The organism is Collinsella sp. SGI.095, from assembly GCF_050314535.1.
In the GTDB taxonomy this organism is placed as follows: Bacteria; Actinomycetota; Coriobacteriia; order Coriobacteriales; family Coriobacteriaceae; genus Collinsella.
This window is the reverse complement of sequence record NZ_JBNPNG010000009.1, coordinates 1-57,671: the sequence shown is the minus strand read 5'-3', so window position 1 is coordinate 57,671 and position 57,671 is coordinate 1. Positions and strand designations below refer to the sequence as shown.

The 57,671-nt window shown below is 59.8% G+C and carries 48 protein-coding genes and 1 pseudogene (1 of these 49 running past the window's edge); 9 read left to right on the top strand and 40 right to left on the bottom strand.

Annotated features, from left to right (window positions below; all coding sequences use genetic code 11):
* Positions 1-1,947, bottom strand: partial view of a DNA polymerase I gene (polA, locus tag ACQRCA_RS05125; RefSeq protein ID WP_427719244.1) — the 5' portion only. It extends 804 nt beyond the left edge of the window; only the first 1,947 of its 2,751 coding nucleotides appear in the window; its start codon is at positions 1,945-1,947; its stop codon lies off the left edge, out of view.
* Between the two features lie 166 nt (positions 1,948-2,113).
* On the opposite strand from polA, the gene ACQRCA_RS05120 reads away from it, so the two are divergent.
* Together ACQRCA_RS05120 and ACQRCA_RS05115 are read left to right on the top strand one after the other, a co-directional pair.
* Positions 2,114-3,511 carry an aminopeptidase gene (locus ACQRCA_RS05120; RefSeq protein ID WP_427719242.1) on the top strand — a complete coding sequence of 466 codons (1,398 nt, stop codon included), beginning with the start codon at positions 2,114-2,116 and terminating at the stop codon, positions 3,509-3,511.
* Positions 3,512-3,614: 103 nt separating this feature from the next.
* Positions 3,615-4,424, top strand: coding sequence for a YaaA family protein (locus ACQRCA_RS05115; protein ID WP_427719239.1), 810 nt, complete (start codon positions 3,615-3,617; stop codon positions 4,422-4,424).
* A 40-nt stretch (positions 4,425-4,464) separates the two neighbouring features.
* On the opposite strand, the gene ACQRCA_RS05110 is transcribed toward ACQRCA_RS05115, so the two are convergent.
* Positions 4,465-4,980: a hypothetical protein gene (locus tag ACQRCA_RS05110; RefSeq protein WP_427719236.1), complete on the bottom strand. Its 516-nt coding sequence runs from the start codon at positions 4,978-4,980 to the stop codon at positions 4,465-4,467.
* Positions 4,981-5,151: 171 nt separating this feature from the next.
* On the opposite strand from ACQRCA_RS05110, the gene thiC reads away from it, so the two are divergent.
* Complete coding sequence (gene thiC / locus ACQRCA_RS05105) at positions 5,152-6,486, top strand: phosphomethylpyrimidine synthase ThiC (protein ID WP_099431544.1); 1,335 nt, start codon at positions 5,152-5,154, stop codon at positions 6,484-6,486.
* A 177-nt stretch (positions 6,487-6,663) separates the two neighbouring features.
* A complete protein-coding gene (thiD, locus tag ACQRCA_RS05100; protein ID WP_427719233.1) occupies positions 6,664-7,494 on the top strand; it encodes a bifunctional hydroxymethylpyrimidine kinase/phosphomethylpyrimidine kinase in 831 nt (276 codons plus the stop codon).
* Between the two features lie 73 nt (positions 7,495-7,567).
* Here the strand turns inward: thiD and ACQRCA_RS05095 are convergent, their stop codons facing one another.
* The 4 genes from ACQRCA_RS05095 to ACQRCA_RS05080 form a co-directional block, all read right to left on the bottom strand.
* Entirely contained in the window at positions 7,568-8,227 is a 660-nt protein-coding gene (locus tag ACQRCA_RS05095; RefSeq protein ID WP_427719230.1) for an SGNH/GDSL hydrolase family protein, read from the bottom strand.
* Between the two features lie 84 nt (positions 8,228-8,311).
* On the bottom strand, positions 8,312-9,427 hold the full coding sequence (locus ACQRCA_RS05090; RefSeq protein ID WP_427719227.1) for a TIGR02452 family protein: 1,116 nt from the start codon (positions 9,425-9,427) through the stop codon (positions 8,312-8,314).
* Between the two features lie 136 nt (positions 9,428-9,563).
* The gene (locus tag ACQRCA_RS05085) at positions 9,564-10,259 is read right to left on the bottom strand and encodes a Bax inhibitor-1 family protein (protein ID WP_154515280.1); all 696 of its coding nucleotides are present in this window, start codon (positions 10,257-10,259) and stop codon (positions 9,564-9,566) included.
* Positions 10,260-10,337: 78 nt separating this feature from the next.
* The gene (locus tag ACQRCA_RS05080) at positions 10,338-10,676 is read right to left on the bottom strand and encodes a hypothetical protein (RefSeq protein WP_427719224.1); all 339 of its coding nucleotides are present in this window, start codon (positions 10,674-10,676) and stop codon (positions 10,338-10,340) included.
* 249 nt (positions 10,677-10,925) lie between these two features.
* Here ACQRCA_RS05080 and ACQRCA_RS05075 point away from each other — a divergent pair, with 249 nt between their 5' ends.
* The 3 genes from ACQRCA_RS05075 to ACQRCA_RS05065 all read left to right on the top strand — a co-directional run bounded on the left by ACQRCA_RS05075 (position 10,926) and on the right by ACQRCA_RS05065 (position 13,477).
* The gene (locus ACQRCA_RS05075; RefSeq protein WP_427719222.1) at positions 10,926-11,975 is read left to right on the top strand and encodes an inorganic phosphate transporter; all 1,050 of its coding nucleotides are present in this window, start codon (positions 10,926-10,928) and stop codon (positions 11,973-11,975) included.
* A 66-nt stretch (positions 11,976-12,041) separates the two neighbouring features.
* The gene (locus ACQRCA_RS05070; protein WP_427719219.1) at positions 12,042-12,665 is read left to right on the top strand and encodes a DUF47 domain-containing protein; all 624 of its coding nucleotides are present in this window, start codon (positions 12,042-12,044) and stop codon (positions 12,663-12,665) included.
* Positions 12,666-12,946: 281 nt separating this feature from the next.
* The gene (locus tag ACQRCA_RS05065; RefSeq protein ID WP_427719217.1) at positions 12,947-13,477 is read left to right on the top strand and encodes a nitroreductase family protein; all 531 of its coding nucleotides are present in this window, start codon (positions 12,947-12,949) and stop codon (positions 13,475-13,477) included.
* Positions 13,478-13,642: 165 nt separating this feature from the next.
* Here the strand turns inward: ACQRCA_RS05065 and ACQRCA_RS05060 are convergent, their stop codons facing one another.
* The 32 genes from ACQRCA_RS05060 to arcA (ACQRCA_RS04905) form a co-directional block, all read right to left on the bottom strand.
* Positions 13,643-14,311: a DivIVA domain-containing protein gene (locus tag ACQRCA_RS05060; protein WP_154515270.1), complete on the bottom strand. Its 669-nt coding sequence runs from the start codon at positions 14,309-14,311 to the stop codon at positions 13,643-13,645.
* 62 nt (positions 14,312-14,373) lie between these two features.
* A complete protein-coding gene (locus tag ACQRCA_RS05055) occupies positions 14,374-14,619 on the bottom strand; it encodes a YggT family protein (RefSeq protein WP_427719264.1) in 246 nt (81 codons plus the stop codon).
* A 57-nt stretch (positions 14,620-14,676) separates the two neighbouring features.
* The gene (gene sepF, locus ACQRCA_RS05050) at positions 14,677-15,405 is read right to left on the bottom strand and encodes a cell division protein SepF (protein WP_154515266.1); all 729 of its coding nucleotides are present in this window, start codon (positions 15,403-15,405) and stop codon (positions 14,677-14,679) included.
* A 60-nt stretch (positions 15,406-15,465) separates the two neighbouring features.
* Positions 15,466-16,203: a YggS family pyridoxal phosphate-dependent enzyme gene (locus ACQRCA_RS05045; protein ID WP_427719214.1), complete on the bottom strand. Its 738-nt coding sequence runs from the start codon at positions 16,201-16,203 to the stop codon at positions 15,466-15,468.
* Positions 16,204-16,323: 120 nt separating this feature from the next.
* Positions 16,324-17,181 carry a phosphate signaling complex PhoU family protein gene (locus tag ACQRCA_RS05040; protein ID WP_427719211.1) on the bottom strand — a complete coding sequence of 286 codons (858 nt, stop codon included), beginning with the start codon at positions 17,179-17,181 and terminating at the stop codon, positions 16,324-16,326.
* 92 nt (positions 17,182-17,273) lie between these two features.
* Positions 17,274-18,077, bottom strand: a complete 804-nt coding sequence (gene pstB, locus ACQRCA_RS05035; RefSeq protein WP_427719209.1) for a phosphate ABC transporter ATP-binding protein PstB — start codon at positions 18,075-18,077, stop codon at positions 17,274-17,276.
* A 12-nt stretch (positions 18,078-18,089) separates the two neighbouring features.
* Positions 18,090-18,995 (bottom strand): phosphate ABC transporter permease PstA, encoded by a 906-nt coding sequence (gene pstA, locus ACQRCA_RS05030; RefSeq protein ID WP_427719206.1) that lies wholly within the window; start codon positions 18,993-18,995, stop codon positions 18,090-18,092.
* A gap of 3 nt (positions 18,996-18,998) precedes the next feature.
* Entirely contained in the window at positions 18,999-19,925 is a 927-nt protein-coding gene (pstC, locus tag ACQRCA_RS05025; protein WP_427719203.1) for a phosphate ABC transporter permease subunit PstC, read from the bottom strand.
* A gap of 1 nt (position 19,926) precedes the next feature.
* Positions 19,927-20,763, bottom strand: a complete 837-nt coding sequence (locus ACQRCA_RS05020; protein ID WP_154515256.1) for a phosphate ABC transporter substrate-binding protein — start codon at positions 20,761-20,763, stop codon at positions 19,927-19,929.
* Positions 20,760-21,560 carry a polyphenol oxidase family protein gene (locus ACQRCA_RS05015; protein ID WP_154515254.1) on the bottom strand — a complete coding sequence of 267 codons (801 nt, stop codon included), beginning with the start codon at positions 21,558-21,560 and terminating at the stop codon, positions 20,760-20,762. Before ACQRCA_RS05015 ends, ACQRCA_RS05020 begins: the two co-directional genes overlap by 4 nt.
* A 210-nt stretch (positions 21,561-21,770) precedes the next feature.
* On the bottom strand, positions 21,771-22,922 hold the full coding sequence (ftsZ, locus tag ACQRCA_RS05010; protein WP_427719199.1) for a cell division protein FtsZ: 1,152 nt from the start codon (positions 22,920-22,922) through the stop codon (positions 21,771-21,773).
* A 200-nt stretch (positions 22,923-23,122) separates the two neighbouring features.
* Positions 23,123-24,139 (bottom strand): cell division protein FtsQ/DivIB, encoded by a 1,017-nt coding sequence (locus tag ACQRCA_RS05005; protein ID WP_427719196.1) that lies wholly within the window; start codon positions 24,137-24,139, stop codon positions 23,123-23,125.
* Between the two features lie 205 nt (positions 24,140-24,344).
* Complete coding sequence (gene murB, locus ACQRCA_RS05000) at positions 24,345-25,256, bottom strand: UDP-N-acetylmuramate dehydrogenase (RefSeq protein WP_154515248.1); 912 nt, start codon at positions 25,254-25,256, stop codon at positions 24,345-24,347.
* A gap of 5 nt (positions 25,257-25,261) precedes the next feature.
* Complete coding sequence (gene murC, locus ACQRCA_RS04995; RefSeq protein WP_427719194.1) at positions 25,262-26,680, bottom strand: UDP-N-acetylmuramate--L-alanine ligase; 1,419 nt, start codon at positions 26,678-26,680, stop codon at positions 25,262-25,264.
* A gap of 96 nt (positions 26,681-26,776) precedes the next feature.
* Positions 26,777-27,892: an undecaprenyldiphospho-muramoylpentapeptide beta-N-acetylglucosaminyltransferase gene (gene murG / locus ACQRCA_RS04990; RefSeq protein ID WP_427719191.1), complete on the bottom strand. Its 1,116-nt coding sequence runs from the start codon at positions 27,890-27,892 to the stop codon at positions 26,777-26,779.
* The gene (ftsW, locus tag ACQRCA_RS04985) at positions 27,882-29,375 is read right to left on the bottom strand and encodes a putative lipid II flippase FtsW (RefSeq protein WP_427719189.1); all 1,494 of its coding nucleotides are present in this window, start codon (positions 29,373-29,375) and stop codon (positions 27,882-27,884) included. The genes murG and ftsW overlap by 11 nt, the downstream gene beginning before the upstream one ends.
* Positions 29,376-29,411: 36 nt before the next feature.
* Complete coding sequence (gene murD, locus ACQRCA_RS04980; protein WP_427719187.1) at positions 29,412-30,818, bottom strand: UDP-N-acetylmuramoyl-L-alanine--D-glutamate ligase; 1,407 nt, start codon at positions 30,816-30,818, stop codon at positions 29,412-29,414.
* A gap of 9 nt (positions 30,819-30,827) precedes the next feature.
* Entirely contained in the window at positions 30,828-31,847 is a 1,020-nt protein-coding gene (mraY, locus tag ACQRCA_RS04975) for a phospho-N-acetylmuramoyl-pentapeptide-transferase (protein ID WP_154515238.1), read from the bottom strand.
* A 3-nt stretch (positions 31,848-31,850) separates the two neighbouring features.
* On the bottom strand, positions 31,851-33,275 hold the full coding sequence (locus tag ACQRCA_RS04970; RefSeq protein WP_427719184.1) for a UDP-N-acetylmuramoyl-tripeptide--D-alanyl-D-alanine ligase: 1,425 nt from the start codon (positions 33,273-33,275) through the stop codon (positions 31,851-31,853).
* A 124-nt stretch (positions 33,276-33,399) separates the two neighbouring features.
* Entirely contained in the window at positions 33,400-35,043 is a 1,644-nt protein-coding gene (locus ACQRCA_RS04965) for a peptidoglycan D,D-transpeptidase FtsI family protein (RefSeq protein WP_427719181.1), read from the bottom strand.
* Between the two features lie 239 nt (positions 35,044-35,282).
* On the bottom strand, positions 35,283-35,753 hold the full coding sequence (locus ACQRCA_RS04960) for a hypothetical protein (protein WP_427719178.1): 471 nt from the start codon (positions 35,751-35,753) through the stop codon (positions 35,283-35,285).
* A 90-nt stretch (positions 35,754-35,843) separates the two neighbouring features.
* Positions 35,844-36,809, bottom strand: coding sequence for a 16S rRNA (cytosine(1402)-N(4))-methyltransferase RsmH (gene rsmH, locus ACQRCA_RS04955; protein WP_154515233.1), 966 nt, complete (start codon positions 36,807-36,809; stop codon positions 35,844-35,846).
* Between the two features lie 20 nt (positions 36,810-36,829).
* Entirely contained in the window at positions 36,830-37,264 is a 435-nt protein-coding gene (locus ACQRCA_RS04950; RefSeq protein WP_035137949.1) for a division/cell wall cluster transcriptional repressor MraZ, read from the bottom strand.
* Between the two features lie 463 nt (positions 37,265-37,727).
* Positions 37,728-38,669, bottom strand: coding sequence for a site-specific tyrosine recombinase XerD (xerD, locus tag ACQRCA_RS04945; protein WP_427719174.1), 942 nt, complete (start codon positions 38,667-38,669; stop codon positions 37,728-37,730).
* 2 nt (positions 38,670-38,671) lie between these two features.
* Entirely contained in the window at positions 38,672-40,333 is a 1,662-nt protein-coding gene (locus tag ACQRCA_RS04940; protein WP_427719171.1) for a CTP synthase, read from the bottom strand.
* A 180-nt stretch (positions 40,334-40,513) separates the two neighbouring features.
* A complete protein-coding gene (locus ACQRCA_RS04935) occupies positions 40,514-40,897 on the bottom strand; it encodes a hypothetical protein (protein ID WP_154515229.1) in 384 nt (127 codons plus the stop codon).
* A gap of 192 nt (positions 40,898-41,089) precedes the next feature.
* Positions 41,090-42,571: a DUF1846 domain-containing protein gene (locus tag ACQRCA_RS04930; protein ID WP_117794763.1), complete on the bottom strand. Its 1,482-nt coding sequence runs from the start codon at positions 42,569-42,571 to the stop codon at positions 41,090-41,092.
* Positions 42,572-43,069: 498 nt separating this feature from the next.
* Positions 43,070-44,557, bottom strand: coding sequence for a YfcC family protein (locus tag ACQRCA_RS04925; protein ID WP_427719167.1), 1,488 nt, complete (start codon positions 44,555-44,557; stop codon positions 43,070-43,072).
* A 138-nt stretch (positions 44,558-44,695) separates the two neighbouring features.
* Positions 44,696-45,691, bottom strand: coding sequence for an ornithine carbamoyltransferase (gene argF / locus ACQRCA_RS04920; RefSeq protein WP_154515223.1), 996 nt, complete (start codon positions 45,689-45,691; stop codon positions 44,696-44,698).
* Positions 45,692-45,795: 104 nt separating this feature from the next.
* Positions 45,796-47,037 (bottom strand): arginine deiminase, encoded by a 1,242-nt coding sequence (arcA, locus tag ACQRCA_RS04915; RefSeq protein ID WP_427719164.1) that lies wholly within the window; start codon positions 47,035-47,037, stop codon positions 45,796-45,798.
* Between the two features lie 578 nt (positions 47,038-47,615).
* Positions 47,616-48,740, bottom strand: a complete 1,125-nt coding sequence (locus tag ACQRCA_RS04910; protein ID WP_427719161.1) for an aminotransferase — start codon at positions 48,738-48,740, stop codon at positions 47,616-47,618.
* 264 nt (positions 48,741-49,004) lie between these two features.
* Positions 49,005-50,246, bottom strand: a complete 1,242-nt coding sequence (gene arcA, locus ACQRCA_RS04905) for an arginine deiminase (RefSeq protein WP_427719159.1) — start codon at positions 50,244-50,246, stop codon at positions 49,005-49,007.
* A 552-nt stretch (positions 50,247-50,798) separates the two neighbouring features.
* On the opposite strand from arcA (ACQRCA_RS04905), the gene ppk1 reads away from it, so the two are divergent.
* On the top strand, positions 50,799-53,207 hold the full coding sequence (gene ppk1 / locus ACQRCA_RS04900; RefSeq protein WP_427719156.1) for a polyphosphate kinase 1: 2,409 nt from the start codon (positions 50,799-50,801) through the stop codon (positions 53,205-53,207).
* A gap of 86 nt (positions 53,208-53,293) precedes the next feature.
* Positions 53,294-54,622: a 23S rRNA (uracil(1939)-C(5))-methyltransferase RlmD gene (gene rlmD / locus ACQRCA_RS04895; RefSeq protein ID WP_427719153.1), complete on the top strand. Its 1,329-nt coding sequence runs from the start codon at positions 53,294-53,296 to the stop codon at positions 54,620-54,622.
* Positions 54,623-54,874: 252 nt separating this feature from the next.
* Here the strand turns inward: rlmD and ACQRCA_RS04890 are convergent, their stop codons facing one another.
* Both ACQRCA_RS04890 and ACQRCA_RS04885 read right to left on the bottom strand, forming a co-directional pair.
* A complete protein-coding gene (locus tag ACQRCA_RS04890) occupies positions 54,875-56,323 on the bottom strand; it encodes a PTS transporter subunit EIIC (RefSeq protein WP_427719151.1) in 1,449 nt (482 codons plus the stop codon).
* 31 nt (positions 56,324-56,354) lie between these two features.
* Positions 56,355-56,675 (bottom strand): annotated as a pseudogene (locus ACQRCA_RS04885) (family 1 glycosylhydrolase); the annotation flags it as partial.
* Between the last annotated feature and the right edge of the window lie 996 nt (positions 56,676-57,671).

The window sequence follows — 57,671 nt, the reverse complement described above, 5'->3', positions numbered from 1 at the left end:
CTGGTTGTACGTGGTGTGCACGCGACCGTCACCACGGCGCAGCGGACCTAGCGTGTCCAGATAGGTCGACTTAATCTTGGACTTCTCACGCCAGTCCAAAATCAGGCGCACGATTTCGTGGTCGCGCGCAAGGTCGCTCAGCACTTTGGCGTTGGTCGAATAGTACCCGCGCTTGGTCTTTTTGAGGCCCTTGGTCGGAAGCCCCATAACGTCAAAGAGCACGTGCGAGAGCTGCATGGGACTGCCGATGTTAAACGTCTCATCACCTGCCAGGTCGCGAATGCTGCGCTCGACCTCGGCAATCTGAGTCGCCAGGCCCTCGGACAGGCTGCGCAGCCGGTCGGGATCTACGAGCATGCCCGCGCGCTCCATCTTGGCAAGCACCGGCACGAGCGGCATCTCAATGCCATCGAACACGTTGGCGGCGTTCTCGCGGGCCATGCGGTCGCGAAGCGGCGCCACGAGTGCCAGCGTCAACGCCACGGTACGGGCAGCAGGAGCAGGAGCGTCCTCGCCAGCACCATCCGCACCGCGCGCCGCAGGCAGCGCCATCTGCAGATAGGTATCGGCCAGATATGCCTCGTCAAACTCGGAACGGTCGGAATCCAACAGGTACGCGGCAACCACGGTATCAAAGATGCGCACGGAATCGACTGCCAGCGGGTCCATGAGCTCGGGCTCAGAAGAATCGATGGGCGAAAGCTCATGCAGCAACGCCTTCATGTCCGGGCTCGCCACGCGGCCCTCCATAAACAGGCGCGCGAGCACGCCAGCGATAACGCCGTGGGCGGAATTGAAGCCCTCGACAGCGGCAGGCGTGCCGTCATCGGCTTCCTCGAGCGCAAAGAGCCCCTTGGGCGTCGCCAGCCACAGCGTACGCGTCAGGCCAAAGAGCGCACCCTCCTCCTTGTCATCGTCCACCAAGGCGGCGACCCACTCGTCCGCATCAATCGCGCGAGAGATCTCGGCCGCCACAGCAGCAAGTGCCTCAGCATCGCCGGCGGCCGCACGCGAAACCGCGGGCATCTCGAACGCGCTGGCAGCGGGCACGACCCCGCCCTCGCCGCCAATCAGCGCCAGGAAGCGGTTCTGCATGGCCGTAATGCCAAGTGCGCCCAGCGCCGCGGACACCTCATCGGCAGAAAACGATGGGAAGGACGTCGCGTCAAAGTCGAGCTCGACAGGTGCATCGGTGCGGATGGTCGCAACCTTGCGGCTCAGCAGCGCATCGTCGATGTGTGCACGCAGGTTCTCGCCCATCTTGCCCTTGACCTCGTCGGCATGCGCAATGACCTCGTCCAAGCTGCCGTACTGCGCGATGAGCGCGCTCGCCTTTTTGGGGCCGATGCCCGGTACGCCGGGAATGTTGTCCGACGTATCGCCCTTCAGACCGTAAAAATCGGGCACGAGCGCCGGTGTAATGCCGTGATACAGGTCGTCCACGCTCTCGGGCGTCATGATCGCCACATCGGACAGGCCCTTGCGAGTCGAGACCACGTTGACGTGCTCGGTCACAAGCTGATACATGTCACGGTCGCCGGTCACCAGCAGCATGTCGCAGCCGGCCTCCTCACCCAGGCGCGCCATGGTTCCCAGGATATCGTCGCCTTCCCAGCCCTCGGACTGCAGAATTGGCACGTTGAGCGCCGTGAGCAGCTCCTTAATCATGGGAAACTGCGCATGCAGATCGGGGTCCATGGGCGGGCGCTGCGCCTTGTACTGCGGCAGCATCTCCATGCGCACGCGCGGCTTGCCCTTGTCAAACGCCACGACCACACCGTCGGGGTTAAAGGCATCGATCATCTTAAGAAACATGTTCAGAAAGCCAAAGATCGCGTTGGTGGGGCGACCGTCCGGCGCGTTCATGGTCGGCGGCACGGCGTGGAAGGCGCGGTGCATGAGCGAGTTGCCGTCGATAACGGCAAAGGTGCGGCGCTTGTCAGACATATTGAATACCTCGCTTTGGACTGGGCACGGCTTGCTCACTCCAGTTTACACGCTCCCCGCCCCGCGGCCACCGCACATCAAGCTCCCCCGCCACCGCGCGTTCCCGAGTGATACGATGGCTCACGGTACAACAACCAGCACGATCGATCCGAAAGGAGCCTGCGTCATGGAGCGTCCCTGCGCATGGAAAAAGTACACGCCACAGCAAATCGAGGAGCTCGAGGAGCTTTGCCGCGGCTATAAGCAGTTTTTGAGCGAGAACAAGACCGAGCGCCTGTGCGTCAAGACCGGCATCAAGATGGCCGAGGAGGCGGGATACGTCGACCTGGAGACCGTGATCGCCGAAGGCCGCGAGCTCAAGGCAGGCGACAAGGTGTACGCCGCCAACCACGGCAAGGATCTTATGCTCGTCAACCTGGGCACCGCCCCGCTCGAGCAGGGCTTTAACATCCTGGGCGCCCACGTGGACTCGCCGCGCCTTGACCTCAAGCAGAATCCCGCGTTCGAGGCCGGCGACATGGCCTACCTCGACACGCACTACTACGGTGGTGTCAAGAGCTACCACTGGGTGGCCTCCCCGCTCGCACTCGTGGGCGTCATCTGCAAAAAGGACGGCACCACCGTCGACATCAACATCGGCGACAAGGCCGACGATCCGGTCTTTACCATCTCCGACCTGCTGATCCACCTCTCGAGCGAGCAGATGTCCAAGCCCGCCAAGGACGCCGTCGACGCCGAGATCCTCGACGTGATCGTGGGCGGCCGTCCCGTAAAATTTGACGAGGACGACAAGGACGCTCCCAAGGAGCCCGTCAAGCAGATGTTCCTGGATATCCTCAAGGAGCAGTACGACGTCGAGGAGGAGGACTTCCTCTCCGCCGAAATCGAGGTCGTGCCCGCCGGCCCCGCCCGCGACATGGGCCTCGACCGCTCCATGATTTTGGGCTATGGCCACGACGACCGCGTCTGCGCCTACCCCTCCATGCTCGCCCAGATCAATGTGGCCAACGTGGAGCGCACGAGCATCACGCTCATCGTCGACAAGGAGGAGATTGGCTCCGTGGGAGCCACCGGCATGACAAGCCGCTTCTTCGAGAACACCGTCGCCGAGATCATGACGCTCGCCGGCGAGGGCAGCCCGCTGGCCCTGCGCCGCGCACTCGCCCGCAGCCGCATGCTCTCCTCTGACGTATCCGCCGGCTTCGATCCGGGCTACGCCGGCAAGTTCGAGACCAAGAATGCAGCCTTTATGGGTCGCGGCCTGTGCTTTAACAAGTACACGGGCAGCCGCGGCAAGGGCGGTTCCAACGACGCCGACGCCGAGTATATGGCCCTCATCCGCGACATTATGGACGAGGCCGGCGTGGACTTCCAGACCTGCGAGCTCGGTCGCGTCAACGCGGGCGGCGGCGGCACCATCGCCTACATCATGGCCAAGTACGGCATGAACGTCATCGACTCCGGCGTTGCCGTCCTGTCCATGCACGCCCTGTGGGAGGTCGCCAACAAGGCCGATATCTACGAGGCCTATCGCGGCTACAAGGCCTTCCTCGAGCGCGCATAATCAACCCTTCATCAGTTGCGGTGAGATACGGACTAAACTGGCCCATAAACGGCCAAAACAGACCGTATTACACCGCAACTTCCTTTTTGGCAGAGGAGAGTCCATGCTGCAGGTCATCATTTCGCCCGCCAAGCAGATGCGCGCAGCCCAAGATGCTTTTGAAGTCCTGGGCATTCCACCCTTTGTGCGCGAGACGGCTCGCCTCCACCGCGCACTGCTAGATATCGAGCGGAATGAAGGCAGCGGCAGCCTGCAGGCGCTGTGGAACGTGAGTGACAAACTGCTGGGGCCCTGCCTCAACACCCTGCATGAGTTCGAGCCCATCTTGCAAAACGGCGATCTCGACAATCCCGCACTCGCCCGTCACCTCTCCCCTGCCGTCATGTCCTATCACGGCATTCAATACCAAAGCATGGCGCCCGAGGTGATGGATTCCGCACAGCTCGCATGGCTGCAAGACCATCTGTGGATCCTCTCGGGCCTTTACGGATGCGTACGCCCCTTTCATGCCGTTGAACCGTATCGGCTGGAGATGGGCGCGAAGCTTGCCGTCGACGACGCCCGAGACCTCTACGCGTTTTGGGGCGACAAGCTCGCACGGGTCATCGCTCCGGCAGGCTCCAACGCCACGATCGTCAACCTCGCCAGCGCGGAATACGCCAAAGCCGTTCTGACCCGCCTCACCACCGACGCCACGGTCGTCACATGTCTCTTTGGCGAAGGCATCCGCAACGGCAAGCCCATCCAACGCTCGACCGCCAGCAAAAAAGCGCGCGGCTCCATGGTGCGCTGGATGGCAGAAAACAAGTTCGAGGATGCAAGCGGGCTCACCGCGTTCGACGTTGGTTATCGTTACTTTCCCGAGCTTTCAAATAAAAACACTTTGGTCTTCCTGAACGAACAGGCCTTGTAGGACTACCGCTACTTTTGAATGTGCTGCCTAGGCACGGCGTCTATTCCGCCAGGCCGTCGGCTTTTGCAATCTCGCTCGTCGAGCCATCTTGGTAGGTAACCTTAACGTGCTCCACCTCGGGCGTCTCAACACCCGACGGAGGCTCCAGGCGCCATTCCGTCAGGGCTATATCCATGGTCGTGGGTACATCCCCCTGATCTTTGAGCTCGACCGACAGCGTCCTAAGCGACGCATCGAAGGTCACGCGCTCGATCTCTTCACCAGGAATGGAACCACCGCTCAGCTGCAGTTGCACAAACTTGTCGCGCGGATACCAATAGTCGCCCGGCGCGGCAACGGTATTGCCACCCGCGACCTTCGCCGTCATAATCGGCAGGCTATCGTCCGCCTCAAACGTCCAGGAAACTCCCCCACGCCCGCCAAACGTCCAGATACAACAGGCAATCACCATCACGACAAGAATCGCGAAACCAATTGCGACCAGCCCATGATGGGCGCGGCTCTCCTCGGCCGACACATCCCACTGCGTCTCTCGATACAGATGCTTGTCTTCCATGTTCGCCTCCCCGCGGGCATGCTCGTCGCGTCAATCGTACCCATTCGAGCTATACTTGAGCCCACCACATAAACGGGGAGCTTGCAGGACAAGACGGCAGGCTGAGACTGGGCGCGCCCGCCCTGACCCGCAAACCTGATATGGGTAATGCCAACGAAGGGAGCCGTGCCAATGAGCACACAGACCGAGCCCAAGCTCGTCACGCAAATCGACTTCGCCCGCGCCGGACAAATCACACCGCAGATGAAGGAGGTTGCCGAGCGCGAGCATCGCGACCCCGAGTACATCCGCGAGCGCGTGGCCGACGGCCGCATCGCCATTCCCGCCAACATCGTGCATATCAAAAAGGGCATGCGCGCCTTTGGCGTCGGCGAGGGCCTGTCTACCAAGGTCAACGTCAACCTGGGCATCTCGGGCGACAAGGCCGATGCCGCTGAGGAATGGAAGAAGGTCAAGATCGCCGAGGACTTTGGCGCCGACGCCATCATGGACCTCTCCAACTCGGGCAAGACGCGCCAATTCCGCCAGCAGCTCATCGACGAGACGCCGCTCATGGTAGGCACCGTCCCCATGTACGACGCCATCGGCTACATGGAAAAGCCGCTTGTCAAGCTTACCAAGGACGACCTGTTCGAGGTCGTGCGCGCGCACGCCGAGGACGGCGTGGACTTTATGACCATCCACTGCGGCATCAACAAGTCGGTCACCAAAACCTTTAAGGAGACCGGCCGTCTCATGAACATCGTCAGCCGCGGCGGCTCACTGCTGTTTGGCTGGATGGAGGTCACCGGCAACGAGAACCCCTTCTACGAGTACTTTGACGAGCTGCTCGAGATCTGCCACGAGTACGACGTAACGATTTCGCTCGGCGACTCCTGCCGCCCGGGCTGTCTCTACGACTCCAACGACGCCACCGAGACCGCCGAGATGATCGAGCTGGGCAAGCTGTGCAAGCGCGCTTGGGCCGCCGGCGTCCAGGTCATGGTCGAGGGCCCGGGGCACATGGCGCTCGACGAGATCGCCGCCAACATGAAACTGCAGAAGCGCCTGTGCCACAACGCCCCGTTCTACGTGCTCGGGCCGCTGGTGACCGATATCGGCGTGGGCTACGACCACATCACCGCAGCCATCGGTGGCGCCATCTCCGCGAGCTCGGGTGCCGACTTTTTGTGCTACGTGACACCGGCAGAGCACCTATGCCTGCCTAACGCCCAGGATGTGCTCGACGGCCTCATGGCCACCAAGATTGCCGCACACGCCGCCGACATCGCCAAAAAAGTGCCCCACGCCCGCGACATGGACGACAAGATGGGCCAGGCACGCCGCAAGCTCGACTGGGACGCCATGTGGAAGTGCGCGCTCGACCCGGTCACCGGCAAGAAGCGCTACGAGGAATCCCCTGCTGCCACCGAGGGCACCTGCACCATGTGCGGCAAGATGTGCGCCGTCCGCACCGTCAACAAGGTGTTCGAAGGCACGACGATCGACCTCGGCATGGAGGACTAACTCGTCACCGGAGCCATAATCGGCCACAAGGCGTTCGTCAATTGTTGACGTGTGAACATTTTCTTACATTTACGTAAAGATTGCGCCACCCGCCCGGGATCGGCATACAGCCGGCCCGGGCAACTTTATAATGCGGGCAGGAGACCCATTTGAATCCGACCGAACAAGGGAGCGAACATGGATCGTAGTAAGGTACCTGCCGTCCTGTCCATCGCAGGATCCGATTCCAGCGGCGGTGCCGGCATTCAGGCCGACATCAAGACCATCACGGCGCACCGCCTGTATGCCGAGACGGTCATCACGGCCATCACCGCACAGAACACCCTAGGCGTCACCGCCGTGCAGAACATCTCCCCGGATATTGTCGCGGCGCAGATCGATGCCGTTTTTGACGATATCCGCCCCAGTGCCGTCAAGATTGGCATGGTTTCTTCTGCCGAGATTATCGAAGTCATAGCCGACCGCCTGAGCGCCTGGGACGCACAAAATATCGTCGTCGATCCCGTCATGGTCGCCACTTCGGGCGCTCGTCTCATCGCCGAGGACGCCGCCGAAGCGCTTACACGCCGCCTGTTCCCGCTGGCGACCGTCATCACGCCCAACATTCCCGAGGCCATGGCGCTGCTCGACTACGAGGTCGATTCCGAGCGCACACAGCAAAACGCTGCCATGCTCCTCACCCGCCGTTTTGGCTGCGCGTCCCTCGTTAAGGGCGGGCATTTTGTCAACGAGGCCAACGATGTACTAGCAGAGCCCGCGCCGCTCGATGACGAGGGCAACCACCTGGGCGATCCGCTCACCACGTGGTTCCGCCACAAACGCATCGAGACCGACAACACACACGGCACCGGCTGTACGCTTTCATCCGCCATCGCCTGCGCGCTGGCCCAGGGCATGGATCTTGCCGATGCCGTCAACGCCGGCAAGGCCTACCTAACCGGCGCTCTCGCCGCCGGCCTGAACATGGGCAAGGGCTCCGGCCCCGTCAACCACATGTGGCAGTACTAAAAAGCCAGCAGCCAAAACCACCGCACAAACCACCACAAAGGCGCCTGTCCCTTTGTGGTGGTTTGGGGTCGCGCTACTGACCAAGCATCTCTTGGAGCTTGGCTGCCACGGCGTGGCCCAGGCTCTCGTGGCTTTCGGGCATCATGTGCAGATAATCGATATCGCCCGGCTCGGCAAAATCAGCGGCATTCAAAAAGTCGCAGCCAAACTGTTTAGCAGCATACGCATAGTATTCGGCAAAATGCTCCGAGGCCTCGACGGAGCGCTCGTCAAAGTCGGTCATGTACACATCGGCGATCTGCGGTTTAATCTTGATAGGCGCCATCAGCAGAATACGCGGGCAGGGCGCGGCTTCGGTCCAGGGAAACGCGCGGACGGTGCGAATCAGCGCCATGGCACCGTCAGCGATATCGGCAGCCCCCACGCTAAAGACCGTCTTGCAGTCGTTGGTGCCCAGCATAATCACGATCGCATCCAGCGGCTTATGAGCCTCGAGCAGCATCGGCAACGCGCGGATGCCGTTGAGATTAGTGTCCAGATGGCACATGTCGTCGCGTACCGTCGTGCGGCCGTTGAGGCCTTCCTCAATCACGTGCCAGCCCTCGCCCAGGTCGCGCTGGGCCACGCCGCACCAGCGCACATCGTGCGCATAGCGTACCGCGGTGCCGTCGCGCATGCCCGCCGGATCATAGCCGTAGGTATTGCTGTCGCCAAAGCATAGAACGTTTTTCATCGTAAGCCCTTCCTCTAGTAAAAAGAAAAAGTCGGCGGGAGCAGTCTCTCCCGCCGGATCGACCTATCTGTCAGCACATACCGATTACAGGTACTTGCGCCAATCGTCATCGTCTTCATCGTCCTCGGCGGCAGCCTGGGCCTGCTCGGCGGCGCGGACAGCCGCAGCGCGAGCGGCAACCTGGGCATAGGACTCCTCGTTGCGCTCGGGGAAGTTTGCCAGCACGTGCTCGAACTTGGCAAAATCTTCGTCCCAGCGCGTAGAGGGCACGGCAAAAAAGACCTGCTTGACCTTAAAGTCGCCCGATGCGAGCTCCTTGCGGAAGAGCTCGGCCACGGCCTCGGCGTCAAAGCCGTTGTTGTCGCAGCCCCAAGCGCCCAGCACGAGCTTCTCGCGACCCAGCTCGTCGCAGATGGCAAGCACAAAGCGGATGCGATCGCGCAGGGCGTCCAGCAGGGCATCGTCACCCACGCGATACTCCTGGCGAGCGCGCTTGGCGTTGGGCGCGGCGGCCACGATCACGTCGGCATACGCATGCACGTGGTTGCGGTCGAAGCGCACCGCGGGCACCACCAGCGCACGGTTGCGGTAAAGCTCGCAGTTGATATTACGGCGACGGTTCTCGCCGTACCATTTGCGCTGCTTATCGAGAACGTTGTACAGATACGAATCGGCACAGAGCGTGGCCTCCTGACCCAGATAACCCTGGATGTAGCCGCCGCCCGGGTTGGTGAACGAGGCAAAGGCGAGCACGGCCATGTCGCAGAACTGCGCGTAGCCTCGGCCGTTATCCAGAATGGCCTGCGTGGCAGAGGCGTCGAGCACGGTGACCTCGGGCAGGACCGGAGCGGGCTCCTCGGCAGCAGGCGCGGGCTCGGTCTCCGTGGCTTCCTCTGCGGGCACAGGCTCGGCCACGACCTCGGTCTCGGCAGGCACAACCTCGGCGGCCTCAGACTCATCGGCAACCTGCTCTTCGGCAGCAGCCACCTGGGCCTTAGCCTTCATCGCCGCGACAAATCCGGCAGGCATGCCCTCGAACTCGCGCACGCCGGCAAGCGAGCGTTCGATATCCTTTGCGCACGCTTCGGACACAGTCGCCACGTGACGCTCGGCGGCCTTGGCACGGGCCTCGCGCTTGGGATTGGGCTGTCCCGCGCGGTTGGGCCTACGGTTACGGTTCCTGTTGTCGACGTCTGCCATAAGTGGTCACCTTTCTCGGTCGCTGCCGCTATCGGCTTTTCCCATCCATGATACCCCGCCGCGTACAAAAAAGGCGGCCCCGAAGGACCGCCTTTCGCATCGATTTGCGCGCGGCAAGCACCGCTGCAATCTGGCACTAGTCGCGACGACCAAGGATGTTCAGAATGCGCAGAAACACGTTGATAATGTCCACGAACAGGTTGGACGCCATGAGCACGGCGTTGGGCAGCGTGGGCGGCACCGTCGTGGCCACGTAGGTGTCGTAGCCAATAAAGCCGGCGAACACCACAATCACGATCAGGTCGGTGATGGTCTGCGAGACGCCCATGAACATCAGCACGATCTCGACCAGAATCGTGGCAAGCAGAATGCCAAAACCAATGCCGTACACACGCTGGAAGAATTTGGGGAAGGTCACGCCCAGTGCGCCAAAGACAAAGGTGATGGCGGCAGTGGCGATAAAGGCGGTGTTGATGGTGGGCAGGTCGTAGTTGGCAAGGCCAAACGACGCGGTCAGACCAAAGGTGCTCGCAAAGATCGCGTAACCCGCGAGCGACAGGCCCACGGACTGTTTGCTGGCGGCGGCCGACATCATGACGATGCCGACAATGGTCAGGATAAACGAGCCAAAGACCAGCGGCAGGGCGGCGCCACTCATCATCATGCGCGCAAACGACATGGTGCCCGTAAAGTAGGCGCCAGCGCCCATAGCGCAAAAACCCAAAAAGATCAGGGCAGACATGGCAAGGTTGTACGCGCGCGGCGACATCTCCTTGGCACGGCTTGCTCCGGTCTCGATGGGGCCGTTCTGATAGCCCTGGATATCGTTCATAATTTCGTCCTTTCAAAAAGCGCCGCGACAGCGCCGTAGGCGACAAGATTCCTGCCATTGTACCCGAATGGCGCGCTCTTACCCGCGGCGCTCACTCTCGAGTGTGCGGTCGAACGCCCACACCCACCACCGCATTAGATGAGCCTGCGAGCCATCCGGTCGCTCACGCGCCTGGTCTTCCAGATACAGCTCGGTCGTATGTCCGCCAAAACGAACCTTATAGGTTGCCGTACGAATGCCGTGAACCGTCAGGCCAAAACCGGTAGACGAGACAATCTCGTCAATTGTAAAGCAGCGACCGTCGACCCAGCAGACGGCAACCGGCACAACTTGTCCGCCCGCGAGGATGCGGGCCACGACGTCCACATACTGCTTGTGCACGCGCCGAGTTTTGCCATCTGTCTGTCGATATTCCATGCCCCTATTATCGAACGCATGTTTGCATATTGTAAAGCGAACAGACTGTGGTTTTGGGGTGTCGGAGCGAGCGCACGTGTCCTCACGGCGTGTTAGCAAAAAGAACACCCGCGGTCAACAGGGCTAATATTCAATTTTAGTGCCAAAAAATTCACTTCTCCCGTCAGAACTCGGTAAAGAAACCCGCAGGAGGTGATACGATTTATCATGATTTTGTAACGTTTCTGCAAACTTCGAGAAAGCCCATATATGGACGTAACGTTCTCAGCCTTCCTCGGCCAACTTGTTTCGAACCCAGTCCTTGCCGTCACCGTGTTCCTCGCGCTCGGCGCCATCTTCGTCAACGGATGGACCGACGCGCCCAACGCCATCGCGACCTGTGTCACCACGCGTTGCATGCCCGCCCGCGCCGCCATTCTCATGAGTGCCGCGTTCAACTTTTTGGGCGTGCTCATCATGACGCACTTTAATGCCAGCGTTGCCAACACCATCTCCCATATCGTCGACTTTGGCGGAAACAGCACCATGGCGCTCGCGTGCCTCTGCGCGGCCCTGTTCTCCATCGTCGTCTACGGCGCCACGGCATCGCGTTTTGGCATCCCCACCTCGCAGAGCCACAGCCTCATCGCCGGTCTGACCGGCGCTGCCATCGCCCTCGGCGGCGCCAGCAGCGTCAATGTCCACGAGTGGATGAAGGTCATCTACGGCCTGGCGCTCTCCATCGGTCTGGGCTTTGTCATGGGCTGGGTCCTGTGCAAGCTTGTCTCGATTCTTTTCGCTGCCGCCAACAGGCGACGTGCCAACGTCTTCTTTAAATATGCTCAGATCGCGAGCGCCGCGGCCATGAGCTTTATGCACGGCGCGCAGGATGGACAAAAGTTCATCGGCGTGCTCTTTTTAGGTGTCGCCTTTGCCAACGGACAGACCGGCGTCGGCGACGCCGGCATCCCCATCTGGATCATGCTGCTGTGCTCGGCCACCATGGGCATCGGCACCAGCGTGGGCGGTGAGCGTATCATCAAGTCCGTCGGCCAGAGCATGGTTAAGCTCGAGAAGTATCAGGGCTTCTCTGCCGACCTGGCAGGAGCCGCAAACCTGCTGCTTGCCACGCTCACCGGTATCCCCGTGTCCTCCACGCACATCAAGACCTGCGCCATCATGGGCGTTGGCGCCGTCAAGCGCCTCTCGGCCATCAACTTCGGCGTGGTCAAGGACATGATGTTCACGTGGTTCTTCACCTTCCCCGCCTGTGGACTCATCAGCTTTGTTATGGCCAGGCTGTTCATGATGTTCCTCTAGTCAAACCGAACGTCCATCCGGACCGCATTACCTCGCCCACCCGTCTTCGCCCCGAAAGGATCACTCATGGCAAAGAAACCCGATTCGTTCTACTTTGACAACTACGTCGCCTGCGCCGACTTCGCCGTTCAGGCAGCCGAGCTGCTCACCAAGATTTTTGAGAACTTTGACCCCGCGCAGATCCACGACATGCTCGAGAAGATGCATGCGATTGAGCATGCAGCAGACAAGAAGCACCATGAGCTCGAAGACGCCCTGCTCACGGCCTTTATCACCCCGCTTGAGCGCGAGGACCTTAACCTAATGAGCTGCTCGCTCGATACCGTGCTCGACCGTATTGAGGGTGTCGTGCAGCGCCTCTACTTCACCAACATCCAGAGCATCCACCCCGATGCCATCGTGATCGCCCACAAGGTGACCGACGCCTGCCGCGCCATGAAGGACCTGATGGTCGAGTTGCCCAACTACCGCAAGTCCAAAACGCTGCGCGAGCTCGTCATCCAGATCAACACCATCGAGTCCGAGGCCGACGAACTCTACATCAACGCCATGCGTAACCTGCACGTCAACGGCAAGGACCCGCTCGAGGTCATCGCCTGGCGTGACGTGTACGCCTTCTTGGAGTACTGCGCCGACTGCTGCGAGAATGTGGCCGATGTCGTGGATTCGATTGTCATGAAGAACAGTTAATTGGGGGTACGCGTCCCGGCGGCGAAGGGTCGGCACCTGTTTGCTTTCTCACTCCGGCTGCGTAGCAGAGTCGTTCGAAAGTAAACAGGTGCCGGCCCTTCGCCTTACGTATCACCATTGGAACTTTGGCTGATAGTTTTAGCGCAATGGGGGTTAGGCTGAAGGGACCTTTGGTACCCGCTCGGACACTTTGGCCCTTGGTGAGCGTTTGACTGATTGCTGCTTTGGGTACTCTTTAGGTTACTTTGGGTTTGTTTGATTTTAATTGTTGGAGGGCTTGTATGTCGTATATGGATCTGGCTCGGTCTCGGTATTCTTGTCGTGAGTTTGCGGATCGTTCTGTTGAGCAGGCTGTGGTGGATACCATTGTTGAGGCTGGACGCATTGCTCCTTCTGCTTGCAATAATCATCCAACCCGTGTGATGGTGTTGGATACGCCTGAGCTTCTGGAAAAGGCAGCTGCTTGTCAGCCTCGGTTTGCTCGTGATGGGTCCATCTTTGGCGCTCCGCTCATCTTCCTCATTTGCAGCGTTACCAACGATGCTTGGGTGCGTCCCTATGACCAGATGAACTCCAGCGCTATCGACACCTCGATTGTTTGCGATCAGATGATGATGGAGGCCGAGGAACAGGGCCTGGGAACGTGCTGGGTATGCCATTTTAAGCCCGAGCTAGCCCGCGAGCAGTTCAACCTGCCCGAGGGCGTTTATCCCTACCACATGCTCGTCTGCGGCTATCCCGCCGACCATATCGCCGACCCCGAGCATCGCGAGGCCCGCACCATTCCCCTATCCAATTTCCTCCTCAAGTAGTTTTGGCCCATGCCCTAAAATCTACCTTTTACCGCTCAAACGTTCGCCGAGTTCTGCCCTATCGCACGCAGAGCTCGGCGTTATGTTTCCCAACCCGTATACAGCTACAAAAAAGGAGCTCGCAAGCGCGAGCTCCTTTTTTGTAGCTAGATTGTAGTTTTGGCGCTAGTCCAGGTCGTCCGCGGCAAAGTTGTCAATCGGGGCGAAGGGGTCGGCCACGGGGACAACCGGATCAGCGACAGGCAGCGGCTCGGCGGCAGGCATGGTCACGGCAGGAGAAGCCGCGGAACCGACCGGCGTAGAAGCCAGCAGATCGGCCGGGAAGGAATTCTGAGCATCGTCCATAAAGTGCTGAATGAGCTTGAGATACTCGGCCTTGAACTCCTCGCGGGAAGCCTTCAGACGGTCAATCTCCTCGAGCTCGGCCTGCTTCTCGGTCAGGGCCTGACGGATGACCTCGCGGGCCTTGGCGTCGGCCTCGTTGCGGATGCGGTCAGCATTCTCGTTAGCGTCGTTGACAATCGCCTCGGCGGTCTGCTGGGCCGCGATGAGAGCGGCGGAAATCTGACGCTCCTGAGCGGAGAAATCGGGAGCGGGAGTGGCGACAGGGGCAGCCTGAGCGGCAGAATCCTGGGCCTGCGCAAGCTGAGCCTGCGTATCGGCAAGCTGCTGCTCGGTGGCGGTCAGGCGACCCTTAAGATCAACGATCTTGGCAAGCATAGCGTCGACCTCGGAGGACAGGGTCTCCAGGAAGACGTCGACCTCGGCGGGATCGTAGCCGCGCTTGGCCTCAGAGAAGGTCTGAGCCTGGATGTCAGCAGGGGTAATAGCCATAACAAGTTCTCCTTTATCATCGCCTTGGCGCTAAGCGCCCGACATAGGTTACTGAGCCAGTCCTATACGAGTATACCTATAAGTAGCTGCAGAATCAGCTTCTGCACCAACTGCAACGCAATAATCGCAACGACCGGTGAAAAATCGATACCGCCCATCGGCGGCATAAACCGGCGAAACAGGTTGAGCCAAGGGCCGCAAACGCCGTCGAGCACCGCCGCGATATCCTGTAGCAAACCACCCTGCTTCATGGGAATCCACGTCATAAAGCAGTAGACCACAATCAACGTGGAATAAAAATTAAACAGCGTGTTGACAAGCTGAACGATGGTGTAGATGTTGATGGGAATCTCCTCACCTTGTCTTTACTTGAGATAGCCGTCGGCGCGAAGCTTCTTAAGATCCGAATCCTTGACCTCGCAGCCGGCGGGCAGCACCATAAACACGCGGTCGCCCACTTCTTTGACCGAAGCGCCCAGGCCGCAGGCAAAGCCATAGCTAAAGTCCAGGACGCGTTTGGCGACCTCGGTGCGAACGCCCACAAAGATCAGCGCGACAGGCTGCTTGGTGCGCACGCGGCGCACGACCGTCTCCACGTCGTCATAACTCTCCGGACGAAGAACGTAGGCCGGCAACTGAGGCGTGGCGTTGATGATATTGCTCGCATAGGCAGAGGCATCGCTCGGCGTTGAAGCAGGAGCGGGCACAGCGGCAGCGCGGACCCGAGCGTTCTCGGCGTAGCTTGACGGCGTGTCATAGGCGCCGGGACGATAACCGCCCGCAGCGGCATCCTGAGAGCGCGAAGGCGGATTGTACGTCGTAGCGTGACGGGAGTCGTCGCCGATCAGTTGACCGGAACGCGTGTACACAGCAACCGACTCAGCCTCTCCGCGGCGTGTCTGCCCCAGCAGTCCATTGCTCGGTTCATCTTGCGTGTAGAAGCCCTCGCCCGAAGCACCGCTGTAGCCGTTGTTCTGATAGCCGTCGTCATAGCCGTCATCGTAACCGTAGTCATCATCCTGGCCATAACCCTGGTCATAACCCTGCTGGCCGCCTAGGTGCATTTTATTTTTAATTTCGTCAAGGAAACCCATGGTTGTGTCCTCTCACGGTCTAATGCAGGCGCTCTGATAATCAGCGCGCACTTCAGGCTCTTATTTTACTTCAAACTCCGGGCTAAATACTACCCTGCCCAGGCGAACAAGCGTCGAGCCTTCCTCAAGGGCAGGCTCAAAGTCCTCGCTCATGCCGCAAGAAAGCTCAGGCAGACACAGATCGGGGTGTGCCGTCTCCAGCTCATCCCTCAACTCACGCAGCCCGGCAAAGGTTCGGCGCGCCACATCCTTATTCCCCCGGGGCGCCATGGTCATAAGCCCCTGCACGCAAATTCCCTCAAGCTCCGCAAGCTCGCCGGCGGAGGCACGAACCTCATCGGGCGAAAAGCCGCCCTTGGACTCCTCGCCGCTTACATTGACCTCGATCAGCACCCGCTGGGGAGCAGAAAGCTCGCCCGCTTTCATGTTGCGGACGGCACGGCTCGAGATAGCCTGCGCCAAATGAAGCGACCCCACCGAATGAATCAGCTCGGCCGCACCCAGCACCGCATTGATCTTGTTGGTCTGAAGATTACCGATCATATCGAAGCGCACCTCGGGCAGCTCCGGATGCTCCGCCAGCCCCGCAAGCTTGCGAACAAGCTCCTGCGGACGGTTCTCGGCAAAATGACGATACCCTGCCTGGATGGCGGCAACGGTCTCATCGACGCCAACGGTCTTGGAGACGGCAATCAGACGTGCGGCATCGTGAGAACGGCCCGCGCGATCGAGTGCGGCATAAAAGCGTTCGAGAATCTGCTCGCGGCGAGCGCGCATAACGTTCAAATAATTATCCATTGCCAATCGCCTCCGCTAACAGCCATACAAGTAGTCCCATGCTAACGCAAGAGCGCGGCCCTGCATGTGCAAGGCCGCGCTCACTTAGGTATTTACAATCTTTCGACGAACGGAGCTACACTACTCCTCGTCATCCTCGGTATCGTCCTCGTCCTCGAGGTGCTCGAGCAGGTAGCGAAGACCCTCGCTCACCTCGTTAGCGGGCACCTTGGCAACAAAGCGCGCATCGACAGCGGGCCTCATGATGACGCCCTCGCCCGAAGGCACGCGCATGCTCTCGAGCTCATCCTCGTCCGTACGGGCGATATCGCCGGCGTTCATGCGCTGGCCGGTCAAAAGGAAGGTCAGACGGCAGGCGGCATCGATGGAAATCGAGGCGATGCGATCGAGGTAGCGCGAAACCATGATGGCGCGGCGCAGATCGTCATAGTTGCTGTCGTCGTCCATAAACTCGCCCGCGTCCATGCGGTTGAAGGTACGGAAGAACTTCTCATAGGCCGCATGCACCGGCTCGTCCTCGACGGCCAAGTTGCAGATGATGGACATGTCGTTGGTGACGAGCGCGGAAAGCGACGAGCCCAGCACCTGGTATACGGCTTCGGCCTCGGCCTCAACCGTACCGACGAGCTCCTGGGGCAGCGAGATATCGGCCTTGACCATATGACGCGTGGCGCGGCAGATCTGGCGAACCTTATCGGTCATGCGCTGCAGGTTAAAGTCGACGTAGATGATCGTCTGCAGCAAGCGGAAGTCGGAGGCGACCGGCGACTGCGTAGCGATCAGGTTGTAGCACACGGCCTCCAGGTTGGCGCAGCGCGCGTCAATCGAAAGCGTGCGCTTCTTGGTCTTGGTGGCGAGCTTGCGGTCGTCGGTCACATAGGCCTTCACGGCGTCGTGAAGAGCCAGGTCTACAGCCTCGTAGATGCTCAACATCTCGTGACGAGCCTCGACGAGCTGACGGGAAAACAGTTTGCGCATGGTTCACTCCAATCAGTTGGGTGCGGTCATGCCGCCCGCACAGTGAATACGCACCGGACCAGGTCCGATCGGCTTGGGACTAGTCGCACCGATCAGCCAAAGCGGCCGGTGATATAGTCTTCCGTCCGCGAATCCACCGGGCTGGTGAAGATCGCGTCGGTTTGACCATACTCGATGAGCGTGGCGGGCTCGCCGGCAACCTCCTGCAAGAAGAAGGCGGTGTAGTCGCTAATGCGAGCTGCCTGCTGCATTGAATGTGTGACGATGATGATCGTCATCTCGGGCGCCAGCTCGGCCATCAGATCCTCGACCTTGGAGACGGACGTGGGGTCGATGGCGGAGCAGGGCTCGTCCATCAGAAGGACATCGGGCTGCACCGCGAGCACACGCGCGATGCACAGACGCTGCTGCTGACCGCCCGAAAGCGCCAAACCATCCTTGTTGAGCTGATTGGATACCTCTTTCCAGAGGTTGGCGCGCTTGAGCGATTCTTCCACGATGTCATCGAGGTCGCTTTTGCTAGTCACGCCCTGCAGACGAGGGCCAAAAGCAACATTCTCGTAGATGGATTTAGGAAACGGGTTGGGCTGCTGAAAAATCATGCCCACGCGGCGGCGAAGGTCGACCGGGTCGACGCCCTCGGCATAGATATCGTTGCCGTCGAGCGTCATGGTGCCCTCGACGCGAGTGCCCTCGATAAGGTCGTTCATACGGTTGATACAGCGCAAAAACGTCGATTTGCCGCAGCCCGAAGGGCCGATAAACGAGGTAATGGAGTTTTTGGCGATGTTGAGGTCGAGACCCGTCAGCGCATGAAAGTCACCGTACCAAAAGTTGAAATCCTTGGCCGTGATGGCCGCTTGCTCCAGCGTGGGAGCGGACTGATAGACGGACATGGGACTCCTTAACTAGCGGCGTTTGCGCGACAGATAACGCGCAAACAGGTTGAAGGCCAGAATAATCGCCATCAGCAAAAGCGCGGTGCCGTAGGCTGCGTTCATGTTGATGCCGTCATTGGCAAGCAGATAAAGGTGAACGGTCATGGGGCGACCGGAATCGAGCGGCGAAATAGGCAGGTTGATGGCCTGGCCCATGGTGTAGAGCACCACGGCGGTCTCGCCGATGGCGCGACCGATGGCAAGCACGATGCCGGTGGCGATGCGGCCAAAAGCCGAAGGAAGCACGATCTTGGAGACGACCTGCCACTTGGTGGCACCCAGGCCATATGCGCCCCAACGGATATAGCGCGGAACGGCGCGGATTGCCTCCTCGGTGGTACGCATGACAATGGGCAGCATCAGAAGTGCGAGCGCCAGGGCGGCCGAAACCATCGAAAGACCCAGGCCCATGGCCTCGACAAACAAGGCGTAGCCAAAAAGGCCCATAACAATGGAGGGCACCGAGGCCAGGGCATCGGCAGCATAGCGAATGATGTCGACAACCTTGCCCTGCTTGGCATACTCGGCCAGATAGACCGCAGCCAAGACGGCAACCGGCGTGCAGATGAGCATGGCGAGCGCCGTCACGTAGACGGTCGAGACGATCGTGGGCCAAATGCCGCCCTCGGCGTTTACTCCCTGCGGCCAGCCAAAGATAAAGTCGAGCGAGATGTTCGGCAGACCGTTGATAACTACATAGGCGATGATGGCGACCAGCACCAGCGTGGTGATATAGGCCGCGGCACGAAACACGCCGAGCATAATCTTGTTGGACAGATCCTTGTTGATACGACCCTTCTTACCATGGGAAAGGGCACGCTTGATGCGTTCGCGCGACGAGGTCGTATCGACCGTCGTGTCAACGGAATCGGACATAGCCTACCCCCTCTTCTTCTTGGAAATCAGACGGACGATGCCCACCAATGCGGCGGAAATGATAAACAGGACCACGCCCATGCCAAACAGAGCCGAGCGGTGCAGGCCCGAGGAATAGCTCATGTCGAGCGCGATCTGGCTCGTGAGCGTCGAGATGGGGCTCGAGATGCTGTCCGGGATGACCGGAGCGTTGCCAACGACCATGAGCACGGCCATGGTCTCACCGATGGCACGACCCATGCCCAAGACAATCGCATCGACGATGCCCAGCTTGGCTGCAGGCAGCACGACCTTGTAGATGGTCTGCCACTTGGTGGCACCCATGGCATAGGATGCCTCGCGAATGCCCATGGGAATGGAATTGAGGGCATCGATGGTGAGCGTGGTGATGGTGGGAACGATCATGATGGCGAGCACGAACCACGCTGTCAGCGCACCAAAGCCAAGACCGCCGGTCAGCTGCGCGATAAACGGACGGATGATGACCATGCCAAAGAAACCGTAGATGATGGAGGGGATACCCGCCAGCAGGTCGACGGCGGGGCTGATGAGACTGCGCACGCGCTTGCCGGCGATCTCGACCAGATACACGGCCGTGCCCACACCCAGGGGCACACCCATGGCGAGCGCACCGACCGTCACCAGACCAGAGCCCGCCAGCAGCGACATGATGCCGTAGTGGCCCTCGGAGGGCGCCCACGTAAAGCTAAAGAAGTCCGCCAGACCGATGTCGGTAAAGACGGGCAACGCCGAGTACGTGGTAAAGACAAAAATCAGGATGACGGTGACGACCGCCAAGAACGCGCAAGCAAAGAAGATCCACTGCAGCGCCTTCTCTTTGAGATAGGTGCTGCGCGACACCAACGCCAACTCACGCTTTTTGGGCGCCTGAGCCTCTCGCTCAATCTGGGGGGTTTCCTGTGCTTCCATGCTACTCACTCCCCTTTCCGTCGTTGGTGACGGGAATAAAGCCCGCCTCGCGAATCTGCTTGTCCATCTTCTCCGACGTCACATAGTCAATGTAGTCCTGTGCACGCTGCGAAGGCGTACCCTTCACAAAGAAGTAAAGGTCGCGCGAGATGGGGTAGCCGCCACTTGCGACCGTCTTCTCGGATGCCTCGACATGGTTGACCGAAACAGCCTTAACCGAAGTCTTAGCGTTGAGGCTCTCGACAAAACCCAGCGAGATGTAGCCAATAGCACCACGCGAACGGGACACGACATCGCGTACCTGGCCCGTGCCCGAAAGAACGGCAGAGCGACGATCGAACGGCGTGCCGTCCATCACGATGGTACGGAAGGCCTCGCGCGTACCGGACGCCTCATCGCGGTTAATAACCTGAATCTTCAGGTCCTCTCCGCCGACTTCCTTCCAGTTGGTAATCTTACCGGCGTATATGTCGCGAAGCTGCTCGGTCGAGAGGTTGTCGACCGGATTATCGTCGTTCACGATGACTGCGATGCCGTCGTGCGCGATTACAATCGGGGTCAGGCCCAGATTCTGCTCGTCGGCATTGAGGCCACGAGACGAGCTGGCGATGTCAGCCGTGCCGTTGCTGACGGCCTCGATACCGGCAGAAGAGCCAAGGCCAGAGACGAGCACGTCGGTGCCGGTCTCCTCCTTAAAGCCCTCGGCCGCAATCTCGGCTATGGGAAGGCAGGTGGTCGAGCCGGCCACGGTGATAGAAGACGTGGAAGATCCCGAGGAGCAGGCACACAGCGTAAGCGTGAGCACTGCCGCGCTTAGGACCGATGCGATCTTTCTCATAGCATCACGCCGATCGCAGCATGGCGCCCACAGGTGCCGCCCTCGTTGCGGTAGGAATAAAAGCGGTCGTTCTGACGAACGGTGGAGAGCTTGGTGTCCACAATGCCGTTCGCTTCGACGCCGGCGTCCATCAGCGCCTCGCGAATGGCGGCGGAAAGATCGAGCATACGAGAAGCGGCAGCATCGATGCACGCGAACTCGGAGGCAAAGCGGTCCATAAGTTCTTGGGACACCTCGTACTCGTCACCCAGGATATGGGGCCCAATATAGGCAGAGATGTCGTCTGGCTTGCAGCCAGCCGCCTCGCAGAGCGCTTGGCACGCCTTGGCGGAAATGCGCGCAATCGTGCCCTTCCAGCCAGAATGCACCACGGCAAAGCCGCCGGGAGCCACCAGCACAACGGGAACACAATCGGCAAAGCAAAGCATCACGGGCACCTCATGCGCCGTGCAGACGAGGGCATCGCAGCCCTCGGCAATCTGCTCGCGAATGTTCTCGAGATCATCGGCGCCGTTCGAGGTCACCGTCACGACATTGTCACCGTGTACCTGATTGGGGACAAGCAGGTTGTGCTCGCACTCGGCAATACCCATGGCCTCGAGTACGCGGCGACGATTTTCTTGAACGGCAAAGGGGTCATCGCCAACATGCGAGCCCAGATTGAGTGAGGAGTACGCATCTTCGGAAACACCGCCAGTGCGTTCGGTGAAGGCAAAGCGGACATCGTGCGTCGCGCCCTCTACCAACGTAACTCCATCATGGTCGACACGCGAAACGTTGTCCGCACGTGCTGCCATACTAAAGCCTCCTAATAACACGAGTATCGCGGCCAAGCCGCAGCAGTCCGTGCCATACGGCTGCCATACTTCTACAAAAGGATACCCGCAGCGGTAGGGACCAAACGTAAGGGGAACGTAAAGAGATTGGAGACTTTCGTTTACAAACGAGAAACAAAACGGGGTGCATCCAAATGGATACACCCCGTGCAGGTCGATGAGAAAAACGAACTAGAAGCTACCACGCTTAAGGAAGTCGGGAAGCTCAAACTGGTCGTTACCAAAATTGGGAAGCTCCGTACCGCCGACATTGCGGGTCGGGGCAGACTGAGCCGAGCTTGCAGCGGGAGCGGTACGCTGAGGCTCGACAACGGAAGCCTTGCTCTGGGACTGCTGGGCAGCGAAGAGCTCGTCCTGACGGTTGACATTAGAGTCGGAGAAGCCCGTAGCGATAACGGTGATGCGCACCTGATCGCCCAGGGACTCGTCGACAACGGTACCAAAGATGATGTTGGCCTCGGGATCGACGGCGTTGGCGACAACGTCGGCAGCGTCGCTGATCTCCTGGATGCCCAGATCCTTGGAGCCGGCGATGGAGAGTAGGACGCGCGTAGCACCATCGATAGAGCTCTCGAGCAGCGGGCTGGAAATAGCCTGCTGGGCGGCGTCGACGGCACGGGTGTCCCCAGAAGAAGTACCGATACCCATCATGGCGGTGCCGGCCTGCTTCATGATGGTCTTAACATCAGCGAAGTCCAGGTTGATGATGCCCGGGACGGTGATGAGGTCGGTGATGCCCTGGGTGCCCTGGGAAAGGACGCCATCGGCAATCGCGAAGGCCTCGAGCATGGTGGTCTTCTTCTCGGCGATGTCGAGCAGCTTGTCGTTAGGGATAACGATCATGGTGTCGACGCAATCGGAAAGGGTCTTAATGCCCTCTTCGGCGCTCTTCTTACGCTTGCGGCCCTCGAAGGTGAAGGGCTTGGTCACGACGGCGACGGTCAGCGCACCGACCTCGTTCATCGCGATATCGGCAACGATGGGAGCGGCGCCGGTGCCGGTGCCACCGCCCTCACCGCAGGTGATGAACACCATGTCGGCGCCAGCGAGCGCCTCGGCAATGTCATCGCGGGACTCATCGGCAGCCTTGCGACCAACCTCGGGGTTGGCGCCAGCGCCCAGGCCGCGGGTAAGGTCGGTACCGATGTGGACCTTGATATCGGCATCAGAGATCGCGAGCGCCTGAGCATCGGTGTTGATGGCAACAAACTCGACGCCACGAATGCCCTCTTCGATCATTCGATTGACCGCGTTGGTACCGCCGCCGCCGACGCCGACCACCTTAATGACGGCAAGGTAGTTGTTGATCTCTGTCTCGTGCATGTCGGTCCTCCGAACAAAGGTTATAGCCATAGCATGGGTTGACCCCTGCGCACATTAACCTTCAGGTTGAAAGTAAATGCAAAGGTAAACCGTATTATGTTTGCACATTATGAACGTATCAGTCAAATAATTGACCGTGAAAACCAAACAAACCAGATAAACGGCGTGGTATGGCCCCTCAACAAAGCCACGCACCGACGCTAAGCGGTCGGTGCGTTTCTAAACGTATAGTTGCCGGGAGACCGAACGTTGATGTAGGTTACGCCCTCTACCTGCGACAGAAGCTTGGTCACGACGCGTTCCTTCTTGGCGATATCATCAGAATCGCCCAGCGAGACCTCAACGCCATTATCAAGATTCGCCGAGATGGCCTCGACCGAAGGTATAGAAATATCCTTGATCTGCGCCAAGAATTCGCCGGAAAAACCACGCACGTAATCCAGGCCCGCTTTAACGGCCTTGGAAGAAACAGCCCGCCCCGAGACCGGCTCGACATCAGCCGAGACATCGGTAAGCAGCACGGCCCCGTAGTGCTTGGCCAGCGCCAACGCAGCATCGATACCGCTCAATGTGTTGGCTCCCTCACCCGAAGTGACGACATTTCCCTGGTCGTCCACCTCCACAGAGGTCGAAAGCGGTGCGATCCAGGTGTCATCGTCGCCGATGGCCCAGGCAAGATCGTCGGAACTTATATAAGCGATCGCGGTGACCTTGCGCTCCGTCGGCGTAATGACGAGCGTGTGGGGAAACTGCCGTTGAACGTCCACGCCCGAAACCCACGGGTTCTGCTTGAGATCTTCGGTAATCTGGTCGGGATTTACGTTGAAGAGCGATGTGTTCTCGGGCAGACTGATCAGCTGCATGGCATCGTGCTTGGTCACATGCTCGCTGCCCTCGATCTGAATATCGGTAGCGGCAAACAGGCCGGAATTGATAACGACGATGGCAACGACGGCAAGCACGGCCACAGCCGCCAAGATACCGCCCACGATTTTGCCCTTGCCCTTAACGGCAGAGGCGGCCTCGGACGTCTTACTCGCCATGGCGCCAAGCGACGACAGCGGATTGATACCCTTATTGGTCGCAGGTGCCTTAGTGGCGGGCACCGACGTCAACGAGCGCGGCTTGGCAGCGCCCAACGTACGACCGGGATGCGTCGCTTTAGCCCCCAGCGAGGGCTTGGGCGTCACTATGGGCCGAGAGGGCTTGGCACCCATCGCCGACTTAGACGTCACCGAGGGGCGCGGAGCCGGGTGAACCGTCTTTTTTGCGGCAGGGCGTCCACCAAGTTGCGAGCCGACGACCGGACGTTTGGCGGACCGTACGGATCCAGCGGACTTGGAGGACACAGGGGGCTTGCGTTGAGGCTGGACGGGTGCGCCGGAACGCCCTCCGGCGCGGCGGAAGGTAGGTTTCGATGCTCTAGAAGCCGAGGAATTTGACTTCCGGTCTGAGCTCGATGCCATACGCCTCCCTCACCTTTCCGTGCACATGCCTGATAACCGCGGCCACGTCATCGGCCGAGGCGGTACCGTTATTAACGATAAAATTAGCGTGTACGGGCGAAACTTCCGCACCGCCAACCGAAAAACCCTTTAATCCACAATCCTCAATCAGCTTGCCAACGCTCGCGTCGGGTGGATTGCGAAAGACCGACCCGCAAGAAGCGCGACCCATGGGCTGCGTGCGTTTGCGCCTCGTCAGGTACCGCTCCATACGCTCGCGAATGTCGGCCTTAGGCGCAGGCTTGAGCTTAAGCACGCACTCGAGAATAATCTCGTTACGCGGCAGGCTGCACTCACGATAGCCCCAGGCAATCTCGGACCCCGCATAATGCTTAATGCCGGATGCCGGGTCAAACGTGACCACATCCTCGACAAGCGAACCTATCCACTCGGTCCGCGTACCGGCGTTCATAGATACGGCGCCGCCGACCGAGCCGGGGATGCCAACCGCAAACTCAAGGCCCGAAAGCCCGCGCGACAGGGCATCGTTGACCAAACGTGCGAACATAACGCCCGCGCCAACGGTCAGCGTGCAACCGTCCTCGGCAACAACGGTGCGCTGAAACTCACGCCCCAGCGAAATGACGGCGCCGCGATAGCCCGCATCGGCAACGAGCAGATTAGATCCCTTGCCGATAATGACCCACGGCACCTGCTCACGGTCGAGCACTGCCACGGCACGACGAAGGGCATGATAGCTATGGCACGTCACGAAGAGGTCGGCCTTGCCGCCGATACGATAACTCGTATGACGCGCAAGGCGTTCATCCTCGACTACATCCGTGTCGATCATGCCCGAAAGCGCCATGACGGCGTTAAACAGACCCATAGGGGCTAAGCGTCTTTCTTGGCAGTCAGATACTCGATGAACTCAGGGCCAACGGTCGTAACGTCGCCGGCGCCCATAGTAAGCAGCAGATCGCCCTCACCTACCATCTTCTCGAGCTCACGATTGAGCTCGAGACGGCTGGAGCAGTACACGACCTCCTTGCCAGGGTGCTTGGCGCGCACAGTATCAGCGAGCATCTTGGAGGTTACGCCCGGAATCGGCATCTCGCCGGCAGAGAACACATCGATGAGCAGCAGCTTATCGGCATTGGCGAAGGCATCGGCAAAATCATCGCACAGCGCCTGCAAACGCGAATAGCGGTGCGGCTGGAACACGACGTCAACATGCTTATAGCCCAGCGACGAGGCGGCGGCAAGCGTCGCCTTGATCTCGGTGGGGTGATGGCCGTAGTCATCGACCACGGTGATGCCGTCAATATCGCCCACATGGGTAAAGCGGCGGCGGACGCCCTCAAAGCTCGAAAGCGCCTCGGCTGCGGCATCGACGTCGAGACCCAGGACATGGGCAACGGTTAGCACTGCCGTGGCGTTGAGCATGTTGTGGCGACCGGGGTTGCTCTTGATCTCGACAGCATGCTCGGTCCCATCCTCAAAGCGAACGGTAAAGTCGCTCTGAATGCCCTTGACATCCGGATGCACGCAGACGACGTCGTTGGTTTCGGCAAAGCCATAGGAAAGCACGTGGCGACCCGTCGACTTGGCGAGTTCGACCAGATGCGGGTCCTCACCGCAAACGATGACGGTACCGCTCTCTCCAACCAGGCCCATAAACTTGGCAAAGGTGGCCTCGATCTCCTCGATGCCCGAGTAGTGGTCGAGATGGTCGGCCTCGACGTTGGTCACGATGACCACGTTGGGGTTCAGGAACAGGAACGAGCTGTCGGACTCATCGGCCTCGGCGACAAAGTAGTCACCCGAGCCGTTCTTTCCGTTGGTATCGTAACCCTCGACGATACCGCCGATCAAAAAGCTGGGATCCAGACCCATGCGGTCGAGCATGGTGGCACACATCGAGGACGTCGTGGTCTTGCCGTGCGTACCGGCAACAGCGATGGTGGTGTAGCCGTGGCCCAGAGCCGAGAGCATCTTGGCGCGGGGCCACACAGGAATACCGAGCTCGCGAGCACGCACAAGCTCGGGGTTGGACTCGGGAATAGCGGTAGAGACCACGACCACGTCGGGCTTGACCTCATCGATCGTGGCGGCCTCGTGGCCCACATGAACCTTCACGCCAGCACGGGTAAGCTGACGAATGTAGCGCGAGGTCTTAAGGTCGGAACCGGTAACGGCATAGCCGCGCTCGTGCAAAACGAGAGCGATGCCGCTCATGCCGGCGCCACCGATACCGATAAAGTGGGCGCTCTTGAACTCGGGCGCGGAGGTTGCAGTCTGGGAATCAGCCATGTGCTCGTGTACTCCTTGCGTAAACACTGCCTGTAACCCGTTAACTGTACCGCACCTACCGCATCCGCGCGAGCGCAAGCTCGATATCCCGTCTAACTAACGCAAACCCTCTACCGCATCGGCCAAAAGTGCGGCGGCGCGGTCCTGAGCCAACCCGCGCGCCGCCTGACGCATGGCATCGCGCGCTGCGGCGTCATCGACCAGATGCAGCAGCTCCTCGGCAAACGCCGGAGCATCGATATCGGCATCGGCACAAAGCACGCCGGCACCGGCATCGACCAGATAACGCGCATTGGTCGTCTGGTGGTCGGCCGTGGCATGCGGATACGGCACGAGCACCGAAGGCACGGCGAGGGCGGCAATCTCGGCCACGCTCGAGGCGCCGGAGCGCGAGAGCACCAGGTCAGCTGCAGCTAGCATGTCGCCCATGTTGTCAATGTAGGGCTGGACGCGATAGCGCTTCGTCTCATCGGACGTCAGCGCCAAAGCACGCTCGGTGTCCTCAAAGCCGTCGGCTCCCGTCGAATGCAAAATGTAGAGATTCTCGCGGGTCAGCAGCTCACTCTTGAGCGAGGCTACGCGCTCGTTGAGATGCTGGGCACCGAGCGAACCACCAAAGACGAGCAGAAGCGTCGCATCCTCGGGCACGCCAAGTGCCTCGCGGCCGCGGGCGCGATCGCCCTCAATGACCGAGCGGCGCACCGGATTACCGGTCATGAGCACATGCTCGGGGTCGCCCTCGCGCTCAAAGACAGAGCGCGCAGCCGGCACCGAGATACACACGCGGGCGGCATGGGAACTCATCATCTTATTGGCCAGGCCCGGAACAGAGTTCTGCTCGTGCAGCAGATACGGAACGCCCGCATCCTTGCACCAGCCCAGCAGCGGGACCTCGACGTAGGCACCAAAACCGATGGCAGCATCGGGCTTGCCAACCTTTGAGAAATGGCTGGCGAGCGAGCGCTTGGCCTTATTGACGCGCCACAGCGAGCTCAACGCGGTCCAAGGACGGGAACGGTCGAAGCCCGTGACCGTGATAGGTACAAAATCGAACCCGGCCTCGGGAACCAAACGACCCTCGAGCTTGTGCGACTGGCCCACGAACACAACATGATGTCCGCGGTCGCGCAACTCCTCAGCCAAGGCAAGCGCAGGGTTGATATGTCCCGCCGTGCCGCCGGCTGCGATAGCAACGGTCATCTTATCGGTCATGAAAATCCCTTCGTACGCGCGGTCCCTGATCGTCGGTGCGCAGACGCGCCGATGGGTCCGAATTCAAATTGATTCGATTATATCCGCCGCCCGAGCTTCGGGGGTTCGGGCGTTGGGGACGCCCCTGCGGAGCCGTTCGCGGGCGCGGACGAGCCGCCGGCTCGGACGCAGAGCCATCCAAGACGGTAAAACCGTTGCGCGAAGGGCGATCGCCGCGCACATGGGGCACGCCGGCGGCACTCTCGTCCATAACGGCAAAGCTCTCGCGGCGACGGTCGTACTCATCACGACGGGCGCTCTCGTGCGAGACGCGCAAGATCAGCCCCGCAAGCATAAGCGATACGATAATCGACGAACCGCCGTAGCTGATAAATGGCAGCGGCTTACCCGTCATGGGAAACACGTTGAGGATGCCCAGCGCATTGATCAAAAACTGCACCGCGAGAATGACTGCGGAACCCGATGCCATGAGCGCTCCGCGACGGTCCGCAGCCTGCTCGGCAATGCGAAACGCTGAGTAAATCAGCATCGCAAAGACCAAGAAGAGCAGCACGGTCCCGACAAAACCGACCTCCTCGCCGATAATGGCCAGAATATAGTCGTTGTGTGCCTCGGGCAAATACGAGTACTTCATGGTGGAGTTACCGATGCCACGGCCGAACAAGCCGCCCGAAGCAAACGCCATGATGGCAAGCGTTGCCTGATAGCCATCGCCATACTCGTCGGCCCAAGGGTTCAGGGCAACCTGAACACGCACCATGCGGTACGGCTCTGCAACAAGCGCAAACACACTCACGACAATGACGAGAATGATCACGCCGATGATAAACTTGGGGTCTAGGCCCGCAAATAACGCCATACACATGAGGGTCAGCGAGATGATCAAGACGGTGCCATAATCGGGCTGGATAAAGATCAAAAAGAGCGAAATGCCCAAGTAGACGACCATCTTGCGAAGGAACTCGTTGATGTTGCCACCGGGCGAAAAGAAACGGTCGAGTATGATGGCCGAATACGCGATGGCAAACGGCTTTAAAAACTCAGACGGCTGGAACTGAATACCGGCGATGTTGAGCCAGCGCGTGGCGCCACGGCTGCCACTGCCGACAAGAAATACCGCAAACAGCAAGAGAATCATGCCGATAAGGAAGATCCTAAGTACATCTTCCCCAAACCAGCTGTCCGGCAAGACGCGAACGATCGCAACCATGGCAAGCACGCCAACCCCGGCAAAGGTAGCCTGTCGAACCAGGAAAAACGTCGCCGAGCCGTTCTCGTGCAATGCCTCGACCGATGACGCCGAGTACACCATCAGCAGACCAAAGCACACTAAAGTAAACAGGCACGCCATGAATATCAAACGAGGGCGCATGATGCGGGCGGGGACGCCGGCAATATAGCGTTCGCTGAGCGTCTGCCCGCCGCGACCGGAACGCGGCGTACTGCGCTGCGAGGAAGCACGGTCCGAGTCGGGCCTCCTCATACCTTGTCGGGGGCTCTCCTCTCTCACCGGCGGCCCCTATTCCATTTGCGATTTCGCTGCGGCGGCAAGCTGGGCCACGTAGTCCTTAAACACGCGGCCGCGCTCCTCGTAGCCCGAGAACTCATCGAACGAAGAACAGGCGGGAGAAAGCAGGATCACGTCGCCTCGGCTCGACAGCGAACGGGCAACGTCGACGGCGTCGCGCAGGTCGTCAGCTTGAGCGATATCAACGTCACCATCGACATCGGCCTCGTCCATAGCGGCGGTAAAGCGCTCGCGCGCATCGCCAAAGCAGACGACCGATCGCACGTTGTCCATGACAACGCGGGCGAAGGACTCGAGTGGCGTGCCCTTGTCGTGACCACCGAGCAGCAAGATCACGTCGTCGTCGGGAAACGCCGTCAGGGCCTTTTCGACCGCATCGGTGTTCGTTGCCTTGGAATCGTTGACGTAGCGCACGCCATCGATCTCGCCACAGGGCTCAACGCGGTGCTCCAGCGGCTGGAATGAGGCCAGGCCGCGACACACACCGTCGACATCGGCACCGACGGCCAGGGCAGCCGTGGCAGCGCACAGGGCATTGATGACATTGTGATGTCCGGAGATTTTGAGCTCGGACGTGGCGATGAGCGGGGTCTCGACGCCCTTCAGGCGAATGACCATCTTGCCATCGCGCACAAATGCGGCGTCCTCGCCCGCAGGCTCGTCAAAGGCGACCTTGCAGATGCGACGACCCGGCGTGTAGACATACTCATCGAATTCATGGATACCGGCATCCTCGACGTCGATAACCACAAGGTCATCATCGACCATATTCTCGAAGAGCTTAATCTTGGCGAGCGCATAGTTCTTATGGCTCTTGTGCCAGCCCAGATGGTCGGGGGTAATGTTGAGCAGCACCGCCACGCGGGGGTGAAGCTCCTGGGTCGTTGCGATCTGATAGCTCGAAAGCTCAGCTACAAACCACTCGTTATGCGCGCGGTCGTCGATTTCGTTCACCGGAGGCTCACCGATATTACCGACAGCAACGCTCGCCTCGCCCGCTGCCTTAAGCAGGTAGTCGGTCAGCGACGTGGTGGTCGTCTTGCCATTGGTGCCCGTAATGGCGATCCAATTTTGGGGAGACAGGCGGTAGGCAAACTCGGGCTCACCCATGATCTGGACAGCGTGATCGCGGCCAGCCTTAAAGAATGACGAGAACTCCGAGATGCCCGGACACGTCACGCATACATCAAACGCGCCCTCGACCTGCTCGGTTCCGTAGACAAACGATACCCCGCGCGCCTCGAGCGAGCGCGTGGCATCATTGGGCTCGGACGTGCCGCCACCGTACACGGTAACGGTACTCACGCGCTCGGGGTGCGCAAGCGCCCAGCGAGCGACATCAAGACCGGACTTACCCTGGCCCAAGACGAGCAGGCTAAAGAAATCTGCAAGAGGCATGAAAAACCACTATCCCAACTGGAAAAACAGGGCAAGGCCCAGAGCGCCAAAAGCGGCAGCGACAATCCAAAAACGGATGACGACCTTAGTCTCGGCCCATCCCTTCTTCTCGAAATGATGATGAATGGGCGCCATAAGGAAGACGCGCTTATGCGTAAAGTGGAAGTAGACGACCTGAATCATGACCGACAGGGTCTCGACGATAAACAGGCCGCCGATGATGAGCGAGACGACCTCGGTGTTGGTCATAATGGACGTGCAGGCAAAGGCCGCACCCAAGGCAAGAGAGCCGGTATCACCCATAAAGATACTCGCCGGATAGCAGTTGAACCAAAGGAAGCCCAGGCAAGCACCAGCACATGCGGTACAGAAGATAGACAGGTTTACGTCACCGTGCAAAAACGCCATGGCAGCCATGGCAAGCATGGCAATCATAGAGGTGCCACCGGCAAGGCCGTCCAGGCCATCGGTCAGGTTCACGGCATTAGAAAGACCGGCGATCATCAGCCAGCAAAAGACGATGTAGAGCCACGGAAAGGTAAGGCCACCAATGGTGGTCGAGAAGATACCGAGGTCAATCGTCAGACCGCCGGGAAAACGAATCTCGGGGGCAACGCCGCACCAGCTGACGGCAAGCACGGTAAACGTGACGCAGATGATGGTGAGACCGATCATCTTGGCGTGGGGCGTCAGGCCGAGCGAACGACCGTGCGTGACAGAGGTCAAATCGTCGATAAGGCCCAGAACGCCGGTTGCAAGCGTGGCAAGCAGCACGAGCACAAGCTCGGTGGTGAGCTTGCCCATCAAAAGGCACGTCAGCGAAACGGCTACGAGAATGACAACGCCGCCCATGGTGGGCGTGCCCTGCTTAATCAGGTGGCGTTTGGGTCCATCGGCGCGGACCTGCTGGCCGATACCCTCGACCTTAAGAAGCTTGATCCACCACGGCATGAGCAGCAGCGCAATGGCGGCGGCGATGCCAAGTCCCAAAAAGGCCTGGTATGTAGGATACGCGGGGTTCCCGAACATGGGCTAGCACACACCTTCCACAAAGCGGTCGAGCTCGACAAAGCGAGAGCCCTTGACCAGCACAACGTCATGTTTCTCAAGTGCGCCGGCCATACGGTCGAGCACCTGCTGATAATCGGAGAACACCTGGATGCGGTCCTCGTCCATGCCCATCATGCGCGCGGCTTCGGCCATACGAGCGGCCAGCTCACCGCCCACGCACGCCAGCATATCGAGCTTCTTAGCCGCGGCATAGGCGCCCACCAGCTCATGCATGCGGGGGGCCTCGTCGCCCATTTCGCCCATCTCGCCCAGAATCGCCATTCGAGAGCCGGAACACGAAAGCGAGCACAGCAGGTCAAGGCCAGCAGCCATGGATTCGGCGCTGGCGTTATACGAGTCGTCGATAATGCGGGCACCGCTCTTGGCGTGTTTGATCTCCTGACGATGACCGGTAATCGCGATACCCCTAAAGGCAGCATCGATCTGCTCGGGGGTCACACCCAAACGATAGGCAACTGCGGCGGCCTTAACGGCATTGGGAACGGACTGGACGCCGGGAATGGCGAGCATGGTGTCAACGGACTCACCCATGCCAAAGTCAAGCGTAAAGACCGGGCGGCCCTCGTCATCAATGTGAATGCCGCGGGCGCAAACCTCATCAACATCCGAAACACCCGCCAGCATCACGTCGATACCCGCGGGCTCGGCAAACGTCTCACGAATGAACGGGGTGAAGTCGTCTTCGCCGCCCAAAACCAGCAACGGGAGAAGGTCGTCGGCGGCACACATGCCCCCAACAATCTCGGACTTAGCGCGGGCGATATTCTCGCGACTGCCCAGGATTCCAATATGAGAGGTGCCGATCTTGGTCACGATGGCAAGGTTGGGATTGGCGGACCGAGAAAGGCGCTCTATCTCGTGAAAATGGTTCATACCCATCTCGAGAACCAGCACCTCGGTGTCGGCAGGAGCGGCCAAAACCGTGAGCGGCATACCGATCAGATTGTTGAAATTACCCTTGGTGGCCCAAACGCGATAGCGCTTGGCAAGCACTGCCGCAAGGACATCCTTGGTCGTCGTCTTACCGATAGAGCCGGTAATGCCAACCACGAGGCAGCCAAGCTGCGTGCGATAGGCATGTGCCAGGCGCAGCAAAAATTCCTCGGGATCATCGGTGTGTAGGATGGCGCAGCCCTTACGCTGAGCCAGCGATACAAGCTCGGCGTTGGGCTCGCGCGTCATCACAACAGCGCCGGCGCCCGATTCGATGGCGCGGGAAGCAAAATCGTTGCCGTCGACTTTTTCACCCGGAAAGGCAACAAAAATCGTGCCTTCCTCAACCTGGCGCGAGTCGATAACGCACCCACGGCATACCCGATCGGCTTCTCCCGTCACGGTCCGGGCCCCTGTTGCGGCCGCGAGGTTGTTGACGGCGATCTCTATCATTGCAGCTCCCCTGTAAACCTAATAATGCTATCGGCGTATTGTATCCCAGCGCCGCGCATGCGTGGTGCAGGGCATGTGAACACCCTCCAGATTAATCGACAGCCCTTTCCAGGATTGTAACCCCCTACTTGGTGCGTGGGATACCCAACACATCGAGCGCGTTAGCCATAATGACCTGGAACGGCACGGCGGCAGCATCCGAACCGCTCGGCGTTCCGTCGAGCGTGATATAGCACAAAACCTTGGGTGCTTGCGCCGGGGCAAACCCCATAAAGGACGACATATAGCTCGCTTTGAGGTAGCCGCCTTTTTCATCGGCGCGCTCGGCCGTACCGGTCTTACCCGCCACGTCGTAACCGTCGACGGCGCCCCCGACACCCGTGCCCTCGGAAACGACCGTCTGCATGCACGATATCACCTGGGCGGCGGCGTCCTCAGAAATCGCCTGCTCGCCCTCGCCCCAGTCCTTCTCCTCGCCTTTGCTGGATTTATAAAAGTGCGGCGTCATCATCACGCCGTCGTTGGCAATGCCACCCACGGCGCGCGCAATCTCGATCGGCGAGACAGACAGCGCTTGGCCAAAACTCATCGAGCCCAACGTGGCACCGTCATACTGGTCACGCTCCTTGACAATGCCAAGGCTCTCGCCGGGAAAATCGATGCCCGAACTGTGTCCAACGCCCCATTTGTCCACGTACGCGGCAAAATCGTCCGCGCCGATCTTATGCCCGACCAATACAAAGCCAACATTGGATGAGCGGCGCATCATCTCGCGCACATCCATGGTCATGGCGTAGTCACGCTTATCGGCATCGGTGACGGTATCGTCGCCGACCTTAATGCTCGCCGGCACCTCAAACGACGTACTCGAGCGCACGACGCCCAAGTCGAAACCCGCACCTGCAACGAGCGTCTTAAAGACCGAACCGGGTTCATACGCATCGGTAACCAAGCGCAAGTTCATATCCTCGGTCTTGGCGTTCTCCAAATTGGTCGGGTCGTAGGTCGGATACGAACAGGCGGCCAGAATCTCGCCGGTAGTAGGGTCTGTCACCAAAGCCGAACCGTTCTTGGCTTTGGTCTTCTCGACCGCCTCCGCCAGAGCGTCCTCTGCTGCACGCTGGATATTGACATCCAGCGTCGTCACGATGTCAACGCCATCGATGGCGGCGACTTTTTTATAGGCGCCACCCGCAATATAGCTATCGTCCCTCGCGCGCTCTCGTACCAGCGTGCCGTTTGTTCCGGTCAGCAATTTGTCATATTGCTTTTCAAGGCCCGTTAGGCCCACGTTGTCAACGTTCACCACGCCTAGAACCTGCGAAGCCAGATTGCCGTATGGATACACCCGCTTCATCGCCTGCTCAAAGAGCACGCCGGGCAGATTTTTCTTCTTCAATGCCGCGGCATCGTCCTCGTCCACCTGGCGCTTGATATACACCCAAGTGCCATCGGACTGAACCAGCTTGCGGCAAGTCTTCTTATCGATTCCAGTCGCCTTAACCAAGGCCGATACCGTTTTATCGACATCCTCGATCAGCTGTGGATTCACGGCGACATTGCTGCACTCGACCGACGACGTCAGCACGTTGCCGTTTCGGTCGTAGATCGTGCCGCGTTTGGCGTAAAGCGTCTCCGCAAGCAGGCGTCGAGCATCGGCGCGCCCGCGCAACTCATCGGCATTTACGATCTGGTAGTCGGCAAGGCGAATGGCGCCCGCAGCCAGGCCCAAACCGATACAACCCATGACGGCATTACGGCGAGGCAATGGCGTCCCCGTAAGCCATTCGGTCGAAGATCGTCTATTCGATCTGCTATTGCGTACTTGAGGGTCATCCGAGCCGCGAAGGCGCGACGTTGGATCGTTGCCACGATTCGACCCCAAGTTGTAAGATGACCGACCCGATCCTTGATAACCAGAACGTCCCCGCGAAGAGGGACGTCCCTGCCCGCGACTCCCGTCTGGACCGCGGCGATAATCATTTGTCATACTCAGCTACCGTCTTATTACTGGACAGCCGCAGCCGAGCTAGCGCCCGCGGCTGCATCCTGCGAAAAATCAAGTGTAACGCTCTCGCTGGGCTCCACCATGCCATAAGCGCCCGCAAGATCGCGAATGCGCGTATCGGCACCATAAACAGAGTGCATGACCTCAAGGTCAGAGCTCTCATCGGTCGCCTTCTCGAGCGTGTTGGTAAGCTCGGCGTTGCTGTTGAGCACCTGGGCCGTAACGCTTGCAAGCGCCACGCGGGCGACGCCAATCGTCATGAAGATAGCCGCAATGATGCAAAACGTTTTAAGAACGCTCATGAAAACCGGGCTTACCGCCTGGTTTGCCTGACGGCCCGCGCCCGTGTAGACATCAAAGCGCGGTGTGCGCTGCTCACGAGGAGCAGCGGGCGCCTGCGGTGCCTCGCGGTAGGCGGGCATGGCGTTCATATCATAGGCGAGTGCTGCGTTTGAGGTGTTGTAGCCCATGATATGCCGCCTCCCATCCCGAGTACGTTGGTAGTGTGTTTAAGCTTCGTTTATGGTGCGAGCGGGAGGTCCAATATCGCGCGCGCAACGCTACAAGCGCTCCGCCACGCGGATTTTGGCTGATCTCGCCCGAGGGTTGCGCGCGACCTCATCGGGTTGGGCAACCAAGGGTTTGCGGGTGATGACCTTGAGTATCGGCACGTTGCCGCACACGCACACCGGAATCTCCGGCGGACACGTGCACCCCTGGCTCATCTCCTTAAAGTGGTTCTTTACGATACGGTCCTCGAGCGAGTGATACGAGATGACGCAGATGCGTCCGCCCGGGTTGAGCCACCTGGTGGCGGCGTCAAGTCCTCTCTCGAGCACATCGAGTTCATGATTGACCTCGATGCGAATGGCCTGGAAACTTTTCTTGGCCGGGTGTCCGCCATGCCGACGAGCGGCAGCCGGAATGCCAGCCTTGATGATCTCGACAAACTGACCGGTGGTTTCAATCGGTTCGGACTCGCGTCGACGCACGATCTCGCGTGCGATCTGTGAGGCGAACTTCTCTTCACCATAGACGCGTAGAATCCGGGCGAGGTCGTGTTCGTTATAGGTGTTGATGACCTCAGCTGCGTTTAGGGTGTTGTTACCCGGATCCATCCGCATGTCCAATGGGGCATCTTCGTTATACGAAAAGCCCCTGCCAGGGATATCGAGTTGCGGTGACGAAACGCCCAAGTCGAACAGGAAGCCATCGACCCCGGGCACCTCGGCCGAGCAAAGCAGCTCGTCCAAGTCGCCAAAGTTGCCCTTCAGCAGCTGATGCGGGACGCCGGGGACCTCGCGGTCCAGACGGGCACCAGCGGCCTCGAGGGCCATGTCGTCCTGATCGACGCCAAGCAAAAGACCCGTCTCCCCCACCTGCGCGGCCATCTTTACCGAATGACCGGCACCGCCAAGGGTGCAATCGCAGACGACAGATCCGCTCTTTAGCTGCAGCGACTCAAGCACTTCGCCGAGCATGACAGGTTCATGCCGATATTCTTGTGTCAAGATCCCACGCTCCATCCGTTACTCATGCCTTGCCCTTACGAGAAGAAGAGGTCCAGCAGAGCCTCATCGTCATCGTCCTCATCGGCCGTAGCACGGTCCCAAACCTCGAGGTGGTCGTAGTTGCCCACAACCGTGACCTCGCGGTCGAGGTTCGCCTGCTTGCGGAGAGACTCAGAAAGACCGATACGACCGGCGCTGTCCACATCCATCGAGGTGGTGCGCTTGTTGATCGCCCTCATGAGTTTCTGGTCGTTGATGTCACGCGGGTTAAAACCCTCGTGGCCCTCACGACCCGCGAAGAGTCCTTCGACCCACTTATCGAAGGCCTCGGCAGAGAACACGTACAGAGCATCGACATCCAGGGCTTTGAACACGCGAACATGCTCTCCAAGCTCCTCGCGAAGGGGTGCAGGCAGGGACAGACGACCTTTTGCATCGAGATTGCGCTCGTATGCACCCGTCATTCCCATGTGCGCCCTCCCCTCGGTTACTCAGATGGCACGTACGCGGGGAACCACCCCGCCTGTCGACGTCATTAATAATATGGGGAACTGCCCCATTTTTCAACATCTTTCCCCACACCTTCCCCCACAACACCCCACCACTCCACCCTCTATATGCTGTAAAACACCCTCGTTCATATGTTCGAAAACACAATATGTTGTGTTTACAGCAAAGCCGGGATGCCATCTGTAGCAGCCCGGCTTTCAACCTCAACCTTCAAGTTGACCTTGAGGCGAATTTTGTGTCCCTTTACGCGCCGTTCACATCGCCCCCCAAACTTCCCCGCCAACGTCACGCGCGACCCACCGGCGCATCGGCGCAAGACAAAAGATGGGGCGGACCCCAGATTGCCGATACGCGCACAAAACCGCGTCACGACAACCTGGGGTCCGTCCCCCATTAGTTGTAAATATGCAGGTCAAAGAGTCGCTAGCGATGCGCCAACGGATGAGCCGCCAGGTAGACCTCGGTCAGCTGCGTGCGGTCGACATGCGTGTAGACCTGTGTGGTCGAAATGTCGGCATGTCCCAAAATCTCCTGTAGCACGCGCAGGTCGGCACCGCCCGCAAGCATATGGGTCGCAAAGGAGTGACGCAAGGTATGAGGATGAAGCCCCACCAGTCCCACCTGACGCCCGTATCGCTCGCATATGACATGAACACTCTGACGCGACAGGCGACCACCGTTCTTATTTAAAAAGACTGCCGGTGTCTTTGACCCGCGGGCATGAGCGGCCAGGCGGCGACGCCCATCAGCAATATATTGAGCCATAGCCCGTGCGGCACTTCCCACGAGTGGGGCAAGCCGCTCCTTCGAGCCCTTGCCGCGCACCAGCACAAAGCCGTCGTCAAAATGAACGTCGCCTACATCGAGCCCCACCAACTCGCTCACGCGCAGGCCACATCCATAGAGCACTTCCAAAATGGCATGGTCCCGCAAACCCATCTCCCCTTCCGGGAAATCTTGGTCGAGGAGCGCCGAGACATCCCCTACCGAGAGACACTCCGGAAGGCGCTCCGCCTTTTTGGGCAGGCGCAGTGCAGCCGTCGGGTTTTGGGCGACGATTCCATCGCGAACCAAAAAGGCATGCAAACCTTTCACGGCCGCAACTGCACGCTCCACCGAGGCATCGGAGTAGCCCCCGTCGCGCCGATCACCGACAAAACCCTCTATTACCTGACGGTTCACGCCTTCAAAGGACTCAACACCGGCCCGCTCCAGGTAGGAACAGTAAGTCGTCAAGTCACGACGATATGCCGCGATCGTATTGCGCGCCAAGCCTCGCTCGACCGCAAGGTAATCAAGATACTCCCCCGTCACCGTATCGAGCAACGAGGGAGTATCTTCGGTATGTCTTTCGTTCGCTGGCACCCTTAGTCCGTCGCGAGGTTCATGGGCGTCACCTGCAGGCGATCGACACCCTCGTGCTGGCCAATCGAGGCGCGCACGAACTCGCGGAACAGAGGCTGCGGCTTGGTCGGACGGCTCTTAAACTCGGGGTGGGCCTGGGTGGCCACATACCACGGATGCACGTCACGCGGCAGCTCGACCATCTCGACCAGACGCTCGTCAGGCGAAAGACCCGAGATAACCAAACCCGCGTCCTCGAGCTGGTCGCGGAAGGCATTGTTGAACTCAAAGCGATGACGGTGGCGCTCATAGACAAGCTCCTCGCCATAGGCCTCGCGCGCAAGGGTATCGGCGGCGAGCTTGCACGGATAGGCGCCTAGGCGCATGGTGCCGCCCTTCTCGGTCACGTCCTCCTGTGAGCTCATCAGGTCAATTACGCTAAACGGACCGTCCGGATCGAACTCGGAGGAGCTAGCGCCGGCAAGGCCGACCACGTTGCGGGCAAACTCGCACACGGCGACCTGCATGCCCAGACAAATGCCCAGATACGGAATCTTATGCTCGCGAGCAAACTCGGCAGCAAGAATCTTGCCCTCCAGGGCACGCTTGCCAAAGCCGCCGGGCACCAAAATGCCCGATGCGTCGCCCAGCACCTCGGAGACGTTCTGCTCGTCGAGGCTCTCGCCGTCGACCAGCTGCACGTCCACATGACGATCATAGAAAACGCCTGCATGATGCAGGGCCTCGATGACCGACAGGTAGGCATCGGGGAGCTGGGTATACTTGCCCACAACGGCGATCTTGACCTTGTCGGCATGGTGGTTGGCATGATTCTGTTTGCGCAGGAACTCGTTCCACTCGCTCATGTCGCGCTCGCGCGGGTCCAAGCCCAGGCGCTCGCAAATGCGCAGGTCAAAGTCCTGCTCGGCGAGCAGCTGCGGCACGTCGTAAATACTCGCGCAATCTTCGTTGGTAAAGACGCAGTCGGTATCGACGTCGCAGAAGCTTGCGATCTTGCCACGGATGGCATCGTCGATATGGTGATCAGAACGCAGCACAATGATGTCGGGCTGAATGCCAAAGCTGCGAAGCTCCTTGACCGAATGCTGCGTGGGCTTGGTCTTGACCTCATGCGCGGCGGCGATATAGGGAACGAGCGACACGTGGATGTAGCAGACGTTCTCGGGACCGGCCTCTTTACGATACTGGCGGATGGCCTCCACGAACGGCTGCGACTCGATATCGCCAATCGTGCCGCCCAGCTCGGTGATGACCACGTCGGAACCGGTCTGCTCCTCGATGCGGCGGAACTTATCCTTAATGGCGTTGGTGACGTGCGGAATCACCTGAACGGTGCCGCCTAAAAAGTCACCGCGACGCTCGCGGGCAATCAGGCTCTTGTAGATAGCGCCGGTCGTAAAGTTGGAATCACGGGTAAGATTCTCGTCAATAAAGCGCTCATAATGGCCCAGGTCCAGGTCGGACTCGTAGCCATCCTCGGTCACGAAGACCTCACCATGCTGAAACGGGCTCATGGTGCCGGGGTCGATGTTCAGATACGGGTCGGCCTTCTGCATCGTCACCTTGTAGCCTCGTGACTTGAGCAGACGGCCCAACGAGGCCGCGGTGATGCCCTTACCCAAAGACGAAACTACGCCGCCGGTTACAAACACATGCTTGGTCATATTGAATTACCTGCGCTTCCCGTAGAAGTTTTCCATTCACATCTTACGGGTCTTCATTGTAATACTCGAAAAGCAAGCCGCTCGCTATTTTTCACCCGCATGCCCGCATTTCTCCATCTCGAAACAAAACACCGCCCAAGTAGCTTTGGGCGGTGCAGGTTCGTCGAAACTGCCGTGTTGTTACCGATCGGCAGTCTCATCCTTCAACATATCTTGAACAAGCATGCCGGCACGAACACCCTTAAGGTACCACTCGCCTCGCCCGGTCAGGCATATGCCGTTTGCAAGCTGGCCGCCATCATCGTTATAACGAGAAACGACCTCGATAAGGCCATCAGAATCCAAACGGTCGATTGCAGCGCGGGCACGATACGGCGAAACCCCCACGCACTCGGAGAGTGTCTTGCGCGAGAAACCGTACGGCACACCGTTTCCCTTAGATTGCCGAGCGATCTCCATCAGCACCAGCACCTCGACACGCTTCATATCGTTGACACTCGCACGACCCTTGCCCGCCATGGCAGCCTCCTCAAACCGAGCACGAGCATCAAAAGCACCGCGCATGACCGGCGCATCCCTCGATGGCCGGCAACATCCATCATGGGTAGCCCCGCAAAGGATGTATCCACTGAGGTAATTGTATACCGCGCAAATCGCTTTTGGGCAGGTAAACGGCCTAAATTTCGGCAAATTAAGCCCTAAAACCCCTAAGCGCCGCATCGGGTGCGCACTCCGATGCGGCGTCTCATCTCAATCTTAGCGATGGAAGAAACCGCGGCGCTCAAACTTGGGCTCACAGCACACGTTAATGCCCAGCTTGCGCAGCACCGTCTCGTCCGTAGGCGAGATAATCACGCTAAAGAAGGCATCGCAGCCGCGCAGCTGCTCAAGACCCGAAAGAACACGAGCAGCCGTCTCGCTCGTGGCCGAGGTGATAGAGAGCGCCATGAGCGTCTCGTCGGTGTGGAGACGCGGGTTTTTGCTGCCAAGGAAATGCGTCTTGAGCTTGCTGATAGGCTCAATCGCCTCATCGCTGATGACCTCGAGCTCAAGATCGACGCCCGAAACATGCTTAAGCGCGTTCATGATGAGCGAGCTCGCGGCACCCAGACGCGTTGAGGTCTTTCCGGTCACTACCGAACCGTCCGGCATCACCATGGCACCCACGGGACCGCCCGTCAGTTGCTCCCTGGTGAGAGCAGCCGAGCGTGCCGGCGAATAGTTCTTGTCGATGCCGGCTTTTTTCATAATGAGTTTGAGACGGTCGACCTGCTCATCGCCCACGCCAGTACGGCGCACGCTTTCAACCGCGGCAAAATAGCGGCGCACGATCTCCATCTTGGAGGCATCTCGGCATGCATCGTCATCGGTAATGGCAAAACCGACCATATTGACGCCCATGTCCGTGGGGCTCTGATAGGGGCTCTCGCCCAAGATCTTTTCCATCAGGGCGCGAACAACCGGGAACGCCTCAACGTCTCGGTTGTAGTTGACCGTGGTCTTGTTATATGCCTCAAGGTGGAACGAGTCGATGATGTTGGCGTCATCGAGGTCTGCCGTGGCAGCCTCATAGGCAATGTTCACCGGATGCGTGAGGGGGAGATTCCAGACCGGGAAGGTCTCAAACTTGGCATAGCCGGCAGCGGTGCCATGCTTGTGCTCGTGATACAGCTGCGACAGGCAGGTGGCGAGCTTACCCGAGCCAGGGCCGGGCGCCGTCACGACAACGAGCGGACGCGTGGTCTCGACAAACTCGTTCTTGCCGTAGCCTTCATCAGAAACGATCAGGTCGACATCGTGCGGATAGCCCTCGATGGGATAGTGCAGCTTGGCGGGAATGCCGAGCGCGTTTAGACGATTGCGGAAGACGTCGGCAGCGGGCTGACCGGCATACTGCGTGATAACCACAGCGGCAACGGCAAATCCGTTCCCGCGGAACAGATCGACCAGACGCAGGACGTCCTCGTCATAGGTAATGCCCAAGTCGCCACGGGCTTTGTTCTTCTCGATATGGTTCGCATTGATTGCGATGATGACCTCGACGTCGTCGGCAATGCTCTTGAGCATGCGGAACTTGCTGTCCGGTTCAAAACCCGGCAGCACGCGGCTCGCATGATAGTCATCGAACAGCTTGCCGCCAAACTCCAAATACAGCTTGCCGCCAAACTGCGAGATGCGCTCCTTAATGTGAGCAGCCTGCAGCTCGATATACTTCGCGTTGTCGAAACCCTGGCGCATGTGTGGCTCCCGTCCCGTTTCCATTTAATGTCCTAGGCGATTATAGCGGAGCAGACCCTCCCCCACCGACGAGGCCGGGGCAGCTAATTTGGGACGGGGCTTTTTGATTACCCTTTATGTGGGGGTAGTCAAAAAAGCCCCGTCCCAAATTAGCTGCCCCAAACGCACTTCCCCTGCACCAGCAATGGCAACATCGCAGGTTGAGCATAAGTCAGCGAAAGACCGCCAGAGCGAGCAAGGTGACGTGAAAGAGGAGGGCATAGGCCTTTTGGCCATGCCCGACGATTGAACGTCAGATTGCCGCTCTGGCGGGCTTGCAGCGTCGGCCGGTTCCGGCGTTTGGTAAAACGCCGGAACACAAGAGCGCCCCCTCCCGCGCACGGAACGGGAGGGGGCTAAAGGTAGGAGTCTACCGGTGGGTTGACCCCACCGGACAGACGATGACCAAGTGATCCTCTACAGGATCGTCAAGGTTTCCGTGGGGCACCCGTTGGGTACTTAGATCAACACGCAGGCGACGGTCAGGATGATGGCGCAGACGACGGAGAGAACGACGATGAGCTTAAGGGCAAACTTGAGCCAGGTCGTCCACTCGATCTTGGCCAGGGCGAGACCGCCCATGATGGCACCGGAGGTCGGGGTGAACAGGTTCACGACACCGATGGCGGCGGAGAAGATCATGACCATGACCTCGGGCGAGAAGCCGAGCTTAACAGCCAGCGGTCCCATGATGGGCATGGAGACGGTAGCCATACCAGAGGTCGAGGGGATCAGGAAGGACAGGCCGAAGTAGACCAGGAAGCTCATGGGAGCGAAGATCACGCCGGACAGACCAGCCAGGGCACTGGCGGCAGCGTCGAGGACGTAGACGTCGAGACCGGTGTTGGCCATGAGGACGGAGATGCCACGGGCGAGGGCGATGACGAGAACAACGGACATCATGTCGGCAGCGCCGGTGATGAAGGTGTTAACGATCTGCTTCTCGGACAGGCCACCGATGATACCGATCAGGATAGCCATGAGGAAGAACCAGGTGGAAGCCTCGTCGAAGTACCACTGGCCAATGGGCAGGCCGGTGATCAGGGCAGACCAGCCCTGGACGACGGTGTTACCGTCGGCATCGTAGACAGCGCCAGCGTCAAAGAAGTTGGCAACGCCCTCGTTGAGGTCGGCCAGCGGAATGAAGCCGACGATCATGACGACGAAGGTGAAGGCAAAGGCGATCAGAACACCCTTCTGACGACCGGTGAGCTTGACCTCCCTGTTAACCTCGGAAGCAGCCTTGCCGTGAGCCTCTTCGGCGTCCTTGAGCTCCTGCATCGACAGGATGGTGGAACCCTTGTCAGCCTTGACCTTCTTGGCATAGCCCATGACGAAGAAGATGGAAATGGCCGTGGTAACAATCCACAGGACGGCACCGAGGCCGATGATGATGGACTGGTTGACCTCAATGCCAACGCCGGTCAGAGCGTCGACGGCAGCGCCGACGGCGAACGGGTTAACCGTGGAGCCCAGGCAGCCGCAGCCAGCGCCGAGCAGGACGGTAGCGGCGCCGACCATGGGGTCGAAGCCGGCAGCCATCATGGTAGCGGCGAGCAGGGCGTAGAAGGGAACGGTCTCCTCGCACATACCATAGGTGGTACCACCGAGGGAGAAGATGAGCATAAGGACAGGAACGAGCATGATCTCGTTGCCCTTAAGCTTCTGCACCAGAACGGCGATGCCGTTGTCCAGAGCGCCAGTCTCGGTCATCATACCGAGGAAGCCGCCCAGGATCATAACGAAGAGGCAGACGGGCAGAGCGTCAGCGAAGCCCAGGATCGGGGCGGTGCAGAAATCGCTCAGACGGGCTGCAGTAACAGCGCCGCCGGACGTGCCGGAGACGATAACGGTAATCACTGCAACAATTACCAGCAGAGCTAGAAGAATGGTGAACGATGAAGGCATACCGCGCTTTTTCTTAGCGGTCTCAGTCATAGTTCTCATCCCCCCTTCATAAATCATTTAACTTTCTCGCGCGAAGCGGATCTTCCGTGCCGTGCCCACCGCCCGACGCAAGATATTTACCAGACAAACCGCTCGGGGTGTGCAGCAATACACCCCGAGCGAAATGCTTAAAGGCTCTTACTTGAGCGTTGCGTACATGACAGCCTTGATGGTGTGCATGCGGTTCTCGGCCTCGTCGAAAACCTTGGAAGCGGGGCTCTCGAAGACCTCGTCGGTGACCTCCTGCTCGGTAATGCCGAACTGCTCGCACTTCTCGGCGCCAATCGTGGTGTTGGTGTCGTGGAAGCTGGGCAGGCAGTGCAGGAAGATGGCACCCGGGTTGGCCATAGCCATGACCTCGGAGGTGACACGATACGGGGTGAGCTGAGCGATGCGCTCGGCCCAGACCTCGTCAGGCTCGCCCATGGAGACCCACACGTCGGTGTAGATAACGTCGGCACCGGTGACGCCGTCCTTGACGTCGGTGGTCAGCTTGATGGTGCAGTCGTTAGCCTCGGCGATGGGCTTGCAGGCCTCGATGACGTCGTCAGCGGGCATGCACTCCTCGGGGCCACAGGCCACGAAATTCATGCCGAGCTTGGAGCAGACAACCATGAGGGAGCGAGCAACGTTGTTCTTGCAGTCGCCCATGAAGACGAGGGTCTTGCCCTTGATGTCGTAGTTGAAGTTCTCCTGGACGGTCAGGATGTCGGCGAGCATCTGGGTGGGATGCCACTCAGTGGTCAGGCCGTTCCACACGGGCACGCCGGACTTAGCGGCGAGCTCCTCGACGTCGTCCTGGGCAAAACCACGGAACTCGATGCCGTCATACATGCGGCCGAGAACGCGGGCGGTGTCCTCGATGGACTCCTTCTTGCCCATCTGCGACGAACCCGGATCGAGGTAGGTGACGCCCATGCCCAGATCCATGCCGCCGACCTCGAAGGCGCAGCGGGTACGAGTGGAGGTCTTCTGGAAGAGCAGAACGATGTTCTTGCCCTCGAGATAGCGATGCGGAACGCCAGCGCGCTTCATATCCTTGAAGTTCTTGGAGAGCTTGAGCAGGTACTCGATCTCCTCAGTGGTGAGGTCGAGGAGCTTGAGGAAGCTACGGCCGGAGAGGTTAACACCCATGGTTCGTTTCCTTTCGAAAAATGAATTACGCAAGTATTCGTGTTGCCCGTTTGACGGGCAAAACCGGTGCGGTTGTAGGGGGACCGCACCGGAAACGGAAAGACTTAGAGGTCCTCGCGCCAGAAGGGCATGCTCATGCAGCGCGGGCCGCCACGGCCGCGGGAGAGCTCGGCGGAGGGCACGACGAGAAGGTCCAGGCCCTCCTTGTACAGCACGTCGTTGGTGACGGTGTTGCGGGCGTAGACGCAGATCTTGCCGGGCTCGACGCACAGGGTGTTGGAGCCGTCGTTCCACTGCTCGCGGGAGGCCGCGATCGGGTCGCCGCCGCCGCAGGGGATCAGCTTGACCTGGTCGACGCCGGTGGCGTCCTCCAGGACGTGCTCGAGGGTGTCCTCGATCAGGCGGATGTTCACGTCGCCCGGGTTCTTGCCGGCGGTCAGCTCGTAGACGCGCAGGGTGCCCATGATGGCGGGGTGGATCGTGAACTTATCGACGTCGATCTGGGTGAAGACCGTGTCGAGGTGCATGAAGGCGCGCGAGACCGGGATGTCGAAGGCCAGGATGCGCTCGACCTTGGAGTCGGAGTTCCAGAAGATGTTCTGGGCCATGACGTCGATAGCGGCGGCCTGGGTGCGCTGGGAGATGCCGACGGCGAGGGTCTTCTCGTTGATGTTCAGCACGTCGCCGCCCTCGGTGTGGAACTGGCAGTCGCGGCGGAAGTACAGGGAGACGTCCTTGTAGTCGGGGTGGTACTTGAAGACGTACTTGCCGTACAGGGTCTCGCGGTTGCGGGTGACCGAGTACATGCGGTTGAGGTTGACGCCCTCGCCGACGACCGCGAACGGGTCGCGGGTGAAGTAGAGGTTGGGCATCGGGTCGATGATCAGGTCGGACTCGGACTCGGAGTTGACCAGGGAGTCGAGGGTCGTGGAGGCCGTGAGGGGCATCTCGATCTCGGCCTTGGTCATGCCGGCCATGGTCTTCTTGACGAACTCGAGGTTGTCCTCGATGGAGTCCAGCTTCTCGCGGACGATCTGCGGCATGTGCTTCCCGCGGATGCCGGCCTCGGCGATGTACTGGTCGGTGAACTCGTCGCGGGCGCCGGGGACCTGGTCGAACACCTCGGCGACGAGGTTCTCGAGGTAGAGCACCTCGACGCCCTGGTCCCTCAGGATCTGGGCGAAGGTGTCGTGCTCCTGCTGCGCGACCTCCAGGAACGGGACGTCGTCGAACAGGAGCCGCTCGAGCTCGTCGGGCGGCAGGTTGAGGAGCTCGTCGCCGGGACGGTGCAGGCAGACCTTCCTGAGCTTGCCGATCTCGGAAGGCACGTGCAGACCTTTCGTCATGGCCTCCTACCTTTCTTTCGGGCCCTTGTCAGGGCCGATTCGTTAGCGCCCCTCCGTGTGAGGCGTTATTGCTGACGACATATTTATATCCAAAATCAACCCATACTTCCACCTCGCCCCCGAACGGTTTTTTATAGGGGGTGAACGGCATACACATATACTTCACGCATGGCACACTTCATCTTAATAAAGTGTATTTACGTGCTTAAACGCGTTTTCAATCCAAAAATCAAATGGAACTAAACTTTGTTAAACCACTCTCAGATTGCATATTTCGCGCAACTATATGAATAGAATTCGCAATTCTTGCTGCATCTCAACCATTTTGAGTTTTATTCAAAAAAAAGTTCTTCCTATTCATTTTTAGCAAACAGATTACCGTTTACCAGACGTTGGATACCGTTCACCGGAAGCTTAGTATAAGGCCCGTCGAATACCCGATCGATCTTGCGTCTCCATTTGTAACAACTTGACTTTTCCGGCGGCAAAGACAAACAGACCCGCCCCAAAAGGGAGCGGGTCTGCATTCGGTACACCTAGGGCCAAGTAAGGTTTAGGCCTTCGCGGGCCTCAAGGGATTAGCAATCGAACTCGGCCAGTGCCTCGCCCAGAAGCCTCAAGCCCTCGCGAAGAACATTTTCGCTCGCGCAGTAGCCCAGGCGTGCGCCGCAGGGAAGCTCAAAACGGCTGCCGGGCACCAGCAGCACTCCCCTCTCGGACAACAGGCGCTTGCAGAACTCCTCGTCGTCCTCGGGAATATCAAGCTGGATAAACGAGGTAGACACGCCCTGCGGGGCCGTCCAGGAAACGCGATGTTGCGTATCGATCCAAACCTGCGCGATATCGCGATTGCCAGACACGATCTTGCGGTTGCGCTCGAGAATCTTGTCCTTGTGCTCAAGCACATAGGTCGCCAGGGCATCGTTGAACACGCCGCCGCAGATCATGGTGTAATCGCGATAGGTGCGGATGCGATTGGACACCTCTTCGTCGGTCACGACCCAACCCACGCGGGCTGCAGGCGTCGAATAGGTCTTAGATACCGAGTTGGTGACAATGGCCTTCTCATACACGTCGGCCATCGACATAAAGGACTCGGTGTTCTCGAGCGGCAGATACACCTCGTCACACAGCACGTAGGCGCCCACCGAACGGGCGATCTCGGCAATCTGACCGAGCGTATCGGCATCAAGCACCGTACCGATGGGGTTCGAGGCGTTATTGATGCAGATGAGTTTCGTGTTGGGACGCACCAGGCGCTTGAGCTCCTCGATATCGGGCTTCCAGCCAAGCTCCTCGCGAAGCTCCCAATACTCGACCTCGGCGCCCAGTGTACGCGGGATCTCATAGAGCGGCGCATAGGTAGGCCACTCGGCGATGACATGATCGCCGGGCTCGACCACGGCCATGATGGCGTTGAGGTTGGCACCCGTGCAGCCATTGGTCTGAAGAATGTGATCGGGATTGACCTCGCGACGATAGAGCTTGGCGACCTCGGCCTTAAAGTCGGGCGAGCCCTCGATCCAGCCGTAGTTCATCTTCTCGCGGTCCAGGCGCTCGTAGAATGTGGCGCCGTCCTGCTCGTCGAGCGCGCGCAGCTCGCCCATGGTAAGCGAGGAGATCGTCGACTGGGCGATATCCCACGTAGCGCTCTTCTCCCAAACGTTAAGCCACTCCTCAACGCCGATCGTCTTGATATCCATGGTTACGCTCCAATCGCTAGAACACGGGGATGATGCCGGCAAAGGTCATGGGAATCGAGATGATGCCCAAAAGGCAAAGAAGCCGACACCGTTGGGGGGGGTATCAACGTGACTGCCCCTAGTCATATGGGCCGCCTTATCTGATGTTAATTAAGCTTCATTAAACAAGAATGGGGCGGTGCGAAAGATCCGCACCGCCCCAATGGGAGACATCTAATGGCAGCTAGATGTTTGTTTTAAGACCTGTACGGGTCTTTGAAAACCTTAGAGGTCCTCGCGCCAGAAGGGCATGCTCATGCAGCGCGGGCCGCCACGGCCGCGGGAGAGCTCGGCGGAGGGCACGACGAGAAGGTCCAGGCCCTCCTTGTACAGCACGTCGTTGGTGACGGTGTTGCGGGCGTAGACGCAGATCTTGCCGGGCTCGACGCACAGGGTGTTGGAGCCGTCGTTCCACTGCTCGCGGGAGGCCGCGATCGGGTCGCCGCCGCCGCAGGGGATCAGCTTGACCTGGTCGACGCCGGTGGCGTCCTCCAGGACGTGCTCGAGGGTGTCCTCGATCAGGCGGATGTTCACGTCGCCCGGGTTCTTGCCGGCGGTCAGCTCGTAGACGCGCAGGGTGCCCATGATGGCGGGGTGGATCGTGAACTTATCGACGTCGATCTGGGTGAAGACCGTGTCGAGGTGCATGAAGGCGCGCGAGACCGGGATGTCGAAGGCCAGGATGCGCTCGACCTTGGAGTCGGAGTTCCAGAAGATGTTCTGGGCCATGACGTCGATAGCGGCGGCCTGGGTGCGCTGGGAGATGCCGACGGCGAGGGTCTTCTCGTTGATGTTCAGCACGTCGCCGCCCTCGGTGTGGAACTGGCAGTCGCGGCGGAAGTACAGGGAGACGTCCTTGTAGTCGGGGTGGTACTTGAAGACGTACTTGCCGTACAGGGTCTCGCGGTTGCGGGTGACCGAGTACATGCGGTTGAGGTTGACGCCCTCGCCGACGACCGCGAACGGGTCGCGGGTGAAGTAGAGGTTGGGCATCGGGTCGATGATCAGGTCGGACTCGGACTCGGAGTTGACCAGGGAGTCGAGGGTCGTGGAGGCCGTGAGGGGCATCTCGATCTCGGCCTTGGTCATGCCGGCCATGGTCTTCTTGACGAACTCGAGGTTGTCCTCGATGGAGTCCAGCTTCTCGCGGACGATCTGCGGCATGTGCTTCCCGCGGATGCCGGCCTCGGCGATGTACTGGTCGGTGAACTCGGCGCGGGCGCCGGGGACCTGGTCGAACACCTCGGCGACGAGGTTCTCGAGGTAGAGCACCTCGACGCCCTGGTCCCTCAGGATCTGGGCGAAGGTGTCGTGCTCCTGCTGCGCGACCTCCAGGAACGGGACGTCGTCGAACAGGAGCCGCTCGAGCTCGTCGGGCGGCAGGTTGAGGAGCTCGTCGCCGGGACGGTGCAGGCAGACCTTCCTGAGCTTGCCGATCTCGGAAGGCACGTGCAGACCTTTCGTCATGGCCTCCTACCTTTCTTTCGGGCCCTTGTCAGGGCCGAATGTATCAGCGCCCCTCCGTATGGAGCGCTGCTTGCTGACAGCTCTAGTTATATCCAATTTCCACCCGCAATTCCACCTCGCCCCCGAACGGTCAACAAAGTACGATGAACGGTATATCGCATATGATTTCCCATGATGCACTTCAGTTTCGTAAAGCAGATTTTCCTAGGTAAACGTTATTTTTCTAGGAAATCAAGATTGAACACTCAAAGTTATCCATGATTCAAAATTGCATAGCGAAAACGGTTTTCTGCATATATATGACGCTTGTCCTCGATTCGACCTAAATTCGATTATATTCAGCTTGCTATCATTCTTATTCATACATTCTCACCAGTTGAGTGAGGATATAGATCGCTTGCTCAAAGCACCGGACGTTAGTGCTTCGGATCGTCAGCGTAATAAGTAGGTAAAGATACCGTTCGCGCGATACGTCCGCGCCATAGGTCGACTAAATTGAGACAATAAGAAATAGTGTTAGGCTACCGTCCCCTGTAGGGACTGAACGGACAGATGCATATGCCGAGCAAAATCGAAAAGAAGCAGAACGCCGCCAAGCTGCGCAAGAAACCGCGCGATTTCTCGTATACGCAAAATCGAGAGCTTAGCTGGCTGCGCTTTGATAACCGCGTACTCGACGAAGCCTTCGATGAGTCTGTGCCACTGTTCGAGCGCCTTAAGTTCGTCTCGATCTTCGAGTCAAACCTCGACGAGTTTCTCATGGTGCGCGTGGGCGGCTTGTCCGATCTGGCAGAGCTCAAAAAACAGCCCGTCGACAACAAGAGCAATATGACCGCCTCCGAACAGGTCGATGCTGTCATGGCAGAGCTGCCCGGGCTCCTTACCCGCTGGGAGTCGATCTTTAAGAGCATCGAGGACAAGCTCGACACTCTGGGCGTTCACCGCGCCTGCATCGATTCGCTTACGCCCGAGGAACATACCTTTGTAACCCGCTACTTCCAGGCCTACGTATCACCGGTCATCTCGCCGCTGGTCATCGACCCGCGCCATCCCTTCCCCAACCTGCGCAACGGCGCGCTCTATCTGGCTTGTGGCCTGGACGGCATCACCGACGAGGAGAGCCTGCTGGGCCTTATCGAGATTCCCGCCTCGATGAACCGCGTGGTCGAAATCCCCTCGCCCACCGGCACCTACTCCTACATTCTGCTCGAGGACGTCATCCTCGCCTGCCTGGACACCTGCTTCGGCTCCTATAAGCCGCTCGACCGCGCGCTCATCCGCGTCACCCGCAACGCCGACATCGATCCGGACGGCGAGGGCGTCGAGGAGGAAGAGGATTACCGCCAGCACATGAAGCGCATCCTCAAGAAGCGCCTGCGCCTGCAGCCGGTGGTGCTCGCCGTATCGGGCTCGCTCGAAAAGCCAACGCTCAAGACCATCCGCAAAGCGCTCGAGCTTTCGCGCCGCTCGGTTTTTACCTGCGATATCCCGCTCGACCTGGGCTATGTCTTTGGCATCGAGGGCAAAATACCCGAGCATCTACGAAACGAGTTGCTCTTTACGCCGTTTAGGCCACAGCCCAACCCCACCATCGATATGACCCGCTCCATCCGCGATCAGGTGCTGCAGCACGACAAGCTGCTCTTTTACCCTTACGAGACCATGAATCCGTTCTTGGACCTGGTGCACGAAGCAGCCTACGACCCCGAGTGCATCTCGCTTCGCATCACGCTCTACCGCGTGGCCAAACAAAGCCGCCTGTGCGAGTCGCTCATCGATGCTGCCGAAAACGGCAAAGAGGTTACAGTGCTCATGGAGCTCCGCGCCCGCTTTGACGAGCAAAACAACATCGAATGGGCCGAGCGGCTGGAAGAGGCCGGCTGCACCGTTATCTACGGCTCCGAGGGCTTTAAATGCCATTCCAAGATCTGCCAGCTCACCTATCGCGAGGGCATGGCGCTTACCCGTCTGACGCTTTTGGGTACCGGCAACTTTAACGAGAAGACGGCCAAGCTCTACAGCGACTTTATGCTCATGACCGCGCATCCCGGCATCGGCGAGGACGCTAACCTGTTCTTCCGCAACCTGTCGCTGGGCAACCTGCGCGGCGACTACCGCTTCCTGGGCGTGGCGCCCGTGGGCCTCAAGCCGCTCATCATGCGCGGCCTGGACCGCGAGATTCAGCGTGCCCTTGTCGGCGAGCCCGCCCGCGTGTTCTTTAAGCTCAACTCGCTTACCGACCGCGAGGTCATCGACAAGATCGCCGAGGCATCGTGTGCCGGTGTGCGCGTGGACATGATCATCCGCGGTATCTCGTGCCTCAAGCCCGGTGTTCCGGGCAAGACCGAGAACGTGCACGTGCGCTCCATCGTCGGACGCTTTTTGGAGCATGCGCGCGTCTATGCCTTTGGCGTGGACTCGGATATGATCTACCTGAGCTCGGCAGACATGATGACGCGCAACACCGAGCACCGCGTGGAGATCGCCTTCCCCGTGCTCGACCCCACCTGCCGCGCCCAGGTGCACGAGTACATGGGCATGCAGCTGCGCGACAACGTGAAGGCACGCAGTCTGACGAGTGACGGCACCTGGATTCCCGTGGAGCGCAAAGAAGGCGAGAAGCCCTTCAACTCGCAGGAAGCCCTGCTGGAGCGTGCCTATCGCAACGCCGAGGCCGTCGCCAAGGCAGAACCTACGCTCGCATCCAAGCCTGAGCTCGAACCGCAGCCGGCCGCACCCGAGGTCCAGAAGGTTCAGGCAACCGTCATAGAGCCTGAGTCCGAGCCTGCTCCTCGGCCCCAACCGCAGACGGCCAACCCCGCGTCCGAGAAGGGCGCCCGCCGCGAGAAGCCCGCTGGCAAGACCAAGACCATCGAGCGCCATCGCCCCGGTCGTGTGCGCATGGGACTGGGCCTGATCGGCCTAGGCCTTAAGACGCTCATTACCGGCAAGACGAAATAGACGTTTGTAGAAGCGCCCCGTATTTGAGGAATACCCCAAATACGGGGCGCTTTTCACTGCTACCATGGTTGCGAACAATACCGCGAATGACAGGCAGGAACATGAAGCTCACCATAGAATCGATGACCTACGGCGCCGACGGACTGGCGCACGCCGACAACGGCAAGGCCGTCTTTGTGCAGGGCGCCGTGACAGGCGACACCGTCGAGGCCGAGATCGTGCAGGACGGCAAGTCGTTTATGCGCGCTCGCACGACCGAGATTCTGGATCCGGGCCCCGATCGCATTCAGCCCCCCTGCCCCTTCGTGGGCGTCTGCGGCGGATGTTCATGGGGCAATCTCTCGCGCACCGCGCAGCTTGCCGCCAAAGAGCAAAACCTGCGCTCCACGCTCGAGCGCATTGGCAAGTTCGCCCCCGAGCAGGTCAACGATCTTGTCCAGCCCATCCGCCACACCAAGGACGACTGGGGCTACCGCAACAAGATTGAGCTGGAGCCCACCCTCGTTAACGGCCGCGTTCGCCTTGGCATGCACGGCGTCGATCCCAGCAAGATCGTCACCGTAGATTCGTGCCCGCTGTTCGATAAGCGTTTTCCCAAGGCGCTCAAATCGGTCGTCGGCGCGCTCAACTATCTGAGCGGCAGTCACGATCTGGGTCTGGAGCGCGTGGGCATTCGCGCTTCGCGTCGCACCAAGGCACTCGAGGTCGCACTTTGGACGCCCACGGGCTCCTTCCCCCGCTCGCAGGTCTCGCGCGTGTTGGCAGACGCCGCTCGCCCCACGAGCGTAGTGCGCGTCATGAGCAAGGGAGAGAAGAAGGCCCGCCGCGTCTCCAAGGTGGAGATGCTCGCCGGCGAGGGCTCCTGGACCGAGAACATCGCCGACGGCCAGATGCGCCTTTCTGCCCCATCGTTTTTCCAGGTCAACACCAAGGGCGCCGAGATTTTGATCGAGCTTGTCATGGAGGCGCTCGACCCGCAAGAAGACGAGCTTGCCATGGACCTGTACTGCGGCGCCGGCACCTTTACCCTGCCGCTCGCCCGCCGCTGTGATTTTGTTGCCGCCGTCGAGGCCTACGGCCCGGCCGTGCGCGACCTGCGCCGCAACCTCGAGATCAACAAGCTCGATAACGTCGATGTCATCGGCGGCGATGCCGTGCGCGAGTTCCCCGACCAGGATGCCGATGTCCTGGTGGTCGACCCGCCGCGTGCAGGCCTGGCACCCGAGGCAATCGACCTCATCGCCAGCACGAGCGCCCGCGACGTGGCCTACGTGAGCTGCGATCCGGCGACTTTGGCACGCGATCTTAAGCGCTTTGTCGAGGAAGGCACCTTCTCCCCCGTCAAGATCACGCCGGTCGACCTGTTCCCGCAAACCTTCCACTGCGAAACCGTCGCCCATCTCAAGCGCAACTAGACTGTTTGCCCAAAACCACACCCGATGATTTTTCTGGGACGGGGATAAAAATAAATTTGTTCCGAATGATTATTTAATCCCCATCCCGAAATTAAACCGCCCCCCATTTCTTGGACATTGAACTGCCGCCCGAGAAAGCTAAACGCCTTCTGGCAGGTTGTCCCGGGCCGAGGGCGGCCGCCTCGACCGCCCTCGGCCCTCACCCACCTCAACTGCCCTCAACTACATAGAGCTGGTCGAGAAGGGCCCAAGCTAGCAGGCGCCTTCCTCGTCGTCGTTGGGCCGGTAGGTGATGAACTCGATGACGAAGGCCAGGACGGCAGAGACGAGCGAGGCGATGATCGCGAAGATCATGTGGGAGATTCCGGCGCCACCAGGGATCCCGTCGATGAAGTTGAGCAGGTTGAAGACACCGAGGCCACCCGAGATGTACATGAGGGCGCCCGTCATTCCCACGATGGCGCCGCCCACGGCGGAGCTCAGGCATGCCACGACGAACGCGCGCTTGTTGGGGAGGGCGATGCCGTAGATGCCCGGCTCGGTGACGCCGAAGAAGAAGGCGGAGATCATCGCGGGAAGGGCGATGCCGCGGAAGCGCTCGTCCTTGTTTCTGAGATACATGGCAAAGATGACCGCTCCGAGCGCGAACCCGTGGCCGATGGTGGCGGCGAGCACGCTGTCGTGGCCGAGGGTGTTCAGGTTCATGATGGAGATGGGGATGAGGCTCCAGTGGAAGCCAAAGATGACGAGGCACATCCACAGTCCGCCGACCAGGGCGCTGCCCAAGACGGAACCAACCACGGGAAGCTGGAAGATGAACGAGAACGCCGCGCTCAGCAGGTTGGTGATGAGGGTGGCCACCGGGCCGATGACGAGGTAGCCCAAGACGATGGAGACCGTCATCGTAGCGAGCGGGACGAGGAACATCTTGAGCGCAGCCGGCATCCAGCTCTTGAGCCAGCGCTCAATGATAGAGCCGAACCACACCATGAGAAGGACGGGGATAACCGAGCTCACGTAGCCGGACACGGGCATGATGATGGGGACCCCGAGGGCGGTGGCGTACCACGAGAACGTGCCGGCCACGCCGAGGTCGATGCTGCCGAGCGCCTCGCCCGAGGTCAGGGCGACCATCGTCGGGTAGAGGAGCGCCACGCCGATTGCCACGCCGGTGAACTCGTTCATGCGGAACTTGCGCGCGGCACTGAACGCCAGGGCGACGGGAAGGAAGTAGAAGAAGCCGTCAGCCACGGTGTAGAGCAGCGTGTAGAGGCCGTCGTTTGCAAAGGCTGGGACGAAGTAGGTGATGAGGGCAAGCAGTCCCTTCATGATGCCTGCGGCGGCAAGCGGTCCCAGGATGGGCTGGAAGACGCCAGAGATGAGGTCGATGATGACGGAGGCAACGGTTTTCTCGCCCTGGGGCTCGTCGTCGGCGCTTGCGCCGCCCGAGAAGTTACCGGCCTCCAGGACCGCGTCGTAGATGTCCTCGACGATGTTACCCACGACCACCTGGTACTGGCCGTTGGCCTGGATGACCTGGATGACGCCCTTGAGGGCCTCGATCTTGGCCGTGTTGGCGCGGGACTCGTCCTTGAGCTTGAAGCGCACGCGCGTGATGCAGTGCGCGACGCTGGCGACGTTCTCGGCGCCGCCTACGTTCTCGAGTATGGATCTGGCCAGATCGTCGTATTTTTCAGCCATTATTTTCTCCTTAGTGATATTGCCCGGGCGGCTAGCCCAGGTCGCCTCCGTTGGTGGCGATGGCCTGTTGGTACCAGTAGAAGCTCTTCTTGCGCCTGCGCTCGAGCGTACCGTTGCCCAGGTTGTCGCGGTCTACGTAGATGAAGCCGTAGCGTTTCTCCATCTCGCCGGAGCCCGCGCTCACGAGGTCGATTGGCCCCCAGGTGGTGTAGCCGAGCATCTCGACGCCGTCCTGCTCGATGGCGTCGCGCATGGCCTCGATGTGCTCGCGCAGGTAGGCGATACGGTAGTCGTCCTCGATCGTGCCGTCGGGAAGCACCTCGTCATAGGTGCCGAGGCCGTTGAGCAGGACCGGGCAGAGCATGCCAAAGAAGCCGGCGATGACGGCAAAGGGCAGGATGCCCTGGGCGAGGACGCCCGAGACGACGTAGTCTGGGCACACCGTGAGCGACATGACCACGGAGCCCGCGCATACGATGACGCCACGCTGCTCGGACGAGCAGGGGGCCTCGACCTTGCCGGAGAGGGTGACAAAGAGGGAGCAGGACACGGCCGCCCCCAGCGCGCAGAGCAGGGCCACGGGGTCGTACCCGGTGATGCCGGTCTTGTAAACGCCGCTGGCGAACACCGTTCCGAAGACGATGACCAAGGCGGAGACCACTTGGAGGGCCCTCGGCGGTCGGCGCGTCATGACGGTCTGCCACAGGAGCCCCAGCCACGTGAACTGGAAGAGGAGCGTGAGCGCCACCGGGGCGGGCAGCACGCTCATGGCGTAGCAGTAAAGGATTGAGGTGAGGCAGGTGAGGGCTCCCAGGCCCATGAGCTTGAGGGCGAGCTTCCAGCCCACGCGCTGCCATCGGTGCCCGAGTGCGTTGCCCGCGAGTGTGGCGAGGGCGAAGAAGAGGCAGCCGAACCACGCCTGGCTCGCCACCACCTGCACCGAGGTGAAGCCCGCGGCGTAGGCGAGCTTGTAGGTCGTGGCCATCGCGCCGTAGCAGGCGCCGCCCGCAAAGACCTGGAGCGCCGCCTTGGCCTGTCCCGCGCCCGTGGCTCCTGCCCCGGCGGCCTGTTGCTTGATTGTGTTTGTTCCTGCCATTAGGCTCCCTTCCGTCTGCTGTCTTGCAGATGCACGTCTCGTGCGTCTGTTCCCTGCAGTCGGAAGGTGGGCTCGTGCGGTCTTCTGGCGATGCATGTGGCACCTGCTGCCAAGACGAAAAAAGCCACGCAACCGACTGCTCGGTTGCGTGGCAAAAAGGTGGCTAGCGCCCAGAAAAGTCCACGCGTTTTTAGACTGGGACAAAGTACTACAACAGGTGAGATTCCGTCAAGAAAAACCGAGGAAAAAAGT

Bases quoted from the DNA above. Each gene is read 5' to 3' on its own strand.
- ACQRCA_RS05120 (WP_427719242.1), top strand. From the start codon at position 2,114: ATGGAGCGTCCCTGCGCATGGAAAAAGTACACGCCACAGCAAATCGAG.
- ACQRCA_RS05115 (WP_427719239.1), top strand. From the start codon at position 3,615: ATGCTGCAGGTCATCATTTCGCCCGCCAAGCAGATGCGCGCAGCCCAA.
- ACQRCA_RS05110 (WP_427719236.1), bottom strand. From the start codon at position 4,980: ATGGAAGACAAGCATCTGTATCGAGAGACGCAGTGGGATGTGTCGGCC.
- thiC (WP_099431544.1), top strand. From the start codon at position 5,152: ATGAGCACACAGACCGAGCCCAAGCTCGTCACGCAAATCGACTTCGCC.
- thiD (WP_427719233.1), top strand. From the start codon at position 6,664: ATGGATCGTAGTAAGGTACCTGCCGTCCTGTCCATCGCAGGATCCGAT.
- ACQRCA_RS05095 (WP_427719230.1), bottom strand. From the start codon at position 8,227: ATGAAAAACGTTCTATGCTTTGGCGACAGCAATACCTACGGCTATGAT.
- ACQRCA_RS05090 (WP_427719227.1), bottom strand. From the start codon at position 9,427: ATGGCAGACGTCGACAACAGGAACCGTAACCGTAGGCCCAACCGCGCG.
- ACQRCA_RS05085 (WP_154515280.1), bottom strand. From the start codon at position 10,259: ATGAACGATATCCAGGGCTATCAGAACGGCCCCATCGAGACCGGAGCA.
- ACQRCA_RS05080 (WP_427719224.1), bottom strand. From the start codon at position 10,676: ATGGAATATCGACAGACAGATGGCAAAACTCGGCGCGTGCACAAGCAG.
- ACQRCA_RS05075 (WP_427719222.1), top strand. From the start codon at position 10,926: ATGGACGTAACGTTCTCAGCCTTCCTCGGCCAACTTGTTTCGAACCCA.
- ACQRCA_RS05070 (WP_427719219.1), top strand. From the start codon at position 12,042: ATGGCAAAGAAACCCGATTCGTTCTACTTTGACAACTACGTCGCCTGC.
- ACQRCA_RS05065 (WP_427719217.1), top strand. From the start codon at position 12,947: ATGTCGTATATGGATCTGGCTCGGTCTCGGTATTCTTGTCGTGAGTTT.
- ACQRCA_RS05060 (WP_154515270.1), bottom strand. From the start codon at position 14,311: ATGGCTATTACCCCTGCTGACATCCAGGCTCAGACCTTCTCTGAGGCC.
- sepF (WP_154515266.1), bottom strand. From the start codon at position 15,405: ATGGGTTTCCTTGACGAAATTAAAAATAAAATGCACCTAGGCGGCCAG.
- ACQRCA_RS05045 (WP_427719214.1), bottom strand. From the start codon at position 16,203: ATGGATAATTATTTGAACGTTATGCGCGCTCGCCGCGAGCAGATTCTC.
- ACQRCA_RS05040 (WP_427719211.1), bottom strand. From the start codon at position 17,181: ATGCGCAAACTGTTTTCCCGTCAGCTCGTCGAGGCTCGTCACGAGATG.
- pstB (WP_427719209.1), bottom strand. From the start codon at position 18,077: ATGTCCGTCTATCAGTCCGCTCCCACGCTGGAGCAAGCGGCCATCACG.
- pstA (WP_427719206.1), bottom strand. From the start codon at position 18,995: ATGTCCGATTCCGTTGACACGACGGTCGATACGACCTCGTCGCGCGAA.
- pstC (WP_427719203.1), bottom strand. From the start codon at position 19,925: ATGGAAGCACAGGAAACCCCCCAGATTGAGCGAGAGGCTCAGGCGCCC.
- ACQRCA_RS05020 (WP_154515256.1), bottom strand. From the start codon at position 20,763: ATGAGAAAGATCGCATCGGTCCTAAGCGCGGCAGTGCTCACGCTTACG.
- ACQRCA_RS05015 (WP_154515254.1), bottom strand. From the start codon at position 21,560: ATGGCAGCACGTGCGGACAACGTTTCGCGTGTCGACCATGATGGAGTT.
- ftsZ (WP_427719199.1), bottom strand. From the start codon at position 22,922: ATGCACGAGACAGAGATCAACAACTACCTTGCCGTCATTAAGGTGGTC.
- ACQRCA_RS05005 (WP_427719196.1), bottom strand. From the start codon at position 24,139: ATGGGTGCCAAGCCCTCTCGGCCCATAGTGACGCCCAAGCCCTCGCTG.
- murB (WP_154515248.1), bottom strand. From the start codon at position 25,256: ATGGGTCTGTTTAACGCCGTCATGGCGCTTTCGGGCATGATCGACACG.
- murC (WP_427719194.1), bottom strand. From the start codon at position 26,680: ATGGCTGATTCCCAGACTGCAACCTCCGCGCCCGAGTTCAAGAGCGCC.
- murG (WP_427719191.1), bottom strand. From the start codon at position 27,892: ATGACCGATAAGATGACCGTTGCTATCGCAGCCGGCGGCACGGCGGGA.
- ftsW (WP_427719189.1), bottom strand. From the start codon at position 29,375: ATGAGGAGGCCCGACTCGGACCGTGCTTCCTCGCAGCGCAGTACGCCG.
- murD (WP_427719187.1), bottom strand. From the start codon at position 30,818: ATGCCTCTTGCAGATTTCTTTAGCCTGCTCGTCTTGGGCCAGGGTAAG.
- mraY (WP_154515238.1), bottom strand. From the start codon at position 31,847: ATGTTCGGGAACCCCGCGTATCCTACATACCAGGCCTTTTTGGGACTT.
- ACQRCA_RS04970 (WP_427719184.1), bottom strand. From the start codon at position 33,275: ATGATAGAGATCGCCGTCAACAACCTCGCGGCCGCAACAGGGGCCCGG.
- ACQRCA_RS04960 (WP_427719178.1), bottom strand. From the start codon at position 35,753: ATGGGCTACAACACCTCAAACGCAGCACTCGCCTATGATATGAACGCC.
- rsmH (WP_154515233.1), bottom strand. From the start codon at position 36,809: ATGGAGCGTGGGATCTTGACACAAGAATATCGGCATGAACCTGTCATG.
- ACQRCA_RS04950 (WP_035137949.1), bottom strand. From the start codon at position 37,264: ATGGGAATGACGGGTGCATACGAGCGCAATCTCGATGCAAAAGGTCGT.
- ACQRCA_RS04940 (WP_427719171.1), bottom strand. From the start codon at position 40,333: ATGACCAAGCATGTGTTTGTAACCGGCGGCGTAGTTTCGTCTTTGGGT.
- ACQRCA_RS04935 (WP_154515229.1), bottom strand. From the start codon at position 40,897: ATGCGCGGTGCTTTTGATGCTCGTGCTCGGTTTGAGGAGGCTGCCATG.
- ACQRCA_RS04930 (WP_117794763.1), bottom strand. From the start codon at position 42,571: ATGCGCCAGGGTTTCGACAACGCGAAGTATATCGAGCTGCAGGCTGCT.
- ACQRCA_RS04925 (WP_427719167.1), bottom strand. From the start codon at position 44,557: ATGAGAACTATGACTGAGACCGCTAAGAAAAAGCGCGGTATGCCTTCA.
- argF (WP_154515223.1), bottom strand. From the start codon at position 45,691: ATGGGTGTTAACCTCTCCGGCCGTAGCTTCCTCAAGCTCCTCGACCTC.
- arcA (WP_427719164.1), bottom strand. From the start codon at position 47,037: ATGACGAAAGGTCTGCACGTGCCTTCCGAGATCGGCAAGCTCAGGAAG.
- ACQRCA_RS04910 (WP_427719161.1), bottom strand. From the start codon at position 48,740: ATGGATATCAAGACGATCGGCGTTGAGGAGTGGCTTAACGTTTGGGAG.
- arcA (WP_427719159.1), bottom strand. From the start codon at position 50,246: ATGACGAAAGGTCTGCACGTGCCTTCCGAGATCGGCAAGCTCAGGAAG.
- ppk1 (WP_427719156.1), top strand. From the start codon at position 50,799: ATGCATATGCCGAGCAAAATCGAAAAGAAGCAGAACGCCGCCAAGCTG.
- rlmD (WP_427719153.1), top strand. From the start codon at position 53,294: ATGACAGGCAGGAACATGAAGCTCACCATAGAATCGATGACCTACGGC.
- ACQRCA_RS04890 (WP_427719151.1), bottom strand. From the start codon at position 56,323: ATGGCTGAAAAATACGACGATCTGGCCAGATCCATACTCGAGAACGTA.